The 56,491-nt window shown below is 64.8% G+C and carries 54 protein-coding genes (1 of these 54 cut by a window edge); 16 read left to right on the forward strand and 38 right to left on the reverse strand.

Annotated features, from left to right (window positions below; all coding sequences use genetic code 11):
* Positions 1-428: 428 nt before the first annotated feature.
* From tyrS to argH, 5 genes are all read right to left on the reverse strand, one after another.
* On the reverse strand, positions 429-1,748 hold the full coding sequence (gene tyrS, locus CQ019_RS13875) for a tyrosine--tRNA ligase (protein WP_181148508.1): 1,320 nt from the start codon (positions 1,746-1,748) through the stop codon (positions 429-431).
* A gap of 89 nt (positions 1,749-1,837) precedes the next feature.
* On the reverse strand, positions 1,838-4,096 hold the full coding sequence (locus CQ019_RS13880; protein WP_105569951.1) for an AAA family ATPase: 2,259 nt from the start codon (positions 4,094-4,096) through the stop codon (positions 1,838-1,840).
* Between the two features lie 120 nt (positions 4,097-4,216).
* A complete protein-coding gene (locus CQ019_RS13885) occupies positions 4,217-4,750 on the reverse strand; it encodes an adenine phosphoribosyltransferase (protein WP_374954797.1) in 534 nt (177 codons plus the stop codon).
* A 149-nt stretch (positions 4,751-4,899) separates the two neighbouring features.
* Positions 4,900-5,640 (reverse strand): maleylpyruvate isomerase family mycothiol-dependent enzyme, encoded by a 741-nt coding sequence (locus CQ019_RS13890; protein ID WP_105569953.1) that lies wholly within the window; start codon positions 5,638-5,640, stop codon positions 4,900-4,902.
* A gap of 131 nt (positions 5,641-5,771) precedes the next feature.
* Positions 5,772-7,190, reverse strand: a complete 1,419-nt coding sequence (gene argH / locus CQ019_RS13895) for an argininosuccinate lyase (RefSeq protein WP_105554644.1) — start codon at positions 7,188-7,190, stop codon at positions 5,772-5,774.
* A 346-nt stretch (positions 7,191-7,536) separates the two neighbouring features.
* On the opposite strand from argH, the gene CQ019_RS13900 reads away from it, so the two are divergent.
* A complete protein-coding gene (locus CQ019_RS13900) occupies positions 7,537-8,088 on the forward strand; it encodes a macro domain-containing protein (protein WP_105554645.1) in 552 nt (183 codons plus the stop codon).
* Between the two features lie 83 nt (positions 8,089-8,171).
* On the opposite strand, the gene CQ019_RS13905 is transcribed toward CQ019_RS13900, so the two are convergent.
* The 7 genes from CQ019_RS13905 to argC form a co-directional block, all read right to left on the reverse strand.
* On the reverse strand, positions 8,172-10,121 hold the full coding sequence (locus tag CQ019_RS13905) for an HNH endonuclease signature motif containing protein (protein ID WP_105569954.1): 1,950 nt from the start codon (positions 10,119-10,121) through the stop codon (positions 8,172-8,174).
* A 110-nt stretch (positions 10,122-10,231) separates the two neighbouring features.
* Entirely contained in the window at positions 10,232-10,735 is a 504-nt protein-coding gene (locus tag CQ019_RS13910) for an arginine repressor (RefSeq protein WP_105554647.1), read from the reverse strand.
* Positions 10,736-11,695, reverse strand: coding sequence for an ornithine carbamoyltransferase (argF, locus tag CQ019_RS13915; RefSeq protein ID WP_105569955.1), 960 nt, complete (start codon positions 11,693-11,695; stop codon positions 10,736-10,738).
* 45 nt (positions 11,696-11,740) lie between these two features.
* Complete coding sequence (locus CQ019_RS13920; protein ID WP_374954798.1) at positions 11,741-12,991, reverse strand: acetylornithine transaminase; 1,251 nt, start codon at positions 12,989-12,991, stop codon at positions 11,741-11,743.
* Complete coding sequence (argB, locus tag CQ019_RS13925) at positions 12,988-13,914, reverse strand: acetylglutamate kinase (RefSeq protein WP_105569956.1); 927 nt, start codon at positions 13,912-13,914, stop codon at positions 12,988-12,990. Before argB ends, CQ019_RS13920 begins: the two co-directional genes overlap by 4 nt.
* Before the next feature lie 26 nt (positions 13,915-13,940).
* Positions 13,941-15,140, reverse strand: a complete 1,200-nt coding sequence (gene argJ / locus CQ019_RS13930) for a bifunctional glutamate N-acetyltransferase/amino-acid acetyltransferase ArgJ (RefSeq protein WP_105554650.1) — start codon at positions 15,138-15,140, stop codon at positions 13,941-13,943.
* The gene (gene argC, locus CQ019_RS13935; RefSeq protein WP_105569957.1) at positions 15,137-16,168 is read right to left on the reverse strand and encodes an N-acetyl-gamma-glutamyl-phosphate reductase; all 1,032 of its coding nucleotides are present in this window, start codon (positions 16,166-16,168) and stop codon (positions 15,137-15,139) included. The genes argJ and argC overlap by 4 nt, the downstream gene beginning before the upstream one ends.
* 170 nt (positions 16,169-16,338) lie before the next feature.
* Between argC and CQ019_RS13940 the strand changes: the two genes are divergently transcribed.
* Positions 16,339-17,307 carry a quinone oxidoreductase gene (locus tag CQ019_RS13940; RefSeq protein ID WP_105569958.1) on the forward strand — a complete coding sequence of 323 codons (969 nt, stop codon included), beginning with the start codon at positions 16,339-16,341 and terminating at the stop codon, positions 17,305-17,307.
* Positions 17,308-17,581: 274 nt separating this feature from the next.
* Here CQ019_RS13940 and CQ019_RS13945 read toward each other — a convergent pair whose 3' ends face one another.
* Positions 17,582-19,069, reverse strand: a complete 1,488-nt coding sequence (locus CQ019_RS13945; RefSeq protein WP_105569959.1) for a DUF5129 domain-containing protein — start codon at positions 19,067-19,069, stop codon at positions 17,582-17,584.
* Between the two features lie 317 nt (positions 19,070-19,386).
* Here CQ019_RS13945 and CQ019_RS13950 point away from each other — a divergent pair, with 317 nt between their 5' ends.
* The 8 genes from CQ019_RS13950 to CQ019_RS13985 all read left to right on the forward strand — a co-directional run bounded on the left by CQ019_RS13950 (position 19,387) and on the right by CQ019_RS13985 (position 28,835).
* A complete protein-coding gene (locus CQ019_RS13950; protein ID WP_105569960.1) occupies positions 19,387-23,307 on the forward strand; it encodes a Pls/PosA family non-ribosomal peptide synthetase in 3,921 nt (1,306 codons plus the stop codon).
* 11 nt (positions 23,308-23,318) lie between these two features.
* Entirely contained in the window at positions 23,319-24,623 is a 1,305-nt protein-coding gene (locus tag CQ019_RS13955) for a M1 family metallopeptidase (protein WP_105569961.1), read from the forward strand.
* 211 nt (positions 24,624-24,834) lie between these two features.
* A complete protein-coding gene (locus CQ019_RS13960; RefSeq protein WP_105554656.1) occupies positions 24,835-25,188 on the forward strand; it encodes a PadR family transcriptional regulator in 354 nt (117 codons plus the stop codon).
* Positions 25,185-25,553: a DUF1048 domain-containing protein gene (locus tag CQ019_RS13965; protein ID WP_105569962.1), complete on the forward strand. Its 369-nt coding sequence runs from the start codon at positions 25,185-25,187 to the stop codon at positions 25,551-25,553. Before CQ019_RS13960 ends, CQ019_RS13965 begins: the two co-directional genes overlap by 4 nt.
* Positions 25,550-26,329, forward strand: a complete 780-nt coding sequence (locus CQ019_RS13970; protein ID WP_105569963.1) for an ABC transporter ATP-binding protein — start codon at positions 25,550-25,552, stop codon at positions 26,327-26,329. Before CQ019_RS13965 ends, CQ019_RS13970 begins: the two co-directional genes overlap by 4 nt.
* Positions 26,326-27,090: an ABC transporter permease gene (locus CQ019_RS13975; RefSeq protein WP_105569964.1), complete on the forward strand. Its 765-nt coding sequence runs from the start codon at positions 26,326-26,328 to the stop codon at positions 27,088-27,090. Before CQ019_RS13970 ends, CQ019_RS13975 begins: the two co-directional genes overlap by 4 nt.
* Positions 27,091-27,409: 319 nt before the next feature.
* Positions 27,410-28,303 (forward strand): polyphosphate kinase 2, encoded by an 894-nt coding sequence (gene ppk2, locus CQ019_RS13980; protein ID WP_105569965.1) that lies wholly within the window; start codon positions 27,410-27,412, stop codon positions 28,301-28,303.
* Positions 28,304-28,403: 100 nt separating this feature from the next.
* On the forward strand, positions 28,404-28,835 hold the full coding sequence (locus CQ019_RS13985) for a VOC family protein (RefSeq protein WP_105554660.1): 432 nt from the start codon (positions 28,404-28,406) through the stop codon (positions 28,833-28,835).
* A gap of 26 nt (positions 28,836-28,861) precedes the next feature.
* Here CQ019_RS13985 and CQ019_RS13990 read toward each other — a convergent pair whose 3' ends face one another.
* Together CQ019_RS13990 and CQ019_RS13995 are read right to left on the reverse strand one after the other, a co-directional pair.
* Positions 28,862-29,137, reverse strand: a complete 276-nt coding sequence (locus tag CQ019_RS13990; RefSeq protein WP_105554661.1) for a hypothetical protein — start codon at positions 29,135-29,137, stop codon at positions 28,862-28,864.
* Between the two features lie 7 nt (positions 29,138-29,144).
* Complete coding sequence (locus tag CQ019_RS13995) at positions 29,145-29,468, reverse strand: antibiotic biosynthesis monooxygenase (RefSeq protein ID WP_105554662.1); 324 nt, start codon at positions 29,466-29,468, stop codon at positions 29,145-29,147.
* Positions 29,469-29,706: 238 nt separating this feature from the next.
* On the opposite strand from CQ019_RS13995, the gene CQ019_RS14000 reads away from it, so the two are divergent.
* A complete protein-coding gene (locus CQ019_RS14000; protein ID WP_105554663.1) occupies positions 29,707-30,120 on the forward strand; it encodes a hypothetical protein in 414 nt (137 codons plus the stop codon).
* 73 nt (positions 30,121-30,193) lie between these two features.
* On the opposite strand, the gene CQ019_RS14005 is transcribed toward CQ019_RS14000, so the two are convergent.
* The 9 genes from CQ019_RS14005 to infC form a co-directional block, all read right to left on the reverse strand.
* Positions 30,194-30,424, reverse strand: coding sequence for a hypothetical protein (locus CQ019_RS14005; protein WP_105554664.1), 231 nt, complete (start codon positions 30,422-30,424; stop codon positions 30,194-30,196).
* A gap of 178 nt (positions 30,425-30,602) precedes the next feature.
* A complete protein-coding gene (pheT, locus tag CQ019_RS14010) occupies positions 30,603-33,143 on the reverse strand; it encodes a phenylalanine--tRNA ligase subunit beta (RefSeq protein WP_105569966.1) in 2,541 nt (846 codons plus the stop codon).
* Positions 33,144-33,146: 3 nt separating this feature from the next.
* Positions 33,147-34,226 (reverse strand): phenylalanine--tRNA ligase subunit alpha, encoded by a 1,080-nt coding sequence (locus CQ019_RS14015; protein WP_105569967.1) that lies wholly within the window; start codon positions 34,224-34,226, stop codon positions 33,147-33,149.
* Between the two features lie 116 nt (positions 34,227-34,342).
* Entirely contained in the window at positions 34,343-34,993 is a 651-nt protein-coding gene (locus CQ019_RS14020) for an LppM family (lipo)protein (protein ID WP_105554667.1), read from the reverse strand.
* 76 nt (positions 34,994-35,069) lie between these two features.
* A complete protein-coding gene (locus CQ019_RS14025; RefSeq protein WP_105554668.1) occupies positions 35,070-35,504 on the reverse strand; it encodes a (deoxy)nucleoside triphosphate pyrophosphohydrolase in 435 nt (144 codons plus the stop codon).
* A gap of 18 nt (positions 35,505-35,522) precedes the next feature.
* On the reverse strand, positions 35,523-36,395 hold the full coding sequence (locus CQ019_RS14030) for an RNA methyltransferase (protein WP_105554669.1): 873 nt from the start codon (positions 36,393-36,395) through the stop codon (positions 35,523-35,525).
* A gap of 112 nt (positions 36,396-36,507) precedes the next feature.
* Positions 36,508-37,170 carry a 50S ribosomal protein L20 gene (rplT, locus tag CQ019_RS14035; protein WP_105554670.1) on the reverse strand — a complete coding sequence of 221 codons (663 nt, stop codon included), beginning with the start codon at positions 37,168-37,170 and terminating at the stop codon, positions 36,508-36,510.
* 103 nt (positions 37,171-37,273) lie between these two features.
* Positions 37,274-37,468 (reverse strand): 50S ribosomal protein L35, encoded by a 195-nt coding sequence (rpmI, locus tag CQ019_RS14040; protein ID WP_096288052.1) that lies wholly within the window; start codon positions 37,466-37,468, stop codon positions 37,274-37,276.
* A gap of 167 nt (positions 37,469-37,635) precedes the next feature.
* Complete coding sequence (gene infC / locus CQ019_RS14045; RefSeq protein WP_374954800.1) at positions 37,636-38,286, reverse strand: translation initiation factor IF-3; 651 nt, start codon at positions 38,284-38,286, stop codon at positions 37,636-37,638.
* 328 nt (positions 38,287-38,614) lie between these two features.
* On the opposite strand from infC, the gene CQ019_RS14050 reads away from it, so the two are divergent.
* From CQ019_RS14050 to CQ019_RS14060, 3 genes are all read left to right on the forward strand, one after another.
* A complete protein-coding gene (locus CQ019_RS14050; RefSeq protein ID WP_096288056.1) occupies positions 38,615-38,980 on the forward strand; it encodes a DUF1844 domain-containing protein in 366 nt (121 codons plus the stop codon).
* A gap of 154 nt (positions 38,981-39,134) precedes the next feature.
* On the forward strand, positions 39,135-39,689 hold the full coding sequence (locus CQ019_RS14055; protein ID WP_105569968.1) for a GNAT family N-acetyltransferase: 555 nt from the start codon (positions 39,135-39,137) through the stop codon (positions 39,687-39,689).
* 37 nt (positions 39,690-39,726) lie between these two features.
* Positions 39,727-40,218, forward strand: a complete 492-nt coding sequence (locus CQ019_RS14060) for a GNAT family N-acetyltransferase (RefSeq protein ID WP_105554672.1) — start codon at positions 39,727-39,729, stop codon at positions 40,216-40,218.
* Here the strand turns inward: CQ019_RS14060 and CQ019_RS14065 are convergent.
* From CQ019_RS14065 to CQ019_RS14095, 8 genes are all read right to left on the reverse strand, one after another.
* Entirely contained in the window at positions 40,215-41,552 is a 1,338-nt protein-coding gene (locus tag CQ019_RS14065; RefSeq protein ID WP_105554673.1) for an MFS transporter, read from the reverse strand. The genes CQ019_RS14060 and CQ019_RS14065 overlap by 4 nt on opposite strands.
* 21 nt (positions 41,553-41,573) lie before the next feature.
* Positions 41,574-42,455, reverse strand: coding sequence for an SseB family protein (locus CQ019_RS14070; protein WP_105554674.1), 882 nt, complete (start codon positions 42,453-42,455; stop codon positions 41,574-41,576).
* A gap of 156 nt (positions 42,456-42,611) precedes the next feature.
* Entirely contained in the window at positions 42,612-43,349 is a 738-nt protein-coding gene (priA, locus tag CQ019_RS14075) for a bifunctional 1-(5-phosphoribosyl)-5-((5-phosphoribosylamino)methylideneamino)imidazole-4-carboxamide isomerase/phosphoribosylanthranilate isomerase PriA (RefSeq protein ID WP_105554675.1), read from the reverse strand.
* A 22-nt stretch (positions 43,350-43,371) separates the two neighbouring features.
* Positions 43,372-43,521 (reverse strand): hypothetical protein, encoded by a 150-nt coding sequence (locus tag CQ019_RS18575; protein WP_176484251.1) that lies wholly within the window; start codon positions 43,519-43,521, stop codon positions 43,372-43,374.
* A 3-nt stretch (positions 43,522-43,524) separates the two neighbouring features.
* Positions 43,525-44,160, reverse strand: a complete 636-nt coding sequence (gene hisH, locus CQ019_RS14080; RefSeq protein ID WP_105554676.1) for an imidazole glycerol phosphate synthase subunit HisH — start codon at positions 44,158-44,160, stop codon at positions 43,525-43,527.
* A complete protein-coding gene (gene hisB, locus CQ019_RS14085; RefSeq protein WP_096288070.1) occupies positions 44,161-44,781 on the reverse strand; it encodes an imidazoleglycerol-phosphate dehydratase HisB in 621 nt (206 codons plus the stop codon).
* A gap of 25 nt (positions 44,782-44,806) precedes the next feature.
* Entirely contained in the window at positions 44,807-45,913 is a 1,107-nt protein-coding gene (locus CQ019_RS14090) for a histidinol-phosphate transaminase (protein ID WP_105569969.1), read from the reverse strand.
* 74 nt (positions 45,914-45,987) lie between these two features.
* Positions 45,988-46,341, reverse strand: coding sequence for a LysM peptidoglycan-binding domain-containing protein (locus tag CQ019_RS14095; RefSeq protein WP_105569970.1), 354 nt, complete (start codon positions 46,339-46,341; stop codon positions 45,988-45,990).
* 257 nt (positions 46,342-46,598) lie between these two features.
* Here CQ019_RS14095 and lexA point away from each other — a divergent pair, with 257 nt between their 5' ends.
* A complete protein-coding gene (lexA, locus tag CQ019_RS14100) occupies positions 46,599-47,315 on the forward strand; it encodes a transcriptional repressor LexA (protein ID WP_105554679.1) in 717 nt (238 codons plus the stop codon).
* Between the two features lie 62 nt (positions 47,316-47,377).
* Here lexA and CQ019_RS14105 read toward each other — a convergent pair whose 3' ends face one another.
* From CQ019_RS14105 to hflX, 4 genes are all read right to left on the reverse strand, one after another.
* Positions 47,378-48,460 (reverse strand): glycoside hydrolase family 76 protein, encoded by a 1,083-nt coding sequence (locus tag CQ019_RS14105; protein ID WP_258133778.1) that lies wholly within the window; start codon positions 48,458-48,460, stop codon positions 47,378-47,380.
* An 88-nt stretch (positions 48,461-48,548) separates the two neighbouring features.
* Entirely contained in the window at positions 48,549-50,195 is a 1,647-nt protein-coding gene (locus CQ019_RS14110) for a DUF222 domain-containing protein (RefSeq protein WP_105569971.1), read from the reverse strand.
* A gap of 86 nt (positions 50,196-50,281) precedes the next feature.
* On the reverse strand, positions 50,282-52,279 hold the full coding sequence (locus CQ019_RS14115; RefSeq protein ID WP_105569972.1) for an ATP-dependent DNA helicase: 1,998 nt from the start codon (positions 52,277-52,279) through the stop codon (positions 50,282-50,284).
* Positions 52,272-53,936, reverse strand: a complete 1,665-nt coding sequence (hflX, locus tag CQ019_RS14120) for a GTPase HflX (RefSeq protein ID WP_374954801.1) — start codon at positions 53,934-53,936, stop codon at positions 52,272-52,274. The genes CQ019_RS14115 and hflX overlap by 8 nt, the downstream gene beginning before the upstream one ends.
* Positions 53,937-54,256: 320 nt before the next feature.
* Here hflX and CQ019_RS14125 point away from each other — a divergent pair, with 320 nt between their 5' ends.
* Positions 54,257-54,862, forward strand: a complete 606-nt coding sequence (locus CQ019_RS14125) for a class I SAM-dependent methyltransferase (RefSeq protein ID WP_105569973.1) — start codon at positions 54,257-54,259, stop codon at positions 54,860-54,862.
* A 74-nt stretch (positions 54,863-54,936) separates the two neighbouring features.
* On the opposite strand, the gene dapF is transcribed toward CQ019_RS14125, so the two are convergent.
* Positions 54,937-55,869: a diaminopimelate epimerase gene (dapF, locus tag CQ019_RS14130; protein ID WP_105569974.1), complete on the reverse strand. Its 933-nt coding sequence runs from the start codon at positions 55,867-55,869 to the stop codon at positions 54,937-54,939.
* A 9-nt stretch (positions 55,870-55,878) separates the two neighbouring features.
* Positions 55,879-56,491: the 3' portion of a tRNA (adenosine(37)-N6)-dimethylallyltransferase MiaA gene (miaA, locus tag CQ019_RS14135; protein ID WP_105554684.1), read on the reverse strand. 308 nt of this gene lie beyond the right edge of the window; only the last 613 of its 921 coding nucleotides appear in the window; the start codon falls outside the window, past its right edge; the stop codon is at positions 55,879-55,881.

Raw genomic sequence — 56,491 nt, forward strand, 5'->3', positions numbered from 1 at the left:
TTATATATCCACCAAATTAAAAATAATTCGGTATCAATAAACTTGGCACACTATTGAGTTCTCAAACAACAAACACTCTCGACACCACAACCACCGCAATCGGCGGCTGCTTCGCTCCGGAGCAACTTTACAACTCTAGCATGTTTCGTGAACCGGTCAAAACCAGTCGAAACGCCTTGTGAAAAGCTCTTTGCCGCCGGATGAATTCTACGTGTATTCCACGTTGTTTCCGTTCCGGCAACAGAGAAAAACTATACGGGGCTTCTACGTATCGCGCAAATCGGCGAACTATCCAATAAATCGTCCCTAAACACCGGCTGACTAGTGGTTTAGTGATAAGGGTACAACAAAACCGCCAGAAAAGTGTCGTGGTTCACAGACATTTCTGGCGGTTTCGTGTTTGTCGCTGATTGAAGCTGGCTACTTACCTAGGCCGAAAGCTCCACGACTGCCATGTTCTTCTTGCCGCGGCGCACGATGGCGTAGCGGCCATGCAGGAAGTTCTCTGCGGTTAGCACCGTATCGATACCGGCGACCTTCTCGTTATTCACGTAGGCGCCACCTTCGTTCACGGTACGACGAGCCGCAGACTGGCTTTCGCTCAAACCCGAAGCGTGCAGCACGTTCAGAATACCGAGCTCATCGGCTGTAACCTTCGCCGACGGCAACTCGGCGAGCACCGATTCCAGAGTTAGCAGATCGATCTCGCTCAGATCACCATTGCCGAAGACCGCCGCCGAAGCCGCGATGACCTTGTTAGTGGCCTCTTCACCGTGAACCAGCGAGGTGACAAGCCATGCGAGCTCGCGCTGGGCCTGGCGTTTGAACGGACGCTCGGCGACCTCGATCGCGAGGGCCTCGATCTGCTGTCGGGTCAGGAAGGTGAAGACCTTCAAACGGTTGATCACATCCGCGTCGGCGGTATTCAGCCAGAACTGGTAGAGGGTGTACGGGCTGCACATCTCCGCGTCCAGCCAGATCGCGTTTCCTTCGGACTTGCCGAACTTGGTGCCATCGGAATTGGTAATCAGCGGGGTGCCGTAGGCGTGAGCCGACTTGCCCTCAACCTTGCGGATCAGGTCGGTTCCGCTGGTGAGGTTTCCCCACTGATCCGAGCCACCGGTCTGCAGGGTGCAACCGTACTGACGGTTCAGCTCAAGGAAGTCGTAGCCCTGCAGCACCTGGTAGGAGAACTCGGTGTAGCTGATGCCCTCCTCGGAGTTCAGCCGGGCGGAAACGATTTCCTTCTTGATCATCGTGCCAACACGGAAGTACTTGCCCACGTCGCGCAGGAAGTCCAAGGCGGAGAGCTGTTGGGTCCAGTCCAGGTTGTTGACCAAGCGGACCGCGTTCTCCCCCTCGGCAGAAAGGAAGCGGGACACCTGCCCCTGCAAGCGGGTAACCCACTCGGTGACGGTTTCTCTGGTGTTCAAGGTGCGCTCGGCGGTCTGCCGCGGGTCGCCGATCAGGCCGGTGGACCCGCCGACCAGGGCCAGCGGCTTGTGCCCGGCCAACTGCAGGCGGCGCATATTCAGCAACTGCACGAGGTTGCCCAAGTGAAGGGAAGGTGCGGTCGGATCGAACCCGCAATAGTAAGTGATGCTCTCTTCGGACAGCACGCGTTCTAGCTCGGCCTCATCGGTGGACACGTGCACCAGCCCGCGCCACTTTAGTTCCTGCCAGATATTCTCGAAGGAGGGATCATTACTCTGTCCCGCAATGACGGGATTTTGCTTTAAGTCAGACACAGTCTCCACATTAGCAAAATCCCGTCGGCCAGTCCTAGTTTGTTCCCGTTCTCACACCCGGGGATTCCGGGTTGTCTTGGGATGAACTACTACTGCTCGGTGAGCCCCGCGGGCAGCGGCGCGGTGTGAATCACGTGCAAGCGCTGGGTGGTGCGGGTCATCGCGACGTACAGATCGCCCACTCCCCCGTCGACGTCCGCGATCAGCTGCGCAGGTTCCACGATGATCACCCCGTCGAATTCCAATCCCTTGGATTCGCGTGCGGTAATCACCACGATGTCCTGGACCATTCCGCCGGATCCGGTGCCAACACGCTCGCCGTAGACCTTGGTGACCGCAGCGCGCGCGGCGGCCAGCAATTCCTGCGGGACGATGATCGCCTGCAGGCCGCCGGCCGCGTAGTCCAGCTCTTCGGGAAGCTGCGTGATGAGTTGCTCGATCAGCCGGCCCTGCGGCGCATAGGTGAGCACCGGCGGCCAGTCTCCTTCGCGCACCGCGCGCGGCGTGGTGATGCGCAGCCCCGCGGCTTGGGCCACGCGAACTGCCGCATCGGCGATCTGCGCCGGGGTGCGGTAGTTGACCGTAAGCTCTTCGAGGTTGTAGCGCTTGCCCAGGAAGGGTTCCAGTGCCTGCGCCCAGCTATTGGCGCCCGAGGCGGCGGAGGTCTGCGCGATATCCCCGACGATGGTGAAGGACTTCATCGGGCAGCGGCGAACCAGCAGGCGCCACTGCATCGGCGAAAGTTCCTGCGCCTCATCGACCACGATATGCCCGTAGGCCCAGGTGCGATCGGCCACCGCACGTTCCGCAGCACTCTGCGAGGCGGCGGTTTCCTGGTTGACCGCGGCGACCTGCTCCGCGGTGACCACCCCGTCGATCCCCGCGTTGGCGAGCATCGTGTCCATGTTATTCAGCGCCATTTTCGCGTTTTCCACATCCCGCTCGTACTGCGAGTTATCGGGAGCGTCCTGCGGGTTGACGAACTCGCCGAGCAATTCGGCGGCCTCGTCGAGCAGCGGCACATCGGCCTCTGTGAAGGCCGAGCCCGCCGGGCGGAACAGCGCGTCGCGGTCGGACTGCGACAAGCGCGGGGCGGCCGCCTCCAGCAGGTGCGGCTTGGCGTAGAGCTCTTCGAGCAGGCCCTGCGGGCTCAGCGGCATCCAGCACAGGTTGATTGCCACGCGCACATCCCAGGATTCGCGGACTTCCTGGGGCAGGTAGGAGCGGTCCGCGGCGCTGGGCTGCCCCGCAGATTCCTCCAGTTTGCGCAGCAGCTGCTCGGCCAGGTCCCCGACGATCACCTTGGTGAAGGTTTCGCGGGCCTCGTTATAGGGCTTGTGGCTGTGCCGGGCGCGTTCGCGGGCGTTGCGCACCATGCCCCGGGTCAGCGTCAGCCGGGTGCCTTCGACCACCACCGTGCGGTCCTCGGCGAGCAGCCGCTGGCGGTTGCGCACCGCGGCGGCGATCACCTTGGCCATCGACAGCCGGCCCTTGACCTTCGCCACGGTCCGGTTGGTTTCCGGGCCGGCCGCCACTCCGTGGTACAGCTCGCCCACCGAGGACATGACCACACCGGTTTCACCCAGCGACGGGAGCACTCGTTCGATATAGCGCATGAAGGAGTTGGACGGGCCGACGATCAGCACGCCGGCATTCTTCAGCCGTTCCCGGTATTCGTAGAGCAGGAAGGCCGCGCGGTGCAGCGCAACGGCGGTTTTGCCGGTGCCCGGTCCGCCCTGCACGACCACGGCGCCGGGTAGTTCCGCACGGATGATCGCATCCTGCTCTGCCTGGATGGTGCCGACGATATCGCCCATCCGGCCGGTGCGCTTTTCGCGCAGCGCGGCCATCAAGGCACCTTCACCGTGGTGGGTGTGGCCCTCGTCGAGCCAGGTTTCATCGAGCACGTCGTCTTCGATCCCCGCCACCGTACGGCCCTTGAGCATCAGGTGGCGGCGGCGCCGCACGCCGCGCGGGTTCAACGCGGTGGCCTGGTAGAACGGGGCGGCTTCGGAGGCGCGCCAGTCGATCATCAGCCGATTGAGCTCCTCGTCGGACAGCCCGATGCGGCCGATATAGCGCGGTTCGATGCCCTCGCCGTGGTCGGCCATGTCCAGCCGGCCGAAGACCAAGCGATCCTGCACCGCGTCCAACTGGGCGATGCGGTCCTCGTAGAGGCTGGCGAATGAATCGCGTTCGGATTGGTTCTGGAAGGTACCCACCGCACCGGTGGCGCGAGTGCGCGCAAGCTGCTCCACCTTTTCCGCGCGCAACTCATCGAGCCTGTCATACAGGCGTGCGACGTACTGGCTTTCAGCGAGCAGATCCCGCTCGATCGTACCGGTCAATCTTGGTTCCCCTCGCGCTAACTTACAGGACAGACAATCTTACGCGCGTAGCGACCCTACGGGTTAATCCCGCGAAGCCACCACGTCATCTTCGCGCCGCACCACGCCGTGGCGCGTCGGTTAAACCGTTTGCAGCGACAGCACCCGGTGCCCGTCCAGGTTCTTGCGTCCGCCCAAGGCTTCAAGTTCCAAGATCACCCCGACGCCGGCGACGATGCCTCCGGCGCGTTCGATCAGCCGCACCGAGGAGCCCACCGTCCCGCCGGTGGCGAGCACATCGTCGAGCACCAGCACCCGGGTGCCGGGGGCGATCTCATCCTTGTGCAACTCCAGCGCGGCGCTGCCGTATTCCAGGGTGTAGTCATCGCGGTAGACCTCGCGCGGCAGCTTTCCGGCCTTGCGGATGGTCAGCATCCCGGTCCCCGAGGCGTAGGCCGCGGCCGCGGCGAGCACGAAGCCGCGCGCTTCCAGCCCGGCGACGATGTCGAAGGTCCCGGCGAAGGGCGCGATCAACTCGTCGACCAGGCGGCGCAAGCCCACAGGATCGGCAAACACCGGGGTGAGGTCCTTAAAGGAGATACCGGGCTGCGGGTAGTCGGGGACCACCGCGCACAGTCGATCCAGCAGTTCGCAAATGCTCTCGTTATTAGTCACGCGTAATATTTTAGTGCGTGCGTGACCCCGCTGGGTACCTGGACGATTGTGCCATCGGCGGAACGGAGGCACCCGGGCTCGCTGCTGCTGCGCCGCCCGGTCGCCCATTGCCTAGCGCGGCAGCGGTCCGGGCGCGGAATCGCGCGGAATCAGCGCTGCATCAGGGTATCGCTCGGCCAAGGCAGCAGTGTGGGGAATTCGGCCGAATCGGCGGCCTTGGTGGCGCGTACCACCCCGCTGACCGGGCGGCCGGCGAACCAGGCGGCCAGATCGTAGTCGGTTCCCTCCAATACCCAGGACCGCTGGCCGTTGCCGAGCACCTGGCGCTGCCGTCCATGGGGTTGCACCACGACGCGGTCACCTGCCCGCACCCGGGCGGCCAGCGCGCGCAGCAGGTGATCGGAAAACTCTTGCGGCCAGCTGGCGGCCGGGCGCACGAATTCGTCCAGATCGGTGGCGTGTATCAGCATTTCGCGCCACACCGCATAGACCATGTCCGCGACCTGCGCCGCGGGCCGATAGCCCACCGGCTGCTCCCATTTGGCTTCGCAACCGGCCAGCACCACGCGCAGCTGCGCGAGGGATTCGGCCACCAGTTCGCGCAGCTTTTCCGGTCGCAGCAACGCGACCATATTGATCGCTTCGATCCGCCCGACCTGTCCCCCGTCGTACATCGGCGGCAAGTGCGCGGCCCCGGCGTTCTCGAATTGCCGCCGGGCAGCCTGCGCCAGCGAATGCAGGTGCGCGACTAGTTGCGCGGTGCTCCAACCGGGCAGCGAGCTGGGCTTGGCGTAGGCCTCGTCGGGCAACTTCGCCAGCTGCGTGGCCAGTTCGTCTAAGGCGGTGGTGACCTGCTCAAGGAGTTGTTCCGGCGGAAGTTCAGATGTCATGGCACACACTCTAGCGCGCGGGCGTATGCGCGCAGAAGTAGCCAGCTCGTTAATTGCCTACGGCGGCGCAATAGCTTCGCGGCATTTCGAAGCTATTGCGCCGCCATCGGTTGCGGAACGAAGGTTTGTGCTTAGCCCTTGACCCAGGCGCGGATCTCGTCGAGCTGGCGCTCGAATTCGGCTAGCTGCGCCGCGACGGCGCTCGGCGCGGTGCCGCCCTGCCCGTTGCGCGCGTTCAGCGAGCCCTCGGTGGAGAGCACCTCGCGCACCGCCGGGGTCAAGTGCTCGGAGATGCCCGCATATTCTTCGTCGGTCAGGTCCCACAGCTCCACGCCGCGCGACTCGGCCAGCTGCACGGCGCTGCCGGAGAGCTCGTGCGCATCGCGGAACGGCACGCCCTGGCGGACCAGCCATTCAGCGATGTCGGTGGCCAGCGCGAAGCCCTGTGGCGCAAGCTGCGCCATGCGCTCGGTGTTGAAGGTCAGTGTGCCCATCATGCCGGCCATCGCTGGCAGCAGCATCTCCAGGGTGTCCGCGGCGTCGAACACCGGCTCCTTGTCTTCCTGCAGGTCGCGGTTGTAGGCCAACGGCAGCGCCTTCAGCGTTGCCAGCAACCCGGTCAGGTCCCCGATCAGGCGACCGGCCTTGCCACGGGCCAGCTCGGCGATGTCCGGGTTCTTCTTCTGCGGCATGATCGAGGAGCCGGTGGAGAAGGCATCGTGCAGCTTCACGAAGCTGAACTCCTTGGTGGCCCAGAGGATCACTTCTTCGGACACGCGGGAGAGGTCCACGCCGATCATCGCGGTGATCCAGGAGAATTCGGCGAATACGTCACGTGCGGCGGTGCCGTCGATCGAGTTGAACACCGCGGAGTCGAAGCCCAGCTCGCTGGCGACGAAGTTCGGATCCAGTCCCAAGGTCTGCCCGGCCAGCGCGCCGGAACCGTAAGGGGAAACCGCAGCGCGCTTATCCCAATCGGCGAAGCGCTGCACGTCGCGCAGCAGCGGCCACGCATAGGCCAGCAGCAGGTGCGAAAGCAGGATCGGCTGCGCGTGCTGCAGGTGGGTGCGCCCGGGCATCGGCGCGTACGGGTGCGCCTTGGCCTGTTCGACCATCGCGTCGATGGTGTCGATGACACCGGAGGCGATGATGCGCGCGTGGTCGCGCAGGAACATGCGGCCCAAGGTGGCGATCTGGTCGTTGCGCGAGCGGCCCGCGCGGAGCTTGCCGCCCAGCTGCGTGCCGGCGCGTTCGAGCAGTCCGCGTTCCAGCGAACCGTGCACGTCCTCATCGGATTCTGCCGCCACGTAGGCTTCGGACTTCACATCCGCTTCGAGCTGGTCAAGGGCGGAGATCATCTCCGTCAGTTCGGTCTCGGTCAGCAGCCCGGCGCGGTTGAGCACCTTGGCATGGGCGCGGGAACCGGCGATGTCGTAGCTGGCCAAGCGCCAGTCGAAGTGGGTTGACTTACTCAGGGCAGCCATTGCTTCTGCCGGTCCACCGGCGAAGCGTCCGCCCCAGAGCGATCCTTCATTTGTTGACGAGGCCATGACTCGTTCCTTTCAGCCAGATCCCGCCGGGAGACGGGTAAAGTTTATTAATTCGCTGAAACCACTCTAGCAAAGCTTTATGCATTGGCGCTCATAAATATTCAGCGAGTTTGCGATTGTCCCGTGCGTATCTTGCGGAGCTCCGGTCCTCATCCGTTCGCAGCACCGGCCACCCGCCGTCACATATTTGCGCCCGGCGTGGGTATCGATCGGCTACCTGTGAACTATGTACCGGTTTTTTGAGAGGAGTCGGTGAGTTGCGCGTTTTACACTTCCGCAGGTGCGGAGGCGAGCGTATGGTGAGAGACACACAATCGAATACGGATACTTCGTTGGAGGAAACCCCATGGAAATCCAGTTATACCGCGGTGATATCACCACGTTGAACGTTGATGCCATCGTGAACGCAGCCAACCCCTCATTGTTGGGCGGCGGCGGCGTTGACGGAGCTATTCATGCGGCAGCCGGCCCCGGCCTGCTCGCCGCCTGCCGCGAAGTGCGCACGGCCCGGTACCCCGATGGGATCCCTTCCGGTATTGCCGTAGCAACGAAGGCGGGGAACCTTTCGGCGAAGTGGGTTATTCACACCGCGGCGCCGAACCTGGCACTGATCAAGCCAAACCCGAAAATACTGGCCGATTGCTTCAGCAATTCGCTCTATCTAGCCGCGCGCCATGAGGCGCACTCGATCGCATTCCCGGCTTTGGGCGCGGGTGCGTTCGGCTGGCCGCCAGCGCAGGTCGCACAGATTGGCTTCGAAACGATCAGCGCCTGGATCGAGACGAATAAGCATATTTCGCCGATCCATCGAGTCGTGATGGTGTCACATACCGACGAGGTTCAAGAAGCCTTCGAGCAGGCATTCAACATGTCCTCCGTGGACCAGCTCGCAGCCTAAACGCTCCGATACCCCGGTGTCAGACACCAAGAACTGCCCGTCATGGCATAGCGCCTGACGGGCAGTTCTTCTCTGGGCCGCGGTCAAGCAGCCGGGTGGGCACTATCGCCCGGGGCTTGCCGGTTGTGCCGCGTTTCCGGATGCTGGTTCATCACGGACGGATGATCGGCGACGGATGGAATTCCGGGGCCCTGCGCAGAGCCATGTCCGGTGGCATCGAAGGTTTGGAAGTACTGGTTGCGTCTCGGCCTTCGATCTGGATCGAGGTGTTCGGGCAAGAGCACGTGCGGCAGCCCGTCGATGCTCACGATCTTGAGGTACCCCAGGTGCACCGCGACATGATGGGCCGGGCATAAGGGGCAGCAATTGGACAGGCTGGTTTGGCCTCCGTGTTCCCAGTACCGGATGTGGTGGTAATCCAGCAGCGCCGGATCCATGGTGCAACCGGGCACGATGCAGCCGCCGTCGCGTGCCCGCGCCGCCCGTTTGATCGATTTGGGAAACAACCTCTGGGATCGTCCGACATCGAGCACCTGCCCCGCCGCATTGAAAACCATGGGGATGATCTCTGCGTCGCACAATAATTTGCGCAGCTCCTCCGGTTCCAGCTCGATCCCGTGGGCGGTGCGGGCGGTACCGCTGGCCAGCTCGCGCAGGTCGCGTAGCGCCAGGTACACGATCAGCTCCGGGGTCACGATTTTTCCCTCGCCGCCTTCACCGCCATGGGGTTGGTTTCGCAAGATGCCCAGCAGGGCATTCAGCCGGCGTCGCGGCACGCTGCACAGCGGATCCAGGTCCGCCTGCGCGGCCAGGTCAGCGGCGGAGGCCGGAAGAGGTTCGATTCCAGCCGGGACCGGCGGTGGGTTGCTGCGCCGCGTCCGGGAAGAAGGTGCTGGCATTGCGGAGTTTTCCTTGCCCTGCGGCGCTCCTTCAGCCTCGCTGCTAAGGTCGGGCGCCGCTTCCTCCGCGGCCGCGGGTTCCGGGATCTGCTCGGGGTCGGGATCGGCAGCCCACCGCGGAGGCGGGCTGCCGCTGCTCCACTGTTGATCCAGTTTTTCTCGACAGGCCGGCAGCCGCTCCTCGGGCTTTGCGGCGGTTGGCTGCATGTCCGGGGCATCTGCCGGCCGTTTGGGTACCGCCGCGGTCAAGCGGGCCGCCGCCCCGGCGGCCGTACGCTTGTTGTCGGCCTGGGCGATCAGCGATTCGAAGAGCTCGGCGTCGAGCCCCTCCACTCGGATGAGGTACTCGTGCACTCCCTGCTTGACCGGGCGGGGGAAAACCCCGAGTTCCGGGCGGGGCTGCACGGCATGCGTCAGCTTGTATCGGGCCATCAGGGCAGAGATTTTCTTCCGGCTGGTGGCTCGATCGTGTTCCTTCAGCAGCCGGTTGGCGTGCGCCTCGAGGGTTTGGCCGTCCTCTGCCGTGGCGCTGGCGGTGGTGGGCAGCCCATCGAAGGTGGTGTCCTCGGGCTCCAGCTTGTCCAGCGCCCTGGCCTGGGCGAGCACCGCGCGCGGATCAAGCTGCTTGTGCTCGGCGAAGGTGCGGGCCAGTTGCGTAAACCGCGGGGCGCAGCCGGTGCCAGCGATGCTGCGCCGGGCATGGATCAGGTGCGCGTCGGCGATGCGGCGGCTGGCCTCCTGATAGTCCAGCCCGAGCCACTTGCCCAAAAAATCCGCGGCATCCCGGTAGCAGGTGCGCCCCGGAGCCAGCCGCGCGGCGGCGCTGAAATCGGTGGAGCCGGCACGCAGCGCGTCGAATTCCTCCAGTGCCAGGGCATGGCTGGCGGTAATTTCCACGGCGCTGGCCGCACGCGGCAGCTCGCGGTAGACCTCGCGGTTCAACCGCTCGAGATGCTCGGCGAAGGCGGCCGCCATCCGCGGATCATCGACGGCGGCGGCTTGCTCGGCAAGGACCCCGAACAGCGTGCGGCACGCGTCTTGCGCGGCGATGAGCTGTTCGATACTCAGCGCCGGCGCGGTAACGAGCTGGCCGGCCAGCTCGCTTAGCGTCAGGGGCAGTTGTTCGGGGTCCATGCACCGATGATGCCCCGGGGCGGGCGCGGGTTAAACGGCACCGCCACCGGGTGTGGATAACATCCGGTGGCGGGTCGATCGTGCGTGGAGATCGTGCGCGGGCGAGCCGGTTAGCGTGGTTCGGCCAGCTGCAGGAAACGCCCGGCGACCTCCGCTGCTCCATCGGCGGCCCGGGTGATGATCATGATGGTGTCGTCCCCGGCGATGCAGCCGAGGATGGAGGGCATCTGCGAGTGGTCGATGGCCAACGCGAGCAGGTTCGCGGCGCCCGGCGGGGTGCGCAATACGACGATGTTGCCCGAGGCTTCGGCGGTGACCAGCTGCTCCTGGCAGATCTTGGCCAGCCGCGCGTCGAGCACCTCCTGGGTGATGGCGGTCTTCGGGGAACGGTCCCCGCCCTCCTGGCGCACCGCGTAGATCAGCTGGCCGAGGTGGTCGCGGATGCGCACCGCCCCGATCTCCACCAGATCCCGGGACAGCGTGGCCTGGGTGACCTCCAGCCCGTCGTCCTTCAGCAGCCCGAGCAGCTCGGCCTGGCTTTTGACCGAATTGTTCCCCAGGAATGCGCGGATCCGCGCCTGGCGTGCGGTCTTGGTGCTTGGCTGGGCTCCCATTTAAAGCTCGACCCGCTCGTCCGCGGCCAGCTCGGAGGCGACCATCAGCCAGGTCATGATGGCCTTCTGCGCGTGGACCCGGTTTTCGGCCTCGTCGAAGACCACCGACTGCGGGCCGTCGATCACCTCGGCGGAAATCTCGTAGCCGCGGTAGGCCGGCAGGCAGTGCAGCACGATGGCATCGGGCTTCGCCAGCTTCATGGCTTCGGTGGTCACCGAGTAGTCGGTGAACAGCTTCTGGCGCGTCGCCTTCTCGGCTTCCTGCCCCATGGAGACCCAGGTGTCGGTGACCACCACGTCCGCGTCGGCCAGCGCGGCGGCCGCGTCGGTGGTGATCATGATCGACGCGCCGGTCTGCTCGGCGCGGATTTCCGCGGCGGCGATGATCTCGGCGGACGGCAGGTAGCCTTCCGGGCCGGCGATGCGCACGTGCATGCCGGCGGTGACCCCGGCCAGCAGGTAGGAGTTGGCCATATTGTTCGCCGCGTCGCCCAGGTAGACCATGCTCAGACCCTGGGTCTTGCCCTTGTGCTCGCGCACGGTGAGCAGGTCGGCGAGCAGCTGGCAGGGGTGGTAGTCATCGGAGAGCGCGTTGATCACCGGCACCGCGGAGTTCGCCGCCATTTCCTCCAAGCCGGACTGCGCGTAGGTGCGCCAGACGATGGTGGAGACCATGCGCTGAAGCACCTTGGCCGAGTCCGCGATGGATTCCTTGTGGCCCAGCTGCGATTCGCCGGAGTTGATGATCAGCGGGGAGCCGCCGAGCTCGGCGATGCCCGCGTGGAAGGAGACGCGGGTACGGGTGGAAGTCTTGTCGAAAAACACCGCGACGGTTTGCGGGCCGGCGTAGGGCCGGTAGCCGTATTTGTCGGCCTTCATCTTAGCGGCGAGGTCCAGGACCTTGGACTGCTCGGCGGGGCTCAGGTCGAGGTCGGTCAAGAAGTGGCGGGTAGCGCTCATGAATCGGTTCCTTTTGCTTCCGGTGGTGCCGGGAAAATGTGTGGGCTAGGCGGCGGTGGCCGCGGTCAGCAGCGCCGGCAGGGCGGCGAGGAAGGTGCCCAGCTGCTCGCGGGTGATGATCAGCGGCGGGGCCAGGCGGATGGTGGACTCGTCCGTGGCGTTCACGATGAACCCCGCATCCAGCGCGGCGCCAACCAGCTTCGGCGCCGAACCATCCATCAGCTCGAAGGCGGTGAGCAGGCCGCGGCCGCGGACCTCCCCCACCCCGTCGATGCCGGCCAGTTCGGCGCGCAGCCAGTTCCCGGTTTCGCGCACATGGCCCAGCAGCTTCTGATTTTCGATGGTGTGGATGACCGCGAGCCCGGCGGCGCAGGCCACCGGGTTGCCGCCGAAGGTGGTGCCGTGGTCCCCCGGGGTCAGCCAGGCGGTGTTCTGCTGCCCGAAGACGATCATCGCCCCGATCGGGAAGCCGCCGCCCAGGCCCTTGGCCAGGGTCATCACATCGGGGATCACGCCGGTGGAGGCGAAGAACTCGCCGGTGCGCCCCATGCCGGTCTGCACCTCGTCGAAGACCAGCAGGGCCCCGGCCGCGGTGGTGATCTCGCGGGCCGCGCGCAGGTACTCGGCGCCCAGCTCGCGCACCCCGGCCTCGCCCTGGATGGGCTCGATGAATACCGCGGCCACGGTTTCGTCCACCGCGGCGCGCAGCGCGGCCTCGTCTCCGGCCGGAATCCAGCTGACGTTGCCCGGCAGCGGAGCAAAGGGAGCGCGGTACTTCTCCTTGTAGGTCAGCGACAGGGCGCCGAGGGTGCGGCCGTGGAAGGCGTGCTCCAGGGCGATCACCTTGGTGCGCGGGACCGCCGCGGTGCCGGTGTTCCGGCGGGTGAGCTTCAGCGCCGCCTCGTTCGCCTCGGTGCCGGAGTTCGCGAAGAACACCTTCGAGCCTTCCGGGGCGGCCGAAATTTCGAGCAGCTTCTCGGCCAGCGCGATCTGCGTCGGGGAGCTGAAGAAGTTCGACACGTGGCCCAAGGTCGCCAGCTGGCTGGTGATCACGGAAGTCAGCAGCGGGTTCGCGTGGCCCAGGGTGTTCACCGCGATGCCGCCGAGCAGATCCAGGTACTGGTTGCCGTCGGCGTCCCAGACATGGCAGCCGGCCCCGCGCACGAGCACCCGCGACGGGGCGCCGAACACGCCGAGCAGCGACTTGGCGTAGCGGGCGGAGAGATCCGCGCCGTGCAGCGCGGAGAGTTCGTTGGCCTCGTTCAGCGCGCCGGTGGCGCGCAGTTCCTGACTCACTTGGATTCCTTAATCTGGGGTACCACCTGGGTGCCGATCCCGGCGGTGGTGAAAATTTCGAGCAGCATCGAGTGCGCCTCGCGGCCGTCGACGATATGCGCCTGGGGCACTCCGGCGTCCACCGCCTTCAGGCAGGCACCCATCTTCGGGATCATGCCCGATTCCAGGGTGGGCAGCATGCTGCGCAGCTCCTCGTTGGTGATCGAGCTGATCAGCGAGGACTTGTCCGGCCAGGCGGCGTAGAGCCCCTCCACGTCGGTGAGGATCACCAGCTTGGCCGCGCCCAGCGCGGTGGCCAGCGCCGCGGCGGCGGTGTCGGCGTTGACGTTGAGGATCGCGCCGGTGGGATCGGCGTGCTCGTCGAACTCCGGGGCGACGGTGGAGATGACCGGGATCATTCCGGCTTTGACCAGCGAATCCACCTGGTCGGTGCGCACCCGGGTGACCTCGCCGACCAGCCCGAGGTCAACCTCGACGCCGTCCACGGTGGTGCCGGTGCGCACCGCCTGCAAGGTGGCCCCGTCCTCCCCGGACATGCCCACCGAGTAGGGTCCATGCGAGTTGATCAGGCCCACCAGATCGCGCTGCACCTGGCCGGTGAGCACCATGCGCACCACATCCATCGCCTCCGGGGTGGTCACCCGCAGCCCGCCGCGGAATTCGGATTTGATGCCCAAGGTGTCGAGCATCTTGTTGATCTGCGGTCCGCCGCCGTGCACCACCACCGGGTTGATCCCGGCGTGGCGCAGGAACACGATGTCCTCGGCGAAGGCGCGGCGCAAGGACTCGTTGACCATCGCGTTGCCGCCGTATTTGATGACCATCGTGGTCCCGGCGAAACGCTGGATCCAGGGCAGCGCCTCGATGAGCGCTTCGGCCTTGGTGCGAGCGGCGCCGAGGTTGGTATGTGCTGTGTGCGGCATGGTGGGTTTGCTCCTGCGAAGGCGGCCTAGCTGGAGTAGGCGGAGTTTTCGTGGACGTAGTCGTGGGTCAGGTCGTTGGTGAGGATCGTCGCCTCGATCGCCCCGGCGTTCAGGTCGATGTCGATGGTGACGAAGCGGTCTTCCAGCGAGATCAGATTGCGGTCCTCGCCGACGCCGCCGTTTTTGCAGACCATCACGCCGTTGATCGCCACGTTCAGCTCATCGGGTTCGAAGGCCGCGGCCGTGGTGCCGACCTCGGAGAGCACCCGGCCCCAGTTCGGGTCCTTGCCGAAGATCGCGGTCTTGACCAGGTTCGAACGGGACACCGCGCGGGAGACCTCCAAAGCGTCGGCCTCGGTGGCCGCGTTGTAGGTGCGCACCGCGATGGTGTGTTGTGCACCTTCGGCATCGTCGATCAGCTTCGCGGCCAGCTCCTGGCACAGATCTGCCAGGGCGGCGGTGAATTCTTCCAAGTCCGGGGCGATGCCCGAGGCGCCGGAGGACATCAGCAGCACGGTGTCGTTGGTGGACATGCAGCCATCGGAGTCCGCCCGGTCAAAGCTCACCGCGGTGGCCGCGCGCAGGGCCTGGTCCAGCGCCTGGGGCTCGAGCACCGCATCGGTGGTGAGCACCACGAGCATGGTGGCCAGCGCCGGGGCGAGCATTCCCGCACCCTTGGCCATGCCGCCGATGCTATATCCGCTCACGCTGCGCGAGGCGATTTTCGGGACGGTGTCGGTGGTCATGATGCCGGCGGCGGCCGCATCGGCGGCTCCCTGGCCGTCGGCGAGCGCTCCGGCCGCCTGTTTCACCCCGGGCAGCAGCTTATCCATGGGCAGTTGCATGCCGATCAGCCCGGTGGAGGCCACCGCCACGTCGCCCGAAGAGAGGTTCAGCAGTTCGGCCACGTATTCGGCGGTGCGGTGCGTATTTCCGAATCCCTCGGCACCGGTGCAGGCGTTGGCGCCGCCGGAGTTCAGCACGATCGCATCCACCCGGGCGTCCTTGATGATCTCCTTGGACCAGTGCACCGGGGCGGCGGCCACGCGGTTCGCGGTGAATACCGCGGCGGCGGTGAAGTCCGGGCCCAGGTTCTGCACCAGCACGACGTCGTTCTTGCCGGTGGATTTCAGGCCCGCGGGGACCCCTGAGGCCAGGAAGCCGGCCGGTGCGGTGACGCCGGCCAGTTCGGCCGGCGGAAAGGTGGGGGTGTGGGACAGGCTCACGGTGCGACTCCTTGCATCATCAATCCGGTGGTTTCGGGCAGGCCGAGGGCGATATTCATCGATTGCACCGCGGCGCCCGCGGTGCCCTTGGTGAGGTTATCCAGCGCGAGGGTGACGATCACTCGTCCGGCGTGCTCGTCGAGCGCCAGCTGCAGTTGCACGTGGTTGCTCGCCTGCACCGCGCCGGTGGTCGGCCACTGGCCCTCGGGCAGCAGGTGCACAAATGGCTCGTTGGCGTAGGCCGATTCCCAGGCTGCGCGCAGCGCGTGCGCGGTGACTCCGGGCTTGATCCGCGCGGTGGCGGTGGTCAGGATGCCGCGCGGCATCGGCGCGAGGGTCGGGGTGAAGGATACGGTGACTTCCTCCCCGGCGAGCTTGGACAGGCCCTGCTCCATCTCGGGGATGTGGCGGTGGATGCCGCCGACGCCATAGGTGCTCATCGAGCCCATGGTTTCGCTGCCCAGCAAATGGGTTTTGGCGCTCTTTCCGGCTCCGGAGGTGCCCGAGGCGGAGACGATGACCACGTCCTTGGCCTCCAACAGGCCCGCGCCGTAGCCCGGGGCGAGGGCCAATTGGCCGCCGGTCGGGTAGCAGCCGGGGACGGCCACGCGCTTGGTGCCGATCAGTTGTTCGCGTTGGCCGGGCAGTTCGGGCAGCCCGTAGGGCCAGGATCCGGCATGCGGCGAACCGTAGAATTTCTCCCAGGCGGCGGCGGATTCCAGTCGGTGGTCTGCCCCGGCGTCGATGACCAGGGTGGATTCGGGCAGGGCCGCGGCGACCGCGGCGCTCGCGCCATGCGGAAGGGCGAGGAAGACCACGTCGTGCCCGGCCAGGTTTTCCACGGTGGTCTCCACGAGCACGCGCTCGGCCAGGGAGTGCAGATGCGGGGCGACGCCGCCCAAGCGCAGCCCGGCCTGGGAGTGCGCGGTGATCGCACCGATCTCTACCTGTGGGTGGTTGGCCAAAATTCGAAGGACCTCGCCGCCGGCGTATCCGCTGGCGCCGGAGACAGCAACTGAAATCGTCATGACCTCACTCTACAACTGGTTATGCATCAAACCTAATAAATATGCATAAATAGTTCGTCATTTACGCAACCCGGGGCTGCCACCCACCCGGCTCACACCCTTCAGTCCTAGACTGGTTACCAGGAGCCGTCAGCAATATGGCATAGGGACAAAGATTGGAAGCGCATCGCATGAATCAGCAGAGCATACTCGTCTCCCACGCAGGTGGGCCCGAAGTTTTGGAGCTCGGCGAAACCCCAATCCCTGCCCCGGGCGCAGGGCAGGTGCTCGTCAAAGTCGAGGCCGCCGGCGTGAACTTCATCGAAACCTATCAGCGCTCGGGAGTCTACGCCGTGGACTATCCGTTCACCCCGGGCAGCGAATTCTCCGGCACCGTCACCCAGGTCGGCGAGAACGTGCGCCATTTGAAGGTCGGCGACCGGGTCGCCACCTCCAGCGGCACCAAGGGCTACGCCCAGTACGCCGTGGTCGGCGAGACCGAGCTGGGCAAGGTGCCCGACAAGGTCGACCTGCGATTGGCCGCGGCGCTCCCCCTGCAGGGCATGACCTCGCACTATCTGACGCATTCGAGCTATCTGGTGCATTCGGGCGATGTCATCCTCAGCTACGCCGGCGCCGGCGGAGTGGGACTGCTGCTCACGCAGATCTTGAAGATGAAGGGCGCCACCGTCATCACCACCGCTTCCACCCAGGAGAAGAAGGACCTGGCCCGCGCCGCCGGAGCCGACTACGTGGTGGATTATGACCAGGTCGAAGCCACCGTGGACAAGGTCACCGGCGGAGTGGGCGTGCACGCGGTCTACGACGGCATCGGCAAGGACACGTTCGAAACCTCGCTGAAGGTACTCAAGCGCCGCGGCACGCTGGTGCTCTTCGGCGGGGCCAGCGGCCAGGTTCCGCCCTTCGACCTGCAGCGGCTGAATGCGGCCGGGTCGCTGACCGTGACCCGGCCGAAGCTCTCGGACTTCCTGGCCACGGACGAGGAACGCGCATGGCGCTTCGGCGACGTCTTAGGCTGGGCCGCCAGCGGGGACTTGGATGTCCGCGTCGGGCAGAAATTCGCGCTGGCCGACGCGAGCAAGGCGCATAGTGCGTTGGAATCGCGCAAAACCACCGGCAAGGTGCTACTCGTACCCTAACTCCCAGCCCCAGTTAGCTAATGCCTGCCACTGCACCTCAGCGGCGGGCATTAGTCGATTAATGAACTAGCGCTTTGAGCCAATAGCCACTGGCCCATGCCGCTGGCCGATTCCATCTTCTGGAACCACGGCAGCACTCCGGTTTCGAAATACGAGCCACGGTGAAGCGTCCTCTTCGCCAAGATTCCGCAGACCATGCAGCCGGCGGAAAACCACCGATCTTCCGAGGGCCCGCAGCGAGCCGGGCCAGCCCAGATCCCCGGGAACCCAGAATCTAGAATCGCGAGGATCCCCCGGCGCCGGAGAAGCTGCCGCCACCGGAATAGCCGTGGGAGACGCCCGAGGAGCTGGCGGCCTCCCGGGAGGTGTCCACCGCGTTGACCCCGGTGGCGTACCCGGCGTTGTAGGAGTTCACCCGCCAGAACATCGAAGCCGGGTAGATCACATCGAGAATGGATCCCGAACGGCTCGCACCGGTGCTGTCGTAGCGGGAGTGGCGCAGCGCTTCGTGCATCTCCTGCTTCTCTTCGGCGCTCGACGCATAGACCTCGACCTGCGCGCTAGCGTAGGCATCGAGTCGTTCGGTGAGCTGGCTGCGCAGTTCGGACAACTTATCAAGGGCGGTATCCACATCGAGCTTTTCGGCCTTCAGCTCGTTGCCCAGATCTGCCACGGCGCGTTTTGCGGTGGCGGAGTAGGAATCCAATGCGGCGGCTTGTGCCTGCAGTTCTTCCGGCGCATCTTCGATCAGCGCGGGCAGCTCGGTCAGGTCTTCGAGCAAGGGTGCGGTTTGGCGGCGCCAGGCATCTTCCCACGCGGCACCGCGGGTGTAGAGGGCCGCGGCGTCGTTGATCGCATCGTCGGTGAGGTCCAGGGCCTGGGCGTTGGCGTGGAATTCCTTGGCGCGAGCCACCCCGGGGCTGCTTGAACGCAGCTTCTTGCTCGCCTGCGCCAGCTCTTGCTGCGTGGTGAAGCAAGCGCGGTAGGTGGCGGCAAAGTCGGCGAAGCGTCGTTCGAGTTCCGCGGCGTGGTGCGAGTCGCCAGGCAAGGTGCGCGCGGATAGTTCGGTGGCGTCCAAATCCATGGTCACATTGGTCAGGTGCGCGCTGCCCGATTCCAGCTGCTCGGCGAAGCTCTTTCGCCGCCCCGAACGCACCGCGAGCGCTATGCCGGTACCTCCGATGGCGCCCAGGCTCCCCAGCCCCACGGTCCAGCCGAGCGCCGGATGCCGATACCAGGGGCGGTTGATGATGTTCGCGCCGCGCGCGGCGACGGCGACAACTCCGTCGGTCCAGCGGGCCTGGTTAAAATCCTCGGAGCCCGCCTCATGGATCGAGCGCATCTGGGAGTCGGACACCTTGCGGTCCTCGCCGAAGTAGGTCCCGATCTGGCCATCTCCAGGGCCCTCCACGGACAGCGTGATGATGAAGTATCCGTCGGCCCAGTAGTCACCGTAGTCCTCGGGGTCCGCCGAAATCCATTCGGGGTGCGCGCTGCGGGCGTGGCCTAGCGTCTGGCTGTTGATGTCATCCGCATACTGGCCTTCACGCGAATACACGGCGACCTTGGTGGGCTCGTTGAAGTCGATCTCGCCCACCGCATCGCGCAGCTTCTGCTCGTTGAGCACGTTGGCGGTGTCATCGATGGTGATCGAATCCAGGTTTATTCCCTCTGCCTGCGCCGCGGGCGGCACGGCGAGGAACAGCAGCGTGGCGGCGGCCGCCGCGGCCAGTGCACGGCGTGGAGAATTTAGCTGGCGCATGGAGAATTCCTCTCAGGCAGATGATGCGAATTATTCCGAACGTTAGGCCAATAGCTCCATCCTAACGGCTGGAACGGGGTAGCCGCGCAGTCCGCGTGGCGCCGCGGCACGCTGCCAGGAGGAGCAGCGATGTGATTCCAACGACCAATTGACCCTTCAACTTCCCGGTAGGCGGTCCGAGGGTATTTAATGGGTTCTGGACGCCGCAACGTCCGATCCCCTCCAGGATCCGTACCCCCTTTTCCGAGAGTTCACTCCCCCTGAGCGCTCGAACCACTTGTGCATGACACTTTAGTGAAGGGACGGATCCGCCAAGTATGGACTCCGTAAATAGTTCAAAGACCGAGGAGCCTGGGCTCCACTCGCCCCAGTTCCCTTCCGGTGCGCTAGCTCCTGCCGAGCGCACCCTCATCGACATTCTGCAGGCCACCGCCACGGCGCATCCCGACGCGCCGGCCATTGACGACGGCGAACGCAGCGAAAGCTACGCGGAGCTGATCGAGGAGGTCAAGGCGAAAGCCCGCGCCCTGCATGAACACGGGCTCGGCGCCGGCGACCGAATCGGCGTGCGCGTCCCCTCGGGAACCCGCCAGCTTTATGAATGGATCCTCGCGATCCTCTGGGTCGGTGCCGCCTACGTACCGGTTGACGCGGACGATCCGGACGAGCGGGCGAAGGTGGTCTTCACCGAGGCCGAGGTCGCCGGCATCGTGAAGGGCCTGGAGGAGATCGTGGTTTCCGCCGATCGCCCCACCCCCTTCCCGAACCCGCGCGCGCCGCAGCTGGACGACGACGCGTGGATCATCTTCACCTCCGGCTCCACCGGCAAGCCCAAGGGCGTGGCGGTCTCCCACCGTTCGGCCGCCGCCTTTGTGGATGCCGAAGCACTCATGTTCCTGCCCGAAGACCCGCTGAACACCTCGGACCGCGTGCTGGCCGGGCTGTCGGTGGCCTTCGATGCGTCCTGCGAGGAGATGTGGATCGCCTGGCGCAACGGCTCCTGCCTGGTTCCCGCCCCGCGGGCGCTGGTGCGCAGCGGCATGGATCTGGGCCCCTGGCTGATCTCCCGCTCCATTACCGCGGTCTCCACGGTGCCCACTCTCGCCGCCCTCTGGCCGTCGCAGGCGCTGGAGTCCGTGCGCCTGCTGATCTTCGGCGGCGAAGCCTGCCCGCCGGAGCTTGCCGGACGCCTGGCCACCACGGGCCGCGAGGTGTGGAACACCTATGGCCCGACCGAGGCCACCGTGGTGGCCTGCGGCGCCACCATGGACGGCAGCCTCCCGGTGCGCATCGGCCTGCCGCTGGCCGGCTGGGACCTGGCGGTAGTCGACGGAGAGGGAATTCCCGTCGCCGAAGGCGAAACCGGTGAGCTGATCATCGGCGGGGTGGGCCTGGCCCGCTATCTGGACCCGGAAAAGGACGCCGAGAAGTACGCGCCCATGCCCACCCTGGGCTGGGACCGCGCCTACCGCTCGGGCGACGTGGTGGTCAATGACCGGCTGGGGCTGATCTTCATCGGCCGCGTAGACGACCAGGTAAAGATCGGCGGCCGGCGCATCGAACTCGGTGAAATCGACGCGGCGCTGAGCGCGCTCGACGGCGTGTCCAGCGCCGCGGTGGCGGTGCGCGAAACCGGTACCGGAAACAAGCTGCTTGTCGGCTATCTGGCCGCCGACGCGGGCTATGACCTGGATGCCGCGCGCACCGAACTGCTCAAGGATCTGCCCGCGGCGATGGTGCCGCTGCTCACCGTGGTGGACAGCATGCCGATGAAAACCAGCGGCAAGGTGGACCGCAACGCGCTGCCGTGGCCGCTGGCCGGGGCCGAATCCGAGCAGTCCGGCGAGGAGCTGGCCGGGCTCGATGAGACCGGCGACTTCGTGGCCCGGGCCTGGAAGGGCGCGCTGGGCATCGCGGCCTCCAGCGCCGACTCCGACTTCTTCGGCTCCGGCGGCGGCTCGCTCTCCGCGGCCCAACTGGTCTCCGCTTTGCGCGCCCGCTACCCGGACCTGACGGTCGCCGAGCTCTACGACTACCCGCGCTTTGGCGCGCTGGTGGAATACCTCGGCGGACAGCAGGTCAACGACGAGGTCATCGAGCCTCGCATCGTCAAGCGCACCAAGCGCATCACGCAGATCGCCCAGACTCTGCTCGCGGTGCCGCTGTTCATCCTTTCCGGCCTGCGTTGGTTCACCTACCTGATGCTCGGTCACTGGTTCCTGCTCAGCGTGGGAATCCTCGAAGCGCAGCTGCCGATTCCGTGGTATTCGATCGTGGCCTCCTGGCTGATCTTCGTGACCCCTGCCGGGCGCATGGGGCTCTCGATCCTGGCCAGCAAGCTCTTGCTGCGCGGGCTGAAACCGGGAACCTACCAGCGTTCGGGCTCGATGCACCTGCGCTTGTGGCTGGCGCAGCACATTTCCGATGTGGTCGATCCGATTTCCCTGGCCAGCGCGCCGCTGCTGCCTTGGTACGCGCGCATGCTGGGCGCAAATATCGACAGAACCGCCACCATGCACACGCTGCCTCCGGTGACCGGAATGCTCACCGTCGGACCGGGGGCCACCTTGGAGCCCGAGGTCGACGTCTCCGGCTACTGGATCGACGGCGACCAGGTGCATGTGGGCCATGTGAGCGTCGGCGATTTCGCCTCCGTCGGCGCCCGCTCCACCTTGGTTCCCGGAGCAGTGGTTGGACCACACACCATCGTGGAAGCCGGATCCGCCATCTACGGCGAAACCCGCGAGAACTCGCGCTATGCCGGATCCCCGGCCGCTCGCGAGGGACGGGCCAAGCCACGCTGGCCCGAAGAAATTCCGTCATACCGGGTCCTTCCGCGCGTGCTGGGCGCGGTCGGTTCGATATTGCTGAACCTCTTGCAGTGGTTGCCGGTGGTTTTGGCCGTGTTGGCGGTCACTCCGATGCTGCGTGCCGAGGAATCGCTGACCTCGATCGGCTGGAAAATCATCCCGGCGGTGCTGCTTGCCGCGCTGGTATGGTTCCTGTCCATGATGGCGCTGATCGTCATCGAGGTGCGGTTGCTGTCCATCGGCCTGGTCGAAGGCTGGCATCCGGTGACCTCCCGGGTCGGCTGGCAGGCGTGGGCGACCGAACGCGTGCTGGATACCGCCCGCGATGTGCTCTTCCCGCTCTACGCTTCATTGTTCACCCCGGTGTGGCTGCGGCTGCTCGGCGCCAAGGTCGGCCGTGACGTGGAAATCTCCACGGTGCTGCTGATCCCGAAGATGACCGCCATCGCCTCGGGCGCTTTTTTGGCCGATGACACCATGGTCGCCTCCTACGAATTGGGCGGCGGCTGGATGCATATCGCCCCGGTGCGCGTGGGCAAAAAAGCGTTCCTCGGCAACTCCGGCATCCTGCATGCCGGTCGCCGGGTGCCTAAGCGCTCGCTGATTGCGGTGCTTTCGGCGACCCCCCGCAAGATGAAGGCCGGAACTTCCTGGATCGGCTCTCCCCCGCATAAGCTGCGGCGCACCACGGTGGATGCCGAATCCGAGCGTACCTATCAGCCGCCGATGAAGCTCAAGATCATGCGTGCGGCCTGGGAGCTCTCCCGTTGCCTGGCGGTCTTCACCACGGTAGGCATCGCCGCCGGAGTGCTCTGGGCGCTGTCCGCGCTGGTGACCCACGTGAACCCGCTGTCCGCCGCGCTGCTCTCCGGCGCGGTACTGGTCTTGGCCGGAGCTCTCGCCGCAGCCAGCGCGTTGGCCGCCAAATGGCTGGTGGTCGGGGTGATCCGCCCGGGCGAGCACACGCTGTGGAGCTCGTTCATCTGGCGCACCGAGATGGTCGACTCCTTTGTGGAGCTGGTCTGCGCCCAGTGGTTTGCGCGGCTGGCCTCCGGCACGCCGGCGCTGGTCTGGTTCCTGCGTGCGCAGGGCGCAAAGATCGGGCACGGGGTGTGGTGTGAAAGCTACTGGTTCCCCGAGGCAGACCTGGTCACCTTGGAAGATCACACGACGGTGAACCGCGGCAGCGTATTGCAGACCCACCTGTTCCACGACCGCATCATGTCCATTGACACGGTCACCCTCGGGTCCGGGGCTACGCTCGGCCCGCACAGCGTCATCCTGCCGGCTGCGAAGATCTCCGATGGCACCACCACCGGACCGGCTTCGCTGGTGCTGCGCGGCGAGGTGCTGCCAGCAAATACCTACTGGCGCGGCAATCCGGCGGTACGCTGGAACATCACACCCGACGAATCACAGACAGCATAGGACCGCGCCGGATGCCCCAGAAGATCTTGGATGAATACACCAAGCACCACGGTTCGGCCGCGTACACCGTGGACCACTACGACCTGGAACTGACTTGCAAGCTCGCCAGCAACCTGCTCGAAGGCAAGGCGGTACTGCACCTGCGCGCGCTCCAGGACCTGGACACCGTGCAATTGAACCTGCACGGGCTGCGCGTGCTGAAGGCCACCTGCCAAGGCAAAAAGGCCCAGGTCTCCAAGCGCAACCACCGCATCGAGGTGCAGCTGCCGAGCCGCTTGGCCGCCGGCGAGCGCACCGAGCTGACCCTGCGCTATGCAGGCAACCCCGGGGTGCAAAACGGCATCTGGGGCGAGGTCGGCTGGGAAGAGCTGACCGATGGGGTGCTCGTTTCCGGTCAGCCGACCGGCGCGGCGACGTGGTTCCCCTGCAACGACCACCCGAGCCACAAATCCACCTACCGCTTCTCCATCGCCACCGACGCCGGCTACCGGGCGGTGGCCAACGGCGAACTGATCAACCATTCACGCGCCGCCAGCCGCGACACCTGGGTCTACGAGCAGCGCGAACCGATGGCCAGCTACCTGGCTACCTTGCAGATCGGCCGCTATTCGGAGATCCCCTTCGACGAGGATCGGCATCTGGTGGCCTATGCGGTGCCCGGCATGGATCTGAAGGTCCGCGGGGCCTTCGGCAAACAGACCGAAATGGCAGAGGTCTTCGAACGGCACTTCGGCCCGTACCCCTTCGAGAGCTACAAGATCGTGGTGGTCAACGACGAGCTGGAGATCCCGCTCGAGGCCCAGGGGCTGAGCATCTTCGGGCTGAACCACCTGTCCATGGACTGGGAGGCGCAGCGCCTGATCGCCCACGAATTCTCCCACCAGTGGTGGGGCAACTCGCTGACCCTGAAGCGTTGGAAGGACATCTGGCTGCACGAGGGCTTCGCCTGCTTCAGCGAGTGGCTGTATTCCGAAGCCGCCGGGGTCATGCCCATGGCCGAACGCGCCCGGCTGGCCTGGGAACTGCTCGACGGGCAGGACCAGGATTTGGCCATCGGGGATCCGGGGGCCAAGGACATGTTCGATGACCGCGTATACAAGCGTGGCGCGATGGCGCTGTTCGCGCTGCTCGGAGAGCTTGGCACCGAAACCTTCTACACGATGCTCAAAGAGTGGGCGGCCGCCCGAAGCCACGGGCACGTAGACACCGAGGCGTTCATCGCGCACGCCCAGGGTTTCGCCCCCGACGCACTGGATGTCGCCGCCCTGCTGCGGCCGTGGCTGTACGACCAGAAGCTGCCGGTTTTCCCACGCTAGCGCGCCGCATAGAACACCACCTACGAACCGTCGAGTCTGCTCGGCGGTTCGTTTCTTTAAGCGCAGTAGCGCACTGCTCCCTGGTCCTGCCCGTTTGCATCGTCGGATTCTGAATGCCAAAAACTTCGCTACTCGGTATTGCTAACTACCAGTAGTCTGCGATACTATCTACTGGTAGTCATTATCACTAGATAGCGCTTGGAGGGCCTCTATGGCAAAGCAGATGACCGAAATGCTCAAGGGCACCCTGGAGGGGATCGTCCTGGCGATCTTGGATGAATCTCCGGCCTACGGATACGAAATCACCGCACGGCTGCGCGGCAAAGGGCTCAGCGACATCGTCGAAGGAACCGTCTACGCCCTGCTGATCCGCTTGGAGAAACGCGGTCAGGTCGACGTGGAAAAGGTGCCCTCGGAAAAGGGGCCACCGCGCAAGGTCTATACCTTGAACGCGATGGGCCGCGATTACCTCGAAGAGTTCTGGAAGAGCTGGTTCTTCCTCTCCGAGCGCATCGAAGCATTGCACAAAAACTACACCAACCACCCAGAAGGAAAATCCTCATGAGCACCAAATGGTACGAAGTCCTCACCGGCCAGCTGCAGCAGAAAAAGCAATACAAGGAAGCCAAGGCCCGCTTGGACGCGCTGCCCGAGCCCTACCGCGCAACGGCTACGGCGTTGAATCGCTACTTCATGTATTTCGGCGGCATCACCGATGGGGACACCCTGGTGCAGATGTTCATCGACCACGCTGACCTGTGGGAGCGAGCCTCCATCGACCGGCTGCCGCTCCGTGAAGTTGTTGGCGAGGACCCAGTGGAATTCGCTGAAAACTTCACCCTGTCCTACGGAGGAAAACAATGGATCGACAAGGAACGCGCCCGGCTGATCAAGGCAGTTCAGGACGCGAAACGAAGCGAAGAATCATGAACACCGAGAGTGCACCCACCGCAATCAGCGTCCGCGGGCTGAAAAAGTCGTATAAGGACCTCCAGGTGCTCCGCGGGGTTGACCTGGAGGTAAACCCCGGAGAGATCCTGGCGCTGCTCGGCTCGAATGGCGCCGGGAAAACCACACTCGTGCGGATACTTTCCACGCTGCTGGCCGCAGATGCAGGCAGTGCGCTCGTCGCCGGTTTTGATACCGCCACCCAGGCGCACCGGGTCCGCGAAACGATCAGCCTGACCGGTCAATTCACCGCCATCGATCCGGTGCTCAGCGGCCGCGAAAATCTAGTCTTGATGGCGCAGCTGCGTCACCTGAAAAACGCGAGTCAGCATGCCGAGGAGTTGCTGGAACGATTTGCGCTTAGCGACGCTGGCGACCGGAAGGCCGCGACCTATTCCGGTGGAATGAGCCGCCGGCTAGACATTGCGATGAGCCTGATCGGGAATCCACGCATCATTTTCTTGGACGAGCCAACCACCGGCTTGGATCCGCAGGCACGCTTGGAGGTCTGGGATACCGTACGCCGGCTCGCCGCGGACGGCACCACCGTGCTGCTGACCACGCAGTACCTCGACGAGGCCGAACAGCTGGCGGATCGTATCGCGATCTTGCACCGGGGAACCATCATTCAAAACGGGACCCTCGACCAACTCAAGGACTTGCTGCCGCCAGCCCACGTAGAATACGTGAAGAAACAGCCCTCCTTGGAGGAAGTGTTCCTCGCCTTGGTCGGCGCCCCCGATCAGGAGCAGCCATGACCACCCACGCGCTACACGACACCGGCGTACTCACCGGACGCTCGCTGCGTCATATCCTGCGCAGTCCCGACACGATCATCACCACCGCGATCACCCCGATCGCCATGATGCTGTTGTTCGTTTATGTGCTCGGAGGTGCAATCAATACCGGCACCGATGGCTCCTACATCAACTACCTATTACCCGGGATCCTGCTGATCACCATTGCCTCGGGCATTGCGTATACCGCCTACCGGCTGTTCCTGGACTTGCAAGGGGGCATCTTTGAACGCTTCCAGTCCATGCCGATCTCCCGATCCAGCGTGTTGTGGGCGCATGTATTCACCTCGCTGCTCGCAAACCTGGTATCCATCGCCATCGTCATCGGGGTGGGACTGCTGATGGGCTTCCGCGCCCAAGCCTCAATCGGTGGCTGGTTGGCGATAGTCGGGATTCTGGTGCTCTTCGTCTTGGCGTTGACTTGGCTCGCGGTCATCGCCGGGCTGAGCGCGAAGACCGTAGATGGGGCCAGCGCATTCAGCTACCCGTTGATCTTCGCCCCATTCATCAGTTCCGCTTTTGTGCCTACCGCCTCGATGCCCTCTCCGGTGGCCTGGTTCGCCGAACACCAGCCGGTGACCTCCATCGTTGACACGCTTCGGGCCTTATTTTCCGGACAGCCGGTTGGACAAGAAATATGGGTGGCGCTGGCCTGGCTGCTGGGAATCCTAGTGATCGCGTACTCGCTGGCGAATCTGATCTATCGCCGTAAAATCAGCTAGCCGCGAGATGACTGCAACCGAGCCGAGGCATGCGCATCTCCCTTACCCGACTCGGCTCGGCGGATCGCCCACAAAGATTGAGCGGCTTCGCTGCGCATAGCAGGCCACCGCTGCACCAATGAAATTTCAACCGGATCGTTAACCGGCGAACGCCGACCGTTCCCCGCATTCCCCTTCGACGCCACGAGGCGAAGCCCGCGCCCTGCGAGTTCAATTTTCGCTTCTGTCCAGCAAACCGCATTAATCACATCTACCCTTTTCAAGCCCTGGTTTCCCAATTGTTCATCTTGTGTTAACCGGGAAAAATTAGGCTGGGGTTATGACGGTTGAACTCCCCCTCCTCGAAGAGGCTTTCCGCGGATATTCGGTTCTAGACAATGACGACGACCCGGTCTTAGTTCGCGCCGACGGGAGCATCGTGGACACTTGGCGGGAGGACTACCCGTACGAGGCCAAGATGGACCGTGTCACCTACGACGCGGAGAAGCGAGCGTTGCAGATCGAACTGCTGAAGCTGCAAAAGTGGCTCAAGGTGCATGGTCGACGTCTGATGATCGTCTTCGAGGGCCGCGATGCCGCCGGCAAGGGCGGCACGATCAAGCGGTTCGCCGAGCACCTGAACCCCCGCGGCGCTCGTGTAGTCGCGCTCGAAAAGCCGACGGAGCGCGAATCCAGCCAGTGGTACTACCAGCGCTACATCGAGCATTTCCCGACCGCCGGGGAGATCGTGCTCTTCGACAGGTCCTGGTACAACCGCGCCGGGGTGGAACGCGTGATGGGGTTCTCCACGCAAAACCAGGTGGAGCATTTCCTGGAGCAGACCCCGCACTTCGAGCGGCTGCTCGTCGAGGAGGGCATCGACCTGGTGAAATTCTGGTTCTCCGTCTCCGCCGGCGAACAGCTGACCCGCTTCACGATTCGCCGGATCGACCCGGTGCGCCAGTGGAAGCTCTCCCCCATGGACCTGGCCTCGCTGGACAAGTGGGATGACTACACGGCCGCGAAGAAGCAGATGTTCTTGAAGACCGATACCGAGCACGCCCCGTGGACGGTGGTGAAGTCCAACGACAAGAAACGCGCCCGGTTGCAGGCGATGCGCCACGTGCTGAACCTCTTCGAATACAAGGGCAAGGACCACGAGCTGGTAGGCACCCCGGACCCGAAGATCGTCGGCCGCGCCGCGCGGGTCATCAACCACGGCGAGGAGTTCTAGCGCCGGTCCTTGTACCTCGGCCGCAGCCGGCACTACGCTGAGGCAACCGACAAACACCGCCGCCAGTTGACGGCGGGATGCCCAGCGCGAAGGAACGATCATGGCCGAATCCGCGGAAACCGAGCGGCGAGCCGCCGCGCCCGCTCCCTATGTGCTCTTCCCCGGGACCGCCCGGGAAGCCTTGGGCCGCTACGCGCAGATCTTCGGCGGGGAGCTTGCACTGTTCAGCTACGCAGAATTTTCCCGCACCGATGGCGCCGGCGAGGCGATCGCCCACGGAATGCTCGATGGCGTGGTCACCCTCTTCGGGGCGGACGCCGCCGAAGGGGAAAAGTCCGTGGCCATGCAGGGGCTGATGCTTTCGCTGCTGGGAACCGCGCCCCCGGAGGTTTTACACGGCTGGTTCGATAAGCTCGCGCAGGATGGTTTGGTGATCGATCCGCTCGCGGCTAAGCCGTGGGGCGCCACCGACGGGCAGGTTGTGGACCGCTTCGGGCTGCACTGGCTGATCGGCTACGAACCCGAAGGCTAGGCCCCTCCGGAGCGCGACGGCATGCTTTATGAGGGCAGCGGATTCCCGTACGGATAATCCACCCACACCCCATCGCCGCGCTCGGGGCAGTGCCGCTCGGCCCCGTTGCGCACGCAATGCGTGTCCGCCGGGTAGCGGTGCCCCTGCAGCAGCTTGCCGAATTCGATCGATCCCAGATCGGATACCTCGCGTCCGTCTCGGTAGCGCAGCGCGTAGTTGAAATAGCGGAAGCGGCGCTTGGTGAACCGGCGGATCCCGGACAATGCCGAGGCGCGCACCGCAACGGGCAGCTCAAGACTCATGGTGCCATCATTCCGCATGGCCGGACGCGTCGAATCCGCTGGCGACGACCGTGGTGAAATGCTCAACGACGGGGAACGGCTCGTAGAAGTGATGCAGCGCCTGCTTCCACCGCTGGTATTCCGGCGAACGGCGAAAGCCCTCGGTGTGGGCCGCAACCGACACCCAGCGCACCAGCAGCAGATAGTCTCCCGGGGATTCGATCGAACGCGATAGCTCCAAGTTCGCGAACCCCGGTTGGCATTCGATCAGCTTTCGCGCCTCGGCGAAGGCGGCCTCAAATTCTGCTTCCTGCCCTTGTCGGACAGGAAGTATCGCGTGTTCCAGGATCATTCTCTGAGCCTAGCAATTAACGGTTTAGCGGATCCTATGTGACGCGCCGCGGCCCGCCGTCGCGAGGGCTAAGCGGCCCACCGCTCGCTTCGTGGGCCCCGTTTTACGAGCTCACGCGCGGAAGATGCGGCGCGGGATCTTGGCTGGCTCCGCTGCCCTATCCAGATGCGGCGGCTCTGCCTATGCTGGGAGGCGTAGGTCCCATGCCGCGTCCAACAATACGAAGGAAGGCATCCTGATGGAACCAGAGACCCTTGTGCTCGCCGGAATTCTTTTGCTGTCGCTGATCGCGGTGACCACCGGAGGTCAGCTGCTGCTCAGGATCACCACCGGTGCGCTGTACGCCAATGAGCTGCAGAAGTCCTGGTTTCGTGCCGGGCACGCGCATGCCGGCGTGCTGCTCGTGCTTTCTCTGGCGCTGCTTCCCTATACCGATCATTTCGCCACGGAGAACTTTTTCGGCTCTGTGGCTCGGCTCGGCGTACCAGTTGCCGCGATTTTGATGCCGGCGGGATTCTTCCTCAGCGTTATCGGCAAGGACCCGCAAAAGCCCAGCAAGCTAGCTTGGCTGATCGCGGTCGGGGCCGCTTCGCTCATTGCGGGCCTGCTCGCCGCGGGAATCCTGGCCATTCAAGCCGGGGCCGGCGGATAATCCACCGGTTCGAGGGCGCGGGTTTGTCCCGTTGAAAGGGCTGGCAGGTTCGGCAGGCGCAGCTTTCGAAGGTTTAGGAGCCCAGCTCGTCTTCGGGAAGCGTGGCACGCGGCCCCAAGGGTTCGTCGGTTTCCTCTTCCCACTCCATCGTGGGTGTGGGTGGATCATCCAGGTGCACGCCGGCGCCGCGTTGGATCATGGTGACCGCCCCCATCGCCAGGAATACCGCAACGGCAACCGCCGCGGCACCGAGCACCAGGATCAGCAAGACGGCGCCGAGGCGCGAAGCTACACGTGAGCCCATGGGATACCGCCTTCCGAGTCTGCCATAAACGCTAATTCTATCCGTTCGCGCCAGATTCGGCCGGGACAACGGCAGAAACCTTCGGCCTGTTCACGAAATTTTCATCCGGCAACGGCGAACGCCCCGAGATTTCCGCGGGCTGCGGATCTCTCGGGGCGTTGGGCATGATAGGCCGTGCCTAACGCTGGGTGGCGCCGAACTTCTCGGTAGCCAGGGCCACCGCGGCGGCGCGCGCCTCGGACGCTTCATCGGCGGTCAGCGTGCGATCCGCGGAACGGAAACGCAGCCCGAAGGCCAGCGACTTCTTGCCGTCCTCGATGCCCTTGCCCTGGTAGACATCGAATAGGGCGATGCCTTCGAGCAGGGCACCGGCACCTTCGCGCAGGGTGCGCAGCACGTCGCCGGCGACAACGTGCTCGTCCACGATCAGCGCGACATCCTGAGTGGCCAGCGGCTGGGTGGACAGGTGCTGTGCGACGACCACGGCGGGAGCGGCTGCCATCAGTGCGGTGGCGTTCAGCTCCATGGCGACCGTGCGGGCCGGCAGATCGGCGTCCTTGAGCAGCTGCGGGTGCAGTTCACCGGCGTAGCCGATGACTTCTCCGTTGAGCTTCAGTGCTGCGACACGGCCCGGGTGGAAGGCCTGGTGGCTGCCCTGGGCAACCTCCAGCGGTGACCCGAGCAGATCCGCGATCGTGCGTGCGGTATCCAGCGCGTCGGCCCAGTCCCAGGCGCGCGGGGTGAACCCGGCGCCTGCGGCGGCCTCGTGGCCGGTGAAGACCGCGGCCACATGCCACGGCTGCTCCGGCACCCCGCCGAACAGTTCGGCCAGTACCTCATCGCTTGGCTTGACGCCCAACGGAGGCAGCACCGATGAGCCCAGCCGTTCGCCCGGCAGGAACACCAAGCCGCCCTCGTAGAGGGCCAGGTCGCGGAATCCGCGGCCCAGGTTACGCCGTGCGGTGTCCAGCAGGCCCGGCAGCATCGAGGTGCGCAGGAAACGGAACTCCTTGGAGATCGGGTTGGCCAGGGTCACCGCGTCGACCGTGGTTCCGGCCACCGGTGCGCCGAAGGCGTTGTTCTGCGCCGCGGAGACGAACGGGTAGGACAGGATTTCGGTCAGCCCGAAGTCGGCCAGGCCCTGCAGGATGCGGCGGCGCTGGGACTGCGTGCGAGTCAGGCCGCGGCCCGGAGGGGCCACCGGCAGGGTCGCGGGGATCTGGTCGTAGCCAACCACGCGGGCGACCTCTTCGACCAGGTCCTCCTTGATCGCCAGGTCCGGGCGCCAGCTCGGTGCGGTGACCGAGAAGCCGACGGCGGTCTGCGCGACGGACGCGCCGATGCCTTCCAGCGCCTCGATGGTCTGCGCGTCGGTGTACGGCACGCCGATCAGGCGTTCGGCGTATCCGGCCGGCAACTCGATCACGGTGGGCGCCGGGATTTCGCCGGCGTCGGTGACCCGCGCGGTCTCGGTTCCGCCGGCAAGTTCGACCAGCAGCTGCACCGCGCGCTGTGCGGCGATCTGCATCACCTGCGGGTCAACTCCGCGCTCGAAACGCTTGGAGGCTTCCGAAGGCAGCTTGTGGCGGCGGCGCGAGCGGGCAATGGAGACCGCATCGAAGTGCGCGGCCTCGATCAGCACGCGGCCGGTCCCATCCGATACCTCGGTAGTGGTCCCGCCCATGACGCCGGCGATGCCGATGGCACCGGACTGATCGGTGATCAGCAGGTCCTCGACGTGCAGCTCGCGCTCCTTGGCGTCCAGGGTGGTGAGCTTCTCCCCGGGGTTTGCCCGGCGCACGGTGATGGGCCCGGTGAGCTTGTCCGCATCGTAGAAGTGCAGCGGCGCGCCGAGTTCGAGCATCACGTAGTTCGAAATGTCCACGATCAGCGAGATCGAACGCATGCCGGCCAGCTGCAGGCGCGAGGCCATCCAGCGCGGGGTCGGGCGGCTCGGATCGACGCCGGTGACTTCGCGGGTCACGAAGCGGGTGCAGCCTGGCACGCCGTAGATCGGGGCCTGGTCCGCCAGGGTGACAGGCAGGCCTGCCTCGGCGGCCGCGGTGACCTTCACCGTGGTGGCCGGGTCGGTGAACGAGGTTCCGGTGGCCAGCGCGTATTCGCGGGCGACGCCGCGGATCGAGAAGCAGTATCCGCGGTCCGGGGTCACGTTGATCTCGGCGGCCTGATCGGTCAGCCCGAACAGTTCCATGACGTCGGTGCCCAGCTCCGGGTCCAGGCCCAGGGTGGAGAGCACCATGATGCCATCGTGGTCCTCGCCGATGCCCAGCTCGCGGGAAGAGGCGATCATGCCGGCCGAGACGTGGCCGTAGGTTTTTCGCGGGGTGATCTTGAAGTCCCCGGGCAGCACCGCACCGGGCAGGGTGACAACAACCTTGTCGCCCTCCACGAAATTGTGCGCGCCGCAGATGATGCCCTGCACCCCGGATGGCTCGATGCCCTCGCCGGTCAGGGTCTGTTCCTGGCCTTCCGGAACGACGCGGACCTGGCACCAGTTGATGGTCTTGCCGTTGGTCTGCTCCTCCTTGACCAGGGAGAGCACCTGGCCGACGACGATCGGGCCGGACAGGGTGTCGGAGGGACGGTGCACGTCCTCTTCCTCGAGGCCGACCTTGACCAGGTCTGCCATAATGTCTTCGGCCGAGGCGTCGGCCGGTACCTGCGCATACTCGCGCAGCCATGAAAGCGGAATACGCATAACCTAGATCTCCATCCCGAAGTGCTGGCTGAAACGGACGTCGCCCTCGATCATGTCGTGCATGTCGGGAACGTCGTTGCGGAACATGAGCGTGCGCTCGATGCCCATGCCGAAGGCGAAGCCGGAGTACTCTTCCGGATCGATGCCGGCGGCGCGCAGCACATTCGGGTTGATCATGCCGCAGCCTCCCCACTCGATCCAGCGCGGTCCGCCCTTGGCCCCGGGGTGCCAGATATCGAGCTCGGCGCTCGGTTCGGTGAACGGGAAGTAGGCCGGGCGCAGCCGGATCTGCGCCTCGGCGCCGAACATCTGGCGGGCGAAGTGCTCCAGCGTGCCGCGCAGATCGGCCATGGTCAGGCCCTTGTCCACGGCCAGCCCCTCGAACTGGTGGAAGACCGGGGTGTGGGTGGCGTCGAGCTCATCGGTGCGGAAGGTGCGTCCCGGGCAGAGCACGTAGACCGGCACCTCGCGCTCCAGCATCGAGCGGACCTGCACCGGGGAGGTGTGGGTGCGCAAAACCAGGTGCGCGTCTGCCGGCTCGATGAAGAAGGTGTCCTGCATTTCGCGGGCCGGGTGGTCCGGCTTGAAGTTCAGCGCGTCGAAGTTGAACCATTCGGATTCCACCTCGGGGCCCTCGGCGATTTCCCAGCCCATGCCGACGAAGATGTCCGAGACGCGGTCCTGCAGGACCGAGAGCGGGTGGCGGGCCCCGGCGCGGCGGCGGCGCGGCGCGGCGGTGACATCGACGGTCTCCTCGACGAGGATGCGGGCGGCTTCGGCTTCTTCGAGCACTTCGGTGCGCGCGGCCAGGGCCTTGTTGACGCGGCCGCGGGCGCCACCGACGAGCTTGCCGGCTACGGCCTTCTCGGTTTTGTCCAGCTTGCCGATCTGGCGGTTGGCCAGCGACAGCGCGGACTTCTCCCCGGTGTGAGCCAGCCGTGCGTCTTTTAGTTCGGTCAGGTCGCCGGCGGTCTCGATGGCTGCTAGTGCCGCCTGGACCGCGGCGTTGATGCCTGCTTCATCGGTCGGATGCGGGACGCTTTGGTCCGTTTCCGTTGCCTCTTGGGTTGTCTGATCAGACATGGGATCGATCGATCCTTCTCTTCGCTCGTGGAACTCTTGGTTCCTATTCTATTGGCTAGGGCCCGCCAACGTTTCAACGATGACGGGCCCGGGCCGTGAAGATGCTTACGATTCGCTTAGTGGCCGCTCGGGTCCTTGGCACCCTTCGGCGCAAAGGCCAGGGCAATGATCAGCACGAGCACCAGCAGGGCGCCGCCGAAGATCATCGAGTAGAACAACGCGTAGTTGGCGCTGCCGGTGGCCTTGTATTCCTCGGCGCCGGCCATCATGTCGAAGGCTACCGAGTGGTGCTCGACCTCGCCCGCAGAGTGCGAAACAACCTTGCCCGGGAAGCTGACTACCAGGTTTGCCTCGGTGAACTGTTCGTTGACCACGACTTCTCCGGCACCGGGCATCGAGAACTCAAATTCGCCGCCCTTGTCGGTCAGCGAGATCGGGAAGCCGAAGGTGCTGAAGGCATCCTGCAGCTGGACGAAGTTCATCTTGCCGACGGTTTCGAAGCGCAGGCCGACGTTTTCCCCGTCGTCGACGGTGGTGTAGCTCCACTGCTCGCCGAGGATCTGATCCAGTTCATCGGTGTTCAGCTGGCTGGCCAGCACGTCTTCGAAGGGCTGCCCCTGCAGGTTTTCCTGATGAGTGGTGACCTGCAGCGCACCGGTGGCCTGATCGGCACCGGTCACATTGACTTCAGCGTTCATGTTGACGCATCCGGACAGGGCCAGGATTGCGGTAAATACCAGCGCGAGAACGCCAAGAAGTCTCTTCACTCGGATTGCTCCTCAAGTTTATTGATTGATTATCTACATTTTGCCGACACCGGGCACTAGTTCCAGCTTACGCGGTTTAGAGCGTGCGCCCTGCATGGGCTTGAGCCAGGCAGGCGGCGACGATCGGCGCGTCCGCTTTGATCCACGGCACCGCGGCACCCAGCGACTCATCCAGAGCCAGCCAGGCCAATTGGTCGTGCCCGTCGAGCGTGTCGGGAGTGCCGGAGCTGATGGTGGCGAACCAGACTCGCATGGCGGCCTGCTCGTTCAGCGCCCAGCCCTGCGCCAGCGGTCCGGTAACTTCGGCGCCGAGCGTGAGCTGCACGCCGAGCTCCTCGCGCAGCTCTCGATGCACCGCCTCGATATCAGACTCCCCCGGTTCGACCTTGCCACCGGGAAATTCCCAGAGGCCGGCCAAGGCTGCCGGGCGGTTGCGCCGGGCAGCCAGCATTTTCGTCGGCGACGCGAAGCTATCGACGATGGCTACGGCGACGATTTGTTTCAGATTCATGGAGGTGTTCCTTGGGCTTTAGCGTTGGGCGCGGGCCGAGGCATACAGGCAGACCGTCGCGGCGGTGCTCACGTTCAGCGATTCGGCCACCCCGTAGAGCGGCACCGCGACCTTGTACCCGGCCAGTTCCTTTTCCTGCTCGTCGAGACCCTGCCCCTCATTGCCGAAGAGCCAGATGGTGGGCCGCTCGAGCGCCGGTTCATTCGCCGGCAGTTCGGTTCCGGTCCCCGCGCGCAGCACCGCCGAATCCTGCAGGGTGTCCAGGTTGTGGGCCGCGTAGCCATCGGCCGCGAGCACTTGCAGGCGTTCCCCGGCGGCAGCGATGAAGTCGTTGAGGTCGACGTCGCTGAGCACCGGCAGGTGGAAGAGCGAGCCGACGGTGGAGCGCACGGCCTTCGGATTGTAGATGTCGACGCTGTCCTTGGTCAGGATCACCGCGTCGGCACCCGCCGCGTCGGCGGCACGCAGGATGGTTCCGGCATTGCCCGGATCCTGGATTCGGCAGAGCACCGCGATCAGCTTGGGGTTGCTGGCCAGCACCTCGGAAAGCTGCGGCTGGGACATTGCGACGACCGCGAGGATGCCCTGCGGGTTCTTCGTATCCGCCATCGCCGAGATGACATCGCCGGTGACAAAATGAGTGCGCACCTTGGCTGCGTCGAGCAAGGCCGTAAATTCTTCGTGGCGTTCCAGAAAACCAGGGACCACGTAAACTTCTTGGACCAGCTGGTCGTTGGAACGGTGCGCAACCAGCGCCTCGCGGACCGCTTGCGGGCCTTCGGCAAGGAATTCGCCGGTTGCCTCACGGCCCTTGCGGTGGGCCAAGCGGGCGACCGCCTTGACTCGGTCGGCGCGCGGATTGGACATCACGTCTGGGGGAAAGCTCGTCATTATTCGAGAATACCGGTAGAAGCACCGAAGGGCGGGTTCCACACTATGTGCGGTACCCACCCTTCGGTGTGATCTGTCCTACCTGAGGCCTAGCTCAAAGGGAGAAACGGATTTACTTCATCTGCTGGCGGGATTCTCCACCAGCTGGCTCGAAGCCTGCGCCCTTGGCAGCTTCGATCGAGTTGAACCAGAACTCGGCCTCGGTCTGCTCGTACCAGGTCGAGCCTGGGACGTGGTACTTGTTCGATCCGGCGTTGCCCTTGATGACGAAGCCTTCTGGTGCGTCCTGGCCTTCAACGGCCTTGATCACGCCTTCGCCTTCGACGCTCTTGGCTGCTGGTGCAGCTGCGGCCTTTGGAGCCTTGGCAGCCTTTGGTGCGGAAGCTGGTGCTTCTGCGCCGCGAGGAGCGTTGACATCTGCCGGAAGAGCGTCCTTTGCAACCTTGACCAAGGTAGCGAAAGCGTTCGAGTCCGAAACAGCCAGCTCGGAGAGCATGCGACGGTCAACCTCGACCTCAGCGGCCTTCAGGCCCTGGATCAGACGGTTGTAGGTCAGGCCGTTGGCGCGGGATGCAGCGTTGATACGCTGGATCCACAGGCGACGGAAGTCGCCCTTGCGCTTACGGCGGTCGTTGAAGCTGTAAACGAACGAGTGGAGCAGCTGCTCCTTGGCCTTACGGTACAGGCGCGAACGCTGACCGCGGTAACCCTTTGCGCGTTCCAGAACGACGCGACGCTTCTTATGGGCGTTTACTGCCCGCTTCACACGTGCCACGTGTGTACTCCTTCAAGTCAGTTCCTCCCACCCGGGATAACCAGGTGAAAGCGAAATCTATGGTTGTTGGGGTTGTGCTTCCCCGAATTGCGAAAGGGAGAGCTTAGAGGCCCAGCATCCGCTTGATGGTCTTCACATCGGCCTTAGCTACCAGCTGGTCAGAAGCCAGGCGGCGCGTGACGCGCGAGGACTTGTGCTCCAGGTAGTGACGACGGTTGGCCTGCTGGCGCTTGAGCTTGCCGCTACCAGTCAGCTTGAAGCGCTTCTTGGCGCCACTGTGAGTCTTGAACTTCGGCATAGCTGCCGTTCTCCTAACGTGCTCCACATAAATCGTGAGATCTGTGGGGATCATCCGAAGCGGGCCTCTTGGCAAGGTGACCGCTGCTGTTCTCTTGTAGTTGGACCTTCGCAAGGAAGATCCTTCACCGTTTCCGATGACGGGCCCGGAGGCCCAACAGGCTTGGGCTAGGCTTCGCCTTCAGCCGCGTTGCGAGCCTGCTCCAGCTTCGCGAGAGCTTCATCATCCATCGCTGCTGCGACGTTCTGACCCTCGGTCTCTTCTGGGGCGTCGGTGCGGATCTTGCGCTTCGCGCTTTCCCGGCCACCCGACTTCTGCTGCTGTTCGCGGCGAGCCTCTGCCTTGTTCTTCAGCGGACCAACAACCATGACCATGTTTCGGCCATCGATGCGAGGGGTGGACTCTACGAGCCCGACCTCTGCTACGTCTGCTGCAAACTTTTCTAGCAAGCGAATGCCCATCTCTGGGCGTTGCTGCTCACGTCCACGGAACTGGATCATGGCCTTGACCTTGTCGCCTGCGCCTAAGAAGCGCAGTGCGTGGCCGACCTTGGTCTCGTAGTCGTGGGTGTCGATCTTCAGACGGAAGCGGACTTCCTTCAGGATCGTGTTGGTCTGGTTCTTACGAGCTTCACGAGCCTTGACAGCGGCTTCGTACTTAAACTTGCCGAAGTCCATCAGTTTGCATACAGGAGGCTTGGCGGTCGGTGCCACCTCGACCAAGTCCAGATCGGACTCGACAGCTAGTCGGAGCGCGTCCTCGATGCGGACGATTCCTACCTGCTCACCATTGGGGCCGACGAGACGTACCTCTGGCACGCGAATGCGCTCATTAATGCGTGGATCGCTGATGTGTCACTCCTGATTTTCGTAAGTCACTTACTCGCAAATGAAGAAGGCCCCCGTCTGCGAAGTGCAGGCGAAGGCCAAAGAATAGACGACACAATAGTTTTACGATTCTTCCTCGTAAAGCTATTTCCGGATACTCATAAATATCCTGCCGAATTACCCGGAAGCCTAAACGGCTACTGCGGGTGGGAGTTGGCCTCCACTTGCATGGCTCAACACTGATCTCTTGGTGACATCATCCGGATACCGGACGCTCTCAAGTACCTGTATTGAGTCGGTCTGTGACAAGCTTAGCAGTATGAGTACCGAAGACACCAACTCGCAGCAGCACGCCGTCGAGCAGCAGATGCGCGACATCGCAGAAGTTCCAGCAGTAGAGATCATCACCACCGCCGCAGTTCACCTGATGAGCGCGGCCGCGGTCAAATGCGGACTGGCAGAAGGTGATGATGCCGATGAGCTGAAGGATCTTGATGAAGCTCGCAAGCTAATTACCGCTCTGGCTGGCCTAGTCACCGCGGGGGCACCCGAGCTTGGCTCACAGCACGCGGCACCGCTGCGTGACGGTCTGCGAAGCCTTCAGCTCGCCTTCCGCGAAGCATCATTGATCCCGGATGCACCAGGCAAGGGCCCGGGCGAGAAGCTCACCGGACCGGTCAACTAGCGATTGTTTCGCAGAATTTTAAGAGATTAACGTCATGGATCCGCTTCCTTTGGGAAGCGGATCCATGCTCGTTTAAACACGAGCTTTCCGTTTCGGAACAGATATTGCCGGATCGAAACGAGCCACAACGCCTTGCACTAGATAGGCTTCGGTAATGGATACCTTCGAACAGCCGGTACTGCATGCCGGGCGCTATGTCTTGCGGCCGTTCGACATCGGCGACGTGGAATTGATCGAGGCGGCCTCGCTGGATCCGCTCATTCCGTTGATCACCAGCGTTCCCGCTAAGGGATCCAGCCAGGACTTCGCGGACTTCATCTCCAGGCAGCAGCAGCGTCTGGCTGACCGCACCGGGTATTCCTTCGCCATCGCCGAGGCACAGACGAATCGGGCGATCGGGCAAATTGGGCTGTGGCTGCACAACGTTGCCGCCGGCCGGGCAAGTATCGGATACTGGATCGATCCTGCACAACGCGGACGCGGTGCGGTGAGCGCGGCGTTGGATGCACTCACCGATTGGGCCTTGAAGCTTGCGGCCATCCATCGGGTGGAGCTGTACATCGAGCCTTGGAACGAAGGGTCCTGGCGGGCCGCCGAAAAATGTGGTTTCACCCGCGAAGGATTACTGCGAAGCTGGCAACTGATCGGCACCGAGCGCAAGGACATGTACTGCTACTCCCGGCTGAAAACCGAGGGCCCGGCTCACTAGCAAAAGCACGATTCCACTACGAGAGGCAGGATCATTGATGGACCGTCAAACGCAGAAGATTGTTCTGGAACCATTGCACGAGGGGCATAGGCAGTTCGTCATTTCCCTGGCCTCCGATGAACGAGTCACTCGCTATATCGGTGATGGCTCGGTCTGGGACGACCAGACGATCGGCGAGCGAATTCAATTGGCACTGAGCGCTTTGCCGCTTGCCACGGTTGGGGCCACTCGCTGGTTTGTGGCTATCGCTGCGGGGCATCCGGCAGGGCTGGTCGTGGCCACCCGTAAACCCGAGGGAGTCGAACTTGGGTATTGGGTCTCCCCCGGCTATTGGGGTCAGGGAATCGCCGGTGCCATGGTCAATAGCGCGCTAGGGCTCATCCCCGAACTATTTCAGGTGCGCCGTTTGATCGCTCGGGTCGACCCAGCCAATGTTGCCTCGGCCAAGTTGTTGGCGCGCAGAGGCTTCACGGGGCGGTCAAGCACCGACGGGCTGGATCACTACGAGCTCAAACTCACCTCGGCCTAAACGAAGTCGCCCATCCGCGCGCGACGGGTGCGGCGCACTCGTCGGCGGATCTGCTGGGCGATCAATGCGATTACCACGATGAATACCGCCAGCAAGCCGATGCCGATAAATGCCTGGGCGGGGCCGAGCGTATCCACGAAGATGCCGGTCAGCGGTGAACCGAGCGCGGTGCCGGTGGTCATCGCCGAACCGTACCAGCCCATGGCCTCGCCGCGGCGTTTCTCCGCGACCAGATCGGTGAGCCATTCGGAGGCCGCCGAGAGCGTGGGCGCGCAGAGCAGGCCCGGGGCGAGCGAGAGCAGCGCCAAGCTCCAGGTGTCGGTGGCGAAATACATGGGCACGGTCAGCACCGCCATCGCCAAGAGCAGCAGGAGCGGGGAGATGGCCCGGTTCATCGAGCCGTAGACCAGCCCGCCGATCAGCGACGAACCGCACCAGAAGAGGAATACGATCCCCAGGTCACCGGAGCGTGACTGCGCTTCGAGCTCGGCAACGATGCCCACCTCGGTGCCCGTGAGCAGCGCACCGGCTCCGCCGGCGGCGATGAACACCGCAAGCACCGAGGCGCTGATCCAGTTGAAGCGGCTCTTGAACGCTCGCCCGCGGCTCTTGATCCGGGCGCGCGCGGACTTCCACCCCGCGGTGATCAATTCGCCCTCGACCTCGGCCACGCCGAAGGGGGCCGCGGCGATGAAACTGGCCTCCGCGCCGAGACGCTCCTCGTGCACGTTGGCGCGCAGGGCCACCGCCTTGGGGTCATCACTGCGCGTCGGCGGATTCAAGATCATCAGCGCCAGACCGGCGACCGATGCGGTCACCCCGATGACGCTCAGCCCGATGGTGCTGCTGATCTGCGTGGCGACGATCCCTGCCGAGGCCGGTCCGACGATGAATACCAGTTCGGTGGCCGTCGCATCGAGCGCAAAGGCGGTGCGCCGGTTATCCCCGGTGGTCATGATGCCCAGGGCGGTACGGACCACGGAGAACACCGGCAGCGAGAAGAGCCCGCCGATGAATGCCAGCGGGTACACCCACTCCAGCGACACGTGCGGGACGGTGCACCAGACGATGGTTTCGACGAAGATCGAAGGAATCAGCGCCCGGCGCAGCCCCCACGCATCGACCCGGGCACCGCGCCACGGGGCGCCGATGGCAATGCCGAGGGTCATCAGTGCGGTAACCAGCCCGGCGGACACCCAGCTCTGATCGAGATTCGTAACCAGGTGCAGAAGCAGCAGCATGCTCAGCGCCGAGTGCGGCAATCGGGCAATCATTCCGATGACTAGCAGCGATGAAATCTGCGGCTGCCGCAGAATCTGCCAATACCGTTTCATACCCGGTGGTGTCCTTTTCTCTTAGTCTGGTGCGCTGAGCAAACTCACTTCGAGCGAATCGACCGCTTCGGCGAATTCTGGGTTTTGGGCGAGGCGCCCATGGATGTCTTTGGTGCTCTGGCGGGCTTCGGCCTCGGGGGTTCTGGCGGCGAAGACGAACTGCAGGTTCAGTTCCGGTCCCGGGCCGCCGCCCAGCACCGCCGCTCCAGAGACATCTCGCGAGCCGACTCCCCGGCCCGGCGCCACCTTCACCGCGCGGAGCGCCGGATAACCGGCGGTCGCCTCTTCGACGAGCTTGGCGATGTGCTCGCTGAGATAGCTGGGGGTCCAATCGGTCTGCTTGGCCAGGTTCCACATCCCGGGGCGACGCAGCACGAAGGTGAAATCGCTGCCCGGGTCGAGCACCAGCAGCTGGGCTTCTTCGCTCACCGCAGACAGGGCCGCGCGGGGTGCGTAGACCGCCACCGGTCGGGCCTCGCCATGCCAGGCCTGCAAGCGCTCGACCGTGGTGAATACCGGCAAGGCCATCCGCCCATCGGGTGCCTTGATCTTGACCAGCGCCATGTCGGCTTCCTTATCGGCGGCGAAACCATGTTCGGTCAGCGCTTCTTCGCCGAGCTGGGCGACAACCGCCACGAAGACGCGAGCCTGGGACAGGGCCCGATGCACTCCGGCTTCGTCTCCGGTTCCCGCGCGGAGCTCGGCCAGGGCGCGCTCCACGGCCGGGTCGGCGGCTCCATCGTCCTTGTCAAACTTGTGCAACGGATTTTCCTCGCCGCTCAAGTCCCGACCGTCCCAGCCTTGGCCGGCAGAATCTGCGCGGTTGCCAGCTTGCGCCAACGCCGCGGCGATATGCCCGGGCAGGTGGCGTTTGGGATCGGATTCGGGGTGCGAAGTGCTCATGAAACTATGCTATCTGCCGGGTGCAAATGCGAAAGTCCTGCGACGAAAATCCGTTCATGACCTTTGCCACGCACCCCGGCTCCGGTGCAGACGGCAAAAGACCCGAACCGGGCCGGTGGGCGCTGGTTCGGGTCCTGGCTCAAAAAATGGTGGAGGCTAGCGGCGCCCTGCCACGTCCAGCGCTTGGGCGAGGGTGAACTGGCCCGCGTAGAGCGCCTTGCCCATGATCGCCCCTTCGATTCCCTCCGAGACCAATTCGCGCAGCACGCGCAGATCTTCCAGCGAGGAGATGCCACCGGAGGCGATCACGGGTTTGGTGGTCTTGGCGCAGATTTCGCGCAGCAGGTCCACGTTCGGCCCGCGCAGGGTGCCGTCCTTGGTCACGTCGGTGACCACATAGCGGGCGCACCCGGCATCTTCCAAGCGTGCCAGCACGTCCCAGAGGTCGCCGCCGTCCTTGGTCCAGCCGTGGCCGGACAGGGTGGTTCCGCGCACGTCCATGCCCACGGCGATCTGCTCGCCGAAGCGTTCGATGACGCGCGCGGTCCAGTCGGGGTTTTCCAATGCTGCGGTCCCCAGGTTCACGCGGGTGGCCCCGAATTCCAGGGCGCGCTCCAGCGAGGCATCGTCGCGGATGCCGCCGGAGAGTTCCACCTTGATGTTCAGTTCGTCGGCGATGCGGCGGACCACCTCGGTGTTGTTGCCGCGGTCAAAGGCCGCGTCGAGATCCACCAGATGGAGCCATTCGGCCCCTTCGCGCTGCCAGGACAGGGCCGCCTCCAGCGGGTCGCCGTATCCGGTTTCCGACCCGGCTTCGCCCTGCACCAGGCGAACGGCTTGGCCGCCGGCGATATCTACCGCCGGGAGCAGTTCAAGAATTGGTTGCTCGCTCATAATTTCCTTCTGTCGCTAATGTTTAGAGAGTCTGAACCCAGCCGGCGACAATTGCCGCGGCGGCCAGGGCCCACAATGCGATGATCCACGAGATATGCGCTTTCTGGCTTTTGAGCGAGATCGCGCCGCCGGCGAGGAAGGCACCGAGGGTTAGCAGGATGATGGCCCACATTTCCTAAAGTGTCTCCAACCAGTTGCGCAGCAAGCGGGCCCCGGCGTCGCCGGACTTCTCCGGGTGGAATTGCACGGCGGACAGCGGACCGTTTTCCACGGCCGCGACGAATTCGGTGCCATGGGTGGACCAGGTCACCTGGGGCGGGGTCATCGCCGGTTGGGTGACATCGAACTCCCACTTCTGCACGCCATAGGAATGCACGAAGTAGAACCGCTCGTCCTCGATCCCGGCGAAGAGCCGGCTGTTCTCCGGCGGGCGCACGGTATTCCAGCCCATATGCGGGATGACCTCTGCTTGCAGGCGCTCGACCACACCAGGCCACTCGCCGATGCCTTCGGTTTTCACCCCGTGCTCAACACCTTGCTCGAAGAACACCTGATGTCCCACGCAGATGCCCAGCACCGGCTGGCCACCGGCGATGCGGCGGCCGATCCAACGCAGCGCGCCGACCTTGGTCAGCTGCTCCATCACCGAGGCGTAGGCTCCCACGCCGGGAACGACGAGGCCATCAGCGGCCAAGATCGCTTTCGGATCCGCGGTCAGCTCCACCTCGGCGCCGGCGGCTTCCAGCGCGCGCACGGCCGAGCGGACGTTGCCGGATCCGTAATCGAGGACGACTACAGTTTTTTTCGCCACTTAGAGGGCACCCTTCGTGGATGGGATCTTGTCGCCCATGCGGGCGTCCGGCTCGACCGCTTCACGCAGCGCGCGAGCGAATGACTTGAATTGGGCCTCGACGATGTGGTGCGGATCGCGCCCGGAGAGCACCTCGATATGCGCGCAGATCTGCGCGTGGAAGGTGATGGCCTCGAATACGTGCCGCGTCATCGAACCGGTGAAGTGCCCGCCGATCAGGTGGTATTCCTGGCCTGCGGGTTCCCCGCCGTGCACCAGGTACGGGCGGCCGGAGACGTCAACGACCGAACGGGACAGCGCCTCGTCCAGCGGTGCGTAGGAGGTGCCAAAGCGGCGTATGCCCGCCTTGGTGCCCAGGGCCACGCGCAGCACCTCGCCGATGGTGATGGCCACGTCTTCGACCGTGTGGTGCACGTCGATGTGGGTGTCACCGGTGGCGCGCACGGTCAGGTCGATGAGCGAATGCTTGGACAGGGCGGTGAGCATGTGGTCATAGAACGGCACGCTCGTGCTGATCTCCGAGACCCCGGTTCCGTCCAGGTCCAACTCGACGAAAACTGATGATTCGCTGGTCTCGCGTTCCATCCGGGCGCGACGAGCGCCAATCAATTCGGCAGACATGTCTTCCTTCGCTTGTGTGTGAATTCTACTTCTGTGCACCCAGCAACAAGGCCAGGTGCTCCAGGAAGGCGGTGGTTTCGGCTTCGGTGCCGGCGGTGACGCGCAGCGTTCCCTTGATTCCATTGTCGCGGACAATGATGCCGGCATCCAACAGGCCCTGCCAGATGGCGTGCGGATCTTCCAGTCCGCCGAAGAAGACGAAGTTCGAATCCGAGACAGATGGCTTCAAGCCGAGATCGATCAGCGTGGACACGATGCGGTCGCGCTGGGTCTTGATGTCTTCAACCTGCGCGAGCAGCAGCTCGATGTTCTTCAGCGCCGCGATGGCGGTTGCCTGGGTGACCGCGGAGAGGTGGTAAGGCAGACGCACCAGGCGAATCGCGTCGGTCACCTCGGGGGCCGCCGCGAGATAGCCCACGCGGGCTCCGGCCAGGCCGAAGGCCTTGGACATCGTGCGCGAGACGATCAAGCGCTGGCGTCCTTCGAGCAGGGTAAGCGCCGATCGAGTACCTGCCAGCGAGAATTCTGCGTAGGCTTCATCCACGATCACCATGGCGTCCGTTTCGCTGGCGGCCTCATAGACCGCTTCGATGACGTCTAAGCCCAGTGCGGTTCCGGTCGGGTTATTCGGGGAGCACAGGAATACCACGTTTGGGCGGTGTTCGCGTACCTGCGCGGCGGCGGATTCGGCCGAGAGGGTGAAGTCTTCGGCGCGGTTTCCGGCAATGAATTCGGTATCGGTGCCACTGGCGAGCAGCGGGTACATCGAGTAGGTGGGGACGAAACTAAGCAGGCTGCGCCCCGGGCCGCCGAAGGCCTGCAGGATCTGCTGGAGAATTTCGTTGGAGCCGTTTGCGGCCCAGATGTTGTCGGAGGTCAGCCCGTGACCAAGGTAGTCGGCGAGCAGCTCGCGCAATTCGGTAAATTCACGATCCGGGTAACGATTTAGGCTGGCAGCCGCTTTGGCTACTTCCTGAGCGATGGCATCGACAACGGTCGCTGGCAACGGATGGGTGTTCTCGTTGACGTTCAGCTGAATGGGGACGTCAATTTGCGGCGCTCCATATGGGGATAGCCCGCGGAGATTCTCACGCAAGGGCAGCTGACTCAGAAGTTCACTACGGTCATTCACGCATTAATTCTAATGCTGAGGCACTCTCGCCGGTGAATCCACGACAAGAACAGGTAACAATAGTGAGCTGGCACTTAGTTCGAGAGTACCGGGATATCCAAAGTGTCCCCGGCGTACAACACACCGGCATCGATGGAGTTCAATTCCTCAATGTGGCTCATCGCCGCGTTGACTTCGTAGCCTACGGCGTACTCGCTGGCCAGCCCCCATAGGGTGTCACCGGGAATCACGGTGACTTCCACCGTCGCCGGGCCGGTGGGAAGGTCCGTGGACGCTTGGGCGCTGCTGGTGAACATGGTGAACATGAACGCCGCGGCGATCGTGAGCAGGAAGACCGGTATGCCTACCAGTACTGCCCAACCGCGACGGTTGATGCGGATCCTCATTGGTGTCTTGCTCTGCTGTGGGTGAAGTGCCAGAGTTGCCACGACTTTTTCTCCTCAACGATTACGGGTGATGCGAACCAATATTCGAATACAATCTTCGAACACCTGTTCGATACTAGTACATCTTTTCTAACAGAGCCAGATCGAACTTGTCCAGATGTTTTCGAACAAATCTTTGAAAGAAGCCCTGCGATCAACTAAGATTTCGAAGTAGTCGATCAATGAATACATCACAACATTGGGCACCGACAGTTTGTAGCTTCGAACTGAGGACCGAATGCAAGGGAAGGCAAAAATACATGTCAGCATCACAGCGCACTCCCCGGTCGAACGCCCGTTCGCTGACGATACGTCAGAAAAAGATCCTCGAAACCATCCAGCGTGCGATCGGCAAGAATGGCTACCCGCCGTCGATGCGTGAGATTGGCGACTCGGTCGGGCTCAAAAGCCTTTCGAGCGTTACTCACCAACTCGGTCAGCTCGAAAAGCTTGGGTACATTCGTCGCGACCCGCGGCGTCCACGAGCGATGGAGATTCTGCTTCCGCTGCAGCTTGCAGAGGACGGCGAGGGAAGCAGCGAGCCGCTGAGCGCGCCGGAACCCGCTGAGGACACGAAGGTCATTGAGCTGAGCTCCTCGGCAGACACCACAATGGTTCCCTTGGTCGGACGCATCGCCGCCGGTGGACCAATTTTGGCGGAGCAAACCGTCGAAGACGTCTTTTCCCTACCCCGCCAGCTGGTTGGCCACGGCGAGCTGTTCATGCTCAAGGTATCGGGCGATTCGATGGTGGATGCGGCTATTTGCGATGGCGACTGGGTGGTCGTCCGTCGCCAGCAGACCGCGGAGAACGGCGATATTGTGGCCGCATTGCTTGACGAGGAAGCCACGGTGAAGACCTTCCGTCAGCGCGACGGCCACACCTGGTTGCTGCCACAGAATTCGCGTTATGAGCCGATTCTCGGCGACGCGGCCACGGTGATGGGACGCGTCGTGTCGGTGATGCGTTCGCTGTAGCAGGCAAGTTTATTCCAACGAGCCATTCGGCCTCACCCATTGTCGGTGAGACCGGATGGCTTTTATTTTGCGCTGAGGTGGCTCGGCGGCAGGCTCACGCGCCCGGCTGCCTGGAGGATCGTCCAGCGTTGGGTGGCCGCCGAAAGCTGCGTCTCGACCCGGTCCGCGATCTGGCTCGCCGTGTCGCGGACCAATCGCGCGGCGGTGCGGCGGGTCTCAGCGGGCAGACGTTCGTCGTTCGCGGCGAGCGCCAGGTAGCGGCAGAGGATTCCAGTGAACAGATTGCCGTCTCCGCCGGATTCCAGGCGCAGGCCCTGTGCCGCAGTGGCGAGCTGGTCGTTGATCGCCTGAATCAGCGAGGCGGCTTGTGCCAGATGCTCAGCGGTCCCGGTGGCCAGCAATGCGCCGAGCACGGTGCCCTGATTGTAGGTGTAGATCGCTTCCTCGGTGCGCGGGCCGCCGGCGGTCAGGCGGATGCCGTCGAGGTAGAGCCCGGAGGATGTGCTGTAGAGCTCGCGACGCAGCCAGTCCAGCAGCCCGGTGGCGGTGCTCAAGTCCGCGATGCGTGCGAAATACAGGGCCGCCGGGGCGTTGGTGGGCGTGTTCTTGAAGTCGCGTTTGCGCGACCAGTAGAGCCCGCCGCCGAGCTTCTCGTCTTGGCCGCGCACCAGCTGTCGAGCCAGTGCACGCATGGCTAGGGTGGCGAGCAGCGCCGGGCGGGCGGTGAGCTGCTGGCTCAGCCCATTGAGCCGTTGGCTGGCAAGCAGCAACCAGGCCATGTCGTCGTAGAAGTAATTCGGGAAGCGGCCGAAATTGCGCAGCAGGATGCCGCGCAGCAGCTGGTTGGCCCGCCGCCAGTGCCTCTGGGCCGCGCACCGGTGACCGGAGTGCAGCTCGCGGAAAGCCGCGTCGAGGATCGCGTCGAGATAGTGCGCCTGCCACCAGTAGTGCCATTCGGACCAGGGGCGCGGGCGTTTGCCAGGCGCTGGCGCGGTAGGCGTCGCATGCAGCGAGCCGATCCAGGTGCCGGGCAGGCCCATGAGCCGATGGCCGAATCTGGCGTGCAGGTCCTCGCCTGCCACCGCGGCTAGGGCCTCCCAGTGCTCGGGGTCGTGGTTGCCTGGCTGATGCTGCGCTTCATTCACGAGTCGGCTCCCACTGCTCAATTCTCCGGTTGTGTGCAACAGCGTAGCCGCTTCGCCCGCCGGCATCGAGCACATCGAGCGGGCGGGATCAGGCCGCGAGCACTTCGGCGGCCGAGAACCAGTAGGTGTTGCGTCGCGGTTGTTGATCGGGGTCCAAGAATTTGGGCAGCAGCACCGCCGGAGGTTTGCCCTCGGCCACCACGAGGCTGAAAAGCCCGGCATGGCGCGCGTGGTGATGCATGGGACAGAGCAGAACTCCACGATCCACGCGGGTCTGTCCGCCCTCCTCCCATGGATCGACGTGGTCCGCCTCGCAGCGGCTGGCCGGCATCCGGCAGCCCGGGTAGAGGCAACCGCGGTCGCGGGCGGCCAGGGCGCGTTTCATATGCGGCGGAAAGAGCCGTTTGGATCGGCCGATATCCAGCGGTTGGCCTTTGCCGTCCAGCACCGCCGGGTAGATTCCGGCATTGCACATGAGCGTTCGGGCCTCCGCCGCGGTCAGCGGCAGGCCATTTTCGGTGCTGGCGAAGCTGGCGGCGCCAGCGAGCATTTTCTCGTAGTTCAGGTGCACGATCACCTGCGGGGCGATCAGCCCGGCGCCCGGATTTTTGCCGCCGACGCGATTGGCACGCAGCACCGCGAGCAATCCGGTCAGGTGGCGCAGGGCCGGGCTCAGATCTTCGAAGGGCTGCTCGGGCGGCGGGGCGAGGTTGCTGGGTGGTTTCGGTGGTTCGGCTTCCGTCGCTTCGGCAGCCGGGGTGCGGGCCCAACCGGGCATGCTCGGCGCATCGTCCCATTCCTTGGGGGTGGGTGGCATTGGCGCAACCGGGGTTCCGGGCTCGACCGATGGGGCGGGCTCGTCCGATGCGGCGGGCTCGGCGTGGTTGGGATAGCTGGCGTGGACGAGCTCGTTGAGCTGCTCGCGGTTGCCGGCGATGGTGTTGGGGTTGTCGATCTTGGCGCGGAGCGACTCGATGAGTTCGGCATCGTGCGGGAAGACCTTGAGCTGGTAGATGACCAGTCCGCCTTTTGTGCCACGAGGGAAGAGTCCTGCCTCGGCGAACAGCGCCTCGGGCGGGCGCTGGGCCTGGAGCTGCTCGGTGATGAGGCCGGACAGGTGCTTCGCGGCGCTGGCCGGTTCCTGGGCGATGAGCTTAACCGCCTGCGCTTCGAGCTGGGCGCGGGCCTGCGGGCCGGGCAGGTCCGCTTCGGCGTTGCGGATGGCCCGGGCGGCGCCGATCGCCGGGCGCGGATCCACGTTGCGGTTCGCGAAGTGGGCGGCAAGCTGCGGGCAATCGGGGGTGGTCCGCTCCCCCGCCTCGGTGACCTTGGCGATCAGCGAGCCGGCGGCCGCGAGCCGGGAGAGAGCCGCGCCGTGGGCGATGCCCAGCCAGCCGGAGTGCAGGTCCGCGGCGTCCTTGAAGCTGCTGCGGCCCAGCGTGCAGGTGCCGTGCAGCGCGGCGAGCTGCTCGTCCGTGGGTGCGGCGCCGGCGTCGGCGATGGCATCGAGGGATTCGGTATCCAGCTGGTGGCTGCCGCTGCGCTGAACCGCGTCGGCCGCGTGGATCTGCAGGCGGGACAGGGTCTGCGCGGTGCGTTCGGCCAGCCAGGCGAAGTAGGCGGCCTGGCCGGCGGGCAGTTCCTGGGAAGAGAGTTGCGCGCAGGCGGCATCGAGGGTGGTGATGGCCTGGGCCATCGCCCCGAGGGCCGCCTGGTTGCTGGTGAGTTCTTCCATACCCACCACCTTGCACGGTCCGCGGGCGGGTGCCGGCGGATCGGGCGCAGGGTGTGGAAAAGCGGGCGTGGCCGGTTTGGCGCCGGCTACTTTTCCGGTTGCAGGCGCTGCAGCACGCCGGTGATGACTTTTTTGTCGGTGGTCGGCCACATCGGCGGCAGCGAACTTTTCAGGAACGAGCCGTAGCGGGCGGTGGCCATGCGCGAGTCGAGGACCGCGACCACCCCCTTGTCCTGCACCGAACGGATCAGCCGGCCGGCGCCCTGGGCCAGGCGGATGGCCGCGTGCGTCGCGGAGACCTGCATGAAGCCGTTGCCGCCGTGCTTGGCCACGTCCTCGGTGCGGGCCTTGGAGATCGGGTCGTCGGGGCGCGGGAAAGGGATCTTGTCGATGATCACCAGGCGGCAGGAATCCCCGGGCACGTCCACGCCCTGCCAGAGGGTCATGGTGCCGAACAGGCAGGTGTCGCGCTCCGCGGAGAAGTCCGCGACCAGCGACTTCATGCTCGCGTCGCCCTGGCAGAGGATTTTCACATCGAGCTTCTCGCGCAGGATCGCCGCGGCTTCCTCGGCCGAACGCTTGGAGGTGAACAGCGCCAGCGCGCCGCCGCCGGAGGCGGTGATCAGGTCCTCGATCTCGTCCAGCGTCTCCGCGGCCAGCTGGCGCCCGGGCTTGGGCAGGTGCTTCGCGACGTAGAGGATGCCCTGGTTCGGGTAGTCGAACGGGCTGCCCACATCCACCCCGGTCCAGGACGGGGCGCCTTGGCCCATGAGCCCGAGCGATCCGGCCACCGAATCGAACTGCGAGCCGATGGCCAGGGTGGCGCTGGTGAGCACGACGGTGCGCCCGTCGAACAGGCCCTCGCGCAGCTTGCCGGCCACCGAGAGCGGCGCGACGTTCAGCGTCGCCGGCTGGCTGTCCTCGGTTTCCACGTAGCCGCGGCCCTCGATGAACTCGCGCGGGCGGGAGGTGAAGAGCACCTCGCGGCGCTCCTCGGCTTCGAGCATGCGGATCGCGTCGTCCATCACCGCCTGCATCTGCGAGCGGGCGGTCTGCCGGCCGCCGTCCGCCGGGGCGTTCGCCTCCGGCTTGGACAGCGCCAGCACCAGTCGGGCCTGTTCGACGATGTCGTTCAGCGCGATGCCCATATCCTCGCGCAGCCCGCGCTCCAGCAAGCCCGTGGGCACCCCGGTGAGCGATTTTTCCAGCCGGCCGGCGGCCTTGGTGAGCTCGTCGACGTTCACGCCGCAGTGCCTTTTGGCGCCGCCGGCGGCGGTGAGCACCCCGCGCGCCGAGAGCGCACCGGAGACCGAGCTGGTGACCCGGTCTTGCAGCTCGTGGGCCTCGTCGATGATCGCGACCTCGAAGTCCGGCAGCACGGACAGGCCCTCGAAGGCGGAGACCGCGAGCAGCGCGTGGTTGGTGATGACCACGTCGGATTCGGCGGCCCGCGCCCGGGCCATTTCGGAGAAGCACTCATCGGCCATCGGGCACTTTTGGGCGCCCAGGCATTCCATGGCGGAGACCGAAACCTGTTTCCAGGCCTTGTCGCTGACCCCGGGGACCAGTTCGTCGCGGTCCCCGGTATCGGTCTTCTCCGCCCAGTCGCGCAGCTTCAGCACCTCGGCGGCCAGCGGGGAGAACATCTGCCCGGCGGGCGCGGCCGGCGCGTCCATTTCGAACAGCGTTCCCTCGCTGTCGTCCGGGTACCCGCCGCCGAGCTTGTACTGGCAGAGGTAGTTGGCCCGGCCCTTGAGCAGGGCCACGTCCATCGGGCGCGAGAGCTTGCCCTTGAGCGCTTCGAGCAGCCGCGGCACATCGCGCCCCACGATCTGGGACTGCAAGGCGAGGGTTGCGGTGGACACGATCACCGGCTTCGCGCTGGTTTGCGCATGGGCGAGCGCCGGGATCAGGTAGCCCATCGACTTGCCGGTGCCGGTGCCGGCCTGCACCAGCAGGTGTTTTTCGTCCTCCAGGGCCTCGACCATATGCTTGACCATCTGCTGCTGGCCGACGCGCATCTGGCCGCCCATGGAGGTCACCGCGGTTTCCAGAAGGTCCAGGACCTGCTCTTGCTTATCCATGTAGGTTGAAAGTCTCCAACTGAACCGCGAGGGATTCTCGCACCTTGACGATCATCCGGGTTCCGTGATCCGTGTGTTCGCTTTCCAATATTTCCGATTCGCTCTGGTGCAGCTTGGCGATCAGGTCTCCGCGGTCGTAGGGGATGAGGATTTCCAACTGCACCTCGGGCCGCGGGATCGAGCTGCTGATCTGCTCGAGCAGCGCCTCGATGCCTTCCCCGGTGCGCGCCGAAACGATCGTGGTGTTCGACTCGCGGTTGCGCACCCGTTCGATGACGATCGGGTCGGCCACATCGGCCTTGTTCAGCACGATGATCTCGGGAATGTTCAGCGCGTCGACCTCCGCCAGCACCGTGCGCACCGCCTGGATTTGGCCTTCGGGGTCCGGATGCGAGGCATCGACCACGTGCAGGATCAGATCCGAGTCGGCGATTTCTTCCAGCGTCGAGCGGAAGGCCTCCACCAGCTGGGTGGGCAGGTTGGAGACGAATCCGACGGTATCGGCCAGCGTGTAGGTCAGCCCGTCGGCGGTTTCCGACTGGCGCACGGTGGGATCCAGGGTGGCGAACAGCGCGTTCTCCACCAGCACCCCGGCGTTGGTCAGCCGGTTGAGCAGCGAGGACTTGCCGGCGTTGGTGTAGCCGGCGATGGCCACGGCCGGGACCTGGTTGCGCTTGCGGTTGGCGCGCTTGGCCTCGCGGGCCGGCTTCATCGCCTTGATCTCGCGGCGCAGCTTGGCCATCCGGTCGCGAATGCGGCGGCGGTCCATCTCGATCTTGGTTTCGCCCGGACCGCGCGAACCGATGCCGCCACCGGCGGCGCCCACTCGGCCACCGGCCTGGCGGGACATGGATTCGCCCCAGCCGCGCAGGCGCGGCAGCAGGTATTCGAGCTGCGCCAGTTCGACCTGGGCCTTGCCTTCGCGGCTCTTGGCGTGCTGCGCGAAGATGTCCAAAATCAGCGCGGTGCGGTCGATGACCTTCACCTTGACGATGTCCTCCAACGCGCGGCGCTGCGAGGGGGCGAGTTCGGCATCCACCACGACGGTATCGGCGCCGGTGGACGCGACGATGTCGCGCAGCTCTATGGCCTTGCCGGACCCGAGGAAGGTGGAGGAATCGGGCTTGCTGCGGCGCTGCACGACCCCGTCGAGCACCTCGGAGCCGGCGGTTTCGGCCAGCGCGGCGAGTTCGCGCAAGGAGTTTTCTGCGTCGGTGACGCTGCCGGAGGTCCAGATGCCGGCGAGCACCACGCGTTCCAGGCGCAGCTGGCGGTATTCGACCTCGGTGACATCTTCGAGCTCGGTGGAGAGCCCGGCCACGCGGCGTAGCGCCCGGCGGTCGGCTAAATCGTCTTGGTCCCCGTCGAAGGATGAATGCTCGGCGGAGAAGCGGTTCAGCGCGGTCGCCTGTCCGGAGAAGATGTGCTCCTCGACCGGTTCGTCGGCGTGGAATACGGCGGGGGCTTGCGCGTCGTCGGCCGCCAGAATGCGGTCGATGGCTGCCTTGATCTGGGCATCATCCATTGATGCCGCGTCTTGCTCGTGTGACTCGGAGTTAGTCATGGTCTCCTTAGAAGAACTTCTCTGTACAGAATAGTGCGGGGTACCCCCACTTCGCGAGGTGGCGCGATCAGATGTCGGTGGGTGTTCGGTCATACCGGTCCTTGTGCTCAAGACAAATTGCTGTCGGTGATCAGGTGAAGGGGCGGTTACCAAGAGACTGCGGCGGGGCACGAAGGGGTGCGAAGAATCCAGAAAGAAAAAGAAAAGGACCTTGCCGTCTGCAGGTTCATGTGTCCGGTGGGCGCGCAAAATCAGCGCCGGCTCTCCGGGGAACCCTGGTAACCGAGTGGGTTACGTATTAGACGAAAATCAAAGTCATAGGTAAAACTCTATCAGTGGAACGCGCCGTGCGCCTATATCGCGTAGCTCACGTTGTTTGCCCGGCTTTGCGCGCAGGCGATAATCTTTGGTGCATGACCTCGGATCATTACTTCAGCGCCAGCCCCGCCTCGGCCGACGAACGCCGCAGCATCGCGGTGGAATTGAACGGCCAGCGCCGACAGGTGCAGACGGCGCCGGGCATCTTCTCCCCCGCCGGGCTGGACAAGGGCACCGCCGTGCTGCTGGAGCATGTCCCGACCCCGCGCGGGCGGATCCTGGACATCGGCTGCGGCTGGGGTCCGATCGCGCTGACCGCCGCATTGCAGAGCCCGGAGTCCGAAGTTTTCGGCGTCGACGTCAACGAGCGTTCCATCGAACTTGCCAAGCTGAATGCGCAAAGCATGGGGCTGTCCAAAATCACCGTAGGCACCCCGGACTCGGTGGATCCGGACCTTGAATTCGACACCATCTGGTCAAACCCGCCGATCCGCATCGGCAAGGAAGCCTTGCACGAACTGCTGCTGCTATGGCTTCCGCGCTTGGCACCGGGCGGCGACGCCTGGCTGGTGGTGCAGAAGAACCTGGGCAGCGACTCGTTGCAGAAGTGGCTGGGAACCCAGTTGCCGGCGGACTGGAAGATCACCCGCGAGGCGACAGCCAAGGCCTTCCGCGTGCTGAGAGTGGCCCGTCCGGCCTAGCCGGATTTGAACATTTTTCAAAACAGCCTGCCGCCGAATCGAAAGATTCGGTGGCAGGCTGTTTTCGTCGTGGGTTAGCTGGCGCCGATCACGCCGCGGGCCACCAACGTGGCGGGGCCCGAGAGGATCGTATCTTCCTTGCCGTCGCCGGTGGGTGCGAATTCCACGCCGACCAGCCCGCCGGGCACTTCGACGGCCCACTGGTTGATCAGTGCGGTGCCGCGCGCCCAGTAGCGCATGGCGGCCGCCGCGGCGCACGCCCCGGTGCCGCAGGAGAGCGTCTCCCCCACCCCGCGCTCGTGCACGCGCATCTTCAGCTGCGCGACGCCATCGTTGATCAGCGGTTCGGAGGGAACCACGAATTCCACGTTGCTGCCGTTCGGCGGCGTCGGGGATACCTCGGGGGCGGAAAGCAGGTCGAGCTCCTCCAGCATCTGCGCATCGGGCAGGGCCGCCACGGTATGCGGGTTGCCCATGGTGATGCTCAACGCGGGAAGCGCCTGTTCCCAGCCGCGCGGCTTGACCATCGAGTCGAGTGAGTCCGCCGCGGCCTGCTCCTCGAAGATCAGCCCCCAGGGGCCGAGGTTAGCGGCGTAGCCGTCGGCCAGGCGGGTGACTTCCTTGACTCCGGCGCGGCTGCCGATGAGCAGGCTGGCACCGATCGGGAGGTTGACCAGCCCCTCGGCGAGCAGGTAGTGCACGAAGGCGCGCACGCCGTTGCCGCACATTTCGGCGATGGACCCGTCGTTATTACGGTAGTCCATGAACCAATAGGCCTTGGGGTGATCCAGGGCCTGCTGCTCGAAGCCGGGGACCTTGGAGGTGGGCACGGCGCGGATCAGCCCGTCGCCGCCGATGCCGAAGCGGCGGTGGCACAGGGCCGCGACCTGCTCTGGCGTCACCTCGTGCTTGGCTTCGGGGTCCGCGAGCAGCACGAAGTCGTTTCCGGTGGCGTGCCCCTTGGCGAAGGGCAGTCCGGCAAGCTGGGCTAGTTCGGTGCGGTACATTGCGCTCCTTTAGATGGTGGGGTCGCTCGGGCGGAGCAGTTGTTGTGCTTTGCCCAGCAGCCCGGGTTCTTTCGGGTTCAGCCAGTGCACCCGCGGGTCGGCGTTGAACCAGGTCAGCTGGCGGCGGGCGAACTTCCGGGTGGCCACGATGGTGTCCTCGATGGCTTGGCCCCGGTCGATCTTGCCGTCCAGGTAGTCGGTGTACTGCTGGTAGCCGATGGCGCGCGCGGCGGTTTTCCCTTCGCGTAGCCCGTGGCCCAAGAGCTCGGCAACCTCCTCGGCCAGCCCCATGCGGTCCATTTTACGGACGCGTTCGGCCAGTGTCTCGTGTAACGCGGGGCGCTCGTAATTTAGTCCGATCTGCAGCGCCGGCTGGAAATACTCGCGGTTGGGCATGTAGGAGCTGAAGGGGCGCCCGGAGATTTCGAAGACCTCCAACGCGCGGACGGCACGCCGGGTATCGAGATTTCGGTCCGCGGAGACCGGATCCACCTGTGCCAGCCGGCGGCGCAGCTCGCCATCCCCGTGCTCCTGCACCTCGGCTTCGAGCCGGTCCCGGACCGCGCGATCGGTGGGCGGGAAGTCGATCACGTCCAGCGCGGCGCGCACGTAGAGCCCGGAG

Origin of the sequence: Arthrobacter sp. MYb229, assembly GCF_002975405.1 — a bacterium.
Taxonomy (GTDB): domain Bacteria; phylum Actinomycetota; class Actinomycetes; order Actinomycetales; family Micrococcaceae; genus Glutamicibacter.

Excerpts from the sequence above, each read along its gene's own strand:
- dapF (WP_105569974.1), bottom strand. The coding sequence starts at position 55,869 with ATGTACCGCACCGAACTAGCCCAGCTTGCCGGACTGCCCTTCGCCAAG.
- priA (WP_105554675.1), bottom strand. The coding sequence starts at position 43,349 with ATGAGCGAGCAACCAATTCTTGAACTGCTCCCGGCGGTAGATATCGCC.
- CQ019_RS13950 (WP_105569960.1), top strand. The coding sequence starts at position 19,387 with ATGGACTCCGTAAATAGTTCAAAGACCGAGGAGCCTGGGCTCCACTCG.
- CQ019_RS14025 (WP_105554668.1), bottom strand. The coding sequence starts at position 35,504 with ATGAATCTGAAACAAATCGTCGCCGTAGCCATCGTCGATAGCTTCGCG.
- argB (WP_105569956.1), bottom strand. The coding sequence starts at position 13,914 with ATGCCGCACACAGCACATACCAACCTCGGCGCCGCTCGCACCAAGGCC.
- CQ019_RS18575 (WP_176484251.1), bottom strand. The coding sequence starts at position 43,521 with ATGTGGGCCATCATCCTGCTAACCCTCGGTGCCTTCCTCGCCGGCGGC.
- pheT (WP_105569966.1), bottom strand. The coding sequence starts at position 33,143 with ATGCGTATTCCGCTTTCATGGCTGCGCGAGTATGCGCAGGTACCGGCC.
- CQ019_RS14015 (WP_105569967.1), bottom strand. The coding sequence starts at position 34,226 with ATGTCTGATCAGACAACCCAAGAGGCAACGGAAACGGACCAAAGCGTC.
- hflX (WP_374954801.1), bottom strand. The coding sequence starts at position 53,936 with ATGACCGAACACCCACCGACATCTGATCGCGCCACCTCGCGAAGTGGG.
- CQ019_RS14115 (WP_105569972.1), bottom strand. The coding sequence starts at position 52,279 with ATGGATAAGCAAGAGCAGGTCCTGGACCTTCTGGAAACCGCGGTGACC.
- CQ019_RS13965 (WP_105569962.1), top strand. The coding sequence starts at position 25,185 with ATGAGCACCAAATGGTACGAAGTCCTCACCGGCCAGCTGCAGCAGAAA.
- argF (WP_105569955.1), bottom strand. The coding sequence starts at position 11,695 with ATGAGCGCTACCCGCCACTTCTTGACCGACCTCGACCTGAGCCCCGCC.
- CQ019_RS13900 (WP_105554645.1), top strand. The coding sequence starts at position 7,537 with ATGGAAATCCAGTTATACCGCGGTGATATCACCACGTTGAACGTTGAT.
- CQ019_RS13905 (WP_105569954.1), bottom strand. The coding sequence starts at position 10,121 with ATGGACCCCGAACAACTGCCCCTGACGCTAAGCGAGCTGGCCGGCCAG.
- CQ019_RS14065 (WP_105554673.1), bottom strand. The coding sequence starts at position 41,552 with ATGAAACGGTATTGGCAGATTCTGCGGCAGCCGCAGATTTCATCGCTG.
- CQ019_RS14125 (WP_105569973.1), top strand. The coding sequence starts at position 54,257 with ATGACCTCGGATCATTACTTCAGCGCCAGCCCCGCCTCGGCCGACGAA.
- hisB (WP_096288070.1), bottom strand. The coding sequence starts at position 44,781 with ATGTCTGCCGAATTGATTGGCGCTCGTCGCGCCCGGATGGAACGCGAG.
- CQ019_RS14070 (WP_105554674.1), bottom strand. The coding sequence starts at position 42,455 with ATGAGCACTTCGCACCCCGAATCCGATCCCAAACGCCACCTGCCCGGG.
- lexA (WP_105554679.1), top strand. The coding sequence starts at position 46,599 with ATGTCAGCATCACAGCGCACTCCCCGGTCGAACGCCCGTTCGCTGACG.
- argC (WP_105569957.1), bottom strand. The coding sequence starts at position 16,168 with ATGACGATTTCAGTTGCTGTCTCCGGCGCCAGCGGATACGCCGGCGGC.
- CQ019_RS13975 (WP_105569964.1), top strand. The coding sequence starts at position 26,326 with ATGACCACCCACGCGCTACACGACACCGGCGTACTCACCGGACGCTCG.
- rpmI (WP_096288052.1), bottom strand. The coding sequence starts at position 37,468 with ATGCCGAAGTTCAAGACTCACAGTGGCGCCAAGAAGCGCTTCAAGCTG.
- CQ019_RS13955 (WP_105569961.1), top strand. The coding sequence starts at position 23,319 with ATGCCCCAGAAGATCTTGGATGAATACACCAAGCACCACGGTTCGGCC.
- CQ019_RS13995 (WP_105554662.1), bottom strand. The coding sequence starts at position 29,468 with ATGATCCTGGAACACGCGATACTTCCTGTCCGACAAGGGCAGGAAGCA.
- CQ019_RS13970 (WP_105569963.1), top strand. The coding sequence starts at position 25,550 with ATGAACACCGAGAGTGCACCCACCGCAATCAGCGTCCGCGGGCTGAAA.
- CQ019_RS14050 (WP_096288056.1), top strand. The coding sequence starts at position 38,615 with ATGAGTACCGAAGACACCAACTCGCAGCAGCACGCCGTCGAGCAGCAG.
- argH (WP_105554644.1), bottom strand. The coding sequence starts at position 7,190 with ATGGCCTCGTCAACAAATGAAGGATCGCTCTGGGGCGGACGCTTCGCC.
- CQ019_RS14060 (WP_105554672.1), top strand. The coding sequence starts at position 39,727 with ATGGACCGTCAAACGCAGAAGATTGTTCTGGAACCATTGCACGAGGGG.
- CQ019_RS14110 (WP_105569971.1), bottom strand. The coding sequence starts at position 50,195 with ATGGAAGAACTCACCAGCAACCAGGCGGCCCTCGGGGCGATGGCCCAG.
- CQ019_RS14005 (WP_105554664.1), bottom strand. The coding sequence starts at position 30,424 with ATGGGCTCACGTGTAGCTTCGCGCCTCGGCGCCGTCTTGCTGATCCTG.
- CQ019_RS14000 (WP_105554663.1), top strand. The coding sequence starts at position 29,707 with ATGGAACCAGAGACCCTTGTGCTCGCCGGAATTCTTTTGCTGTCGCTG.
- CQ019_RS13890 (WP_105569953.1), bottom strand. The coding sequence starts at position 5,640 with ATGACATCTGAACTTCCGCCGGAACAACTCCTTGAGCAGGTCACCACC.
- CQ019_RS13990 (WP_105554661.1), bottom strand. The coding sequence starts at position 29,137 with ATGAGTCTTGAGCTGCCCGTTGCGGTGCGCGCCTCGGCATTGTCCGGG.
- CQ019_RS13945 (WP_105569959.1), bottom strand. The coding sequence starts at position 19,069 with ATGCGCCAGCTAAATTCTCCACGCCGTGCACTGGCCGCGGCGGCCGCC.
- CQ019_RS14030 (WP_105554669.1), bottom strand. The coding sequence starts at position 36,395 with ATGACGAGCTTTCCCCCAGACGTGATGTCCAATCCGCGCGCCGACCGA.
- CQ019_RS13940 (WP_105569958.1), top strand. The coding sequence starts at position 16,339 with ATGAATCAGCAGAGCATACTCGTCTCCCACGCAGGTGGGCCCGAAGTT.
- CQ019_RS14055 (WP_105569968.1), top strand. The coding sequence starts at position 39,135 with ATGGATACCTTCGAACAGCCGGTACTGCATGCCGGGCGCTATGTCTTG.
- CQ019_RS13985 (WP_105554660.1), top strand. The coding sequence starts at position 28,404 with ATGGCCGAATCCGCGGAAACCGAGCGGCGAGCCGCCGCGCCCGCTCCC.
- CQ019_RS13910 (WP_105554647.1), bottom strand. The coding sequence starts at position 10,735 with ATGGGAGCCCAGCCAAGCACCAAGACCGCACGCCAGGCGCGGATCCGC.
- CQ019_RS13960 (WP_105554656.1), top strand. The coding sequence starts at position 24,835 with ATGGCAAAGCAGATGACCGAAATGCTCAAGGGCACCCTGGAGGGGATC.
- ppk2 (WP_105569965.1), top strand. The coding sequence starts at position 27,410 with ATGACGGTTGAACTCCCCCTCCTCGAAGAGGCTTTCCGCGGATATTCG.